We start from the raw sequence: 43,109 nt of genomic DNA on the forward strand, positions 1-43,109 counted from the left end.
GGAATACCTTCAAACACCATGATTTCACAGGGACCGCTGAGCGTCAGCGCAGGGAAACAGAAGTATTCACCGACCCCGGGGATCAGGTTGAAAGCGACCCGCGAGAACGGTTCTTTAGGCGTCATACCATGCACATAGGTGAGCGCTAAGGCGCGTTGGGGTTTATCAAACACTGAACGCCCGGCATCACGTTCAAACTGCCGGACAATCTCGCCCTTACCGGCGGCCAGCAACACCAGATCGTGAGAGGCTGCCAGCTCTTCAAGCTCTTCAATGCCGGCATCCCGGAACACCAGCTCGCCCCCCAGACGGACAAATTCATCCATCCATACCGGCATCTTCAGACGCTGATCCACGGACTGGGCTTTGTGGTCGATAGGTGCCGCCCAGTCGATCAGTTTTTCGCCCGGACGCTCAGGGTTCGGAACCGTAAGACCGATCCCCTCAACCGGCGGACAGTCGTTTTCCCAGAAATTAAGCCCCAGCTCTCTTTCGGTATTCAGCGCCATATCGAACATGCACTGACTTGAGGTGACCCGGCCGGAACGAATATCGTCCTGGGTCCGGTTAGATAACATCGTGACCTGATAGCCCTGTTTCAAAAGGCCGATTCCAGTCTGAAGGCCGGACTGTCCGGCACCGATAATTGCGATTTTACGTGACATAAAATTTACTCCAGATTTTATTTTTATTGCCGGCTTACTCTGCGAGTTTGGGGATTGCAGGGGTTCGTTGTTCCGGACCAATCGCGGAATAACCACCATCAACCGCGTAATCAGCGGCGGTCACAAAACTGGCCTGCTCAGAACAGAGAAACAGCACCACTTCGGCTACTTCCCGGGGATCACCCAGACGCCCCAGCATGTGGAAATCAGCAGCAACCTGATCCGCTTTAGCCCGGTTGCCACCACTGACTTCATTGATCACCCTGGACCAGGTCCAGCCCGGAGAAACTGAATTGACCCGGATGCCATCTTCAGCAAAGTCCATCGCCATACTGCGGGTCAGATGACGGATCGCCGCCTTGCTGACGGGGTAAAGCCAGCGACCGGTCTGAGCGATCTGTGATGAGATACTGCTGAAGTTGACGATCGCGCCGCCACCACGCCTGACCATCAGCGGCCGGGCGATATTGGCCGCCATCACGGCACTGACCACATTGATATCCAGTGCGGTGAGCCAGTCTGCCCGGGAAGAGGCCTGCCCTTCATCCAGATAGCTGCAGGCGAGGTTGATCAGATAATCAACGCCACCAAAGCGGCTTTCAGCACGGTTGATCGCGGCCGTCAGCTGCTCATCATCGGTGATATCCGCTGCGACAAACTGTGCTTTGGCGCCCAGCCGGTCTGCCAGAGCAGCACCCGCCGCCGCATCGATATCGATCACAGTGACACTCGCACCCGCTTCGATAAACACCTCGGCAACCGCCGCTCCGATCAGGGTTGCACCACCGGTAACAATGACACTGCGGTCGTTAAACAGGCTCATTGTGCACCTCCCTGATCCAGCCCCTCACTGTCGGGCCAATTCGGCATCAGCGTATTGGAAGGCAGAGTCTCATCCAGCAATTTTGCCGCCGACTCCTGTCCGGCAACCGGCAGGCCATGAGGGTCCAGCTTGCCAATCTGCACCAATACAGAGGCCTGATCCCAATAGATATGTTCGTGATACAGCTTGTCACCACGGAACTTAACCACCGCCACCAGCGGCACTTCAACGTATTTTCCGGTTGGCTCAATACCCGGCAGCATCCAGTCGATGACACGGTCATGGGTGAAGGTGAACAGCAGTTCATCAACAATCTGGGTTGCTCCAATGGTGCGGGAGATCGGGATAAGCGCCGTATCCGCAGGATTCACATCAACAAAGTGATTTTTGTAGAAGCGATAGAGGTTTTTATAGCCCACCCCACCGGTCATATTGGGGATATGGTTGACGTAGGGTTCAGCCACCATGGTCGCCATAGTGTCATCCACATTGCGGGTATCAAATTCATACTCGCAATGTTTATCCCACAGGTAGGACAGGTCATAATGCGGGCCGATCACTTGACGGAACGCGGTGACCGAACGCTGGTGAGCCATCAGGGCCGAAGGCTTGTGATAATGCTCTGCCCCCTCCCGGGCAAACGCATGATCAACGCCGGGATAGGTATACAGTTCCACATGTTCCTGATCACCCAGCGCCGCATAGATATCGTTGCGCGCCGCTGCGGGGCAGTACTCATCATTACCGGCAAAGTGCAGCACCAGCCGGCCACTGATATTCACCGCCTCATGCAGATGGTTTTCAATGCCCATACCGTAATAACCGACGGCAGCATCAACATCACAGCGGCAGGCTGTCAGGTAGGACAAGCGGGCACCCAGACAGAACCCCAGTGCACCAACCTTGCCGTTGCACTCAGGCAGCCCTTTCAGAACACTGATCGCCGCGTCGATATCCTCAACACCCAGATCCTGATCAAAGCCCTGATAAAAACCAAACGCTTTTTCCCATTCTGCCGGGCTGTATTCCAGCTGCACACCTGGTTCCTGACGCCAGAACAGATCAGGCGCCAGTACCACATAGCCCTCCTCTGCATAATAGTCAGCCACCTTACGCATGGTTTCGTTGATACCAAATATCTCTTGCAGCAAGACAATACCCGGCCCTTCACCCGCAGCCGGTACCGCCAGATAGCCTTTAAAACTGCCACTGCCATCTTTTGCCTGGATATCTATCATGGTGCCCATAGCACGCCTCCTGAATGTTGTTGTTTTTCTCGAATCGTTATTTATCCTCGAATATCAGGCAGGCAATTACGCTCCGAAAAATGCGGCGACTATCCACAAGGTGCTAAAAGATGATCTGGCTCAATGATTCATGAAATCGGCTTAACGCCTGTCAACGCGGGCCATCCGGTCAGTGCGGTGACTATCCAGTTAGCGCAGGTTATTGACTGATGCGTGAAATTTGTACAGAAGCTGGGGAGAACCCCACTATACTTAAATCCATCAATATGCAATATATAAGAGACCATCTATTGATTTAGATTAATAAAAACAGGGTAGTAAACGATGTCTTCCGACTTAACCTTGTCTCCCTGGTTGAGAGACGCACTTAAAGGTGACCCCGAGCGGTTAGTGTTCAGCTCGGGTACGCTGGAACAGGTCAGGGAAGAGGTTTCAGCGATGTATAAACCGCATCTGCTGGATATAAAAGGAAGAGGATCTGAACTGGATGCCCGTTTGCACTCGGTTGCTTTGGGGAATGTCCGCTTTAACCGGCTTAAATATGGTGCTGAAGTTGTTATTGATCCCGGTAATCTTGAGCAGTTTTATCTGATTCAGATGCCCGTCTGTGGTCAGGCGGACATCTACAGCGGTAGCCATGTTATTTCTACCGACACAGACACCGCGTCTATCCTAAACCCCTCCGACCCGCTGACCATGATCTGGAGTGAAGATTGCGATCAGCTGATGTTCCGGATTGACAGACATTCTGTGGAATTAGCCTGCAGCCAGATACTGGGACGATCCGTTCGCACCCCCCTGCGGTTCAAGCCAGATATGCTCTGGAACCGGAATCCGGTCTGGCGCAACATGATGATGTATCTGGCACATCTGCTACAGGATCAGCCCTCAATTACGACCCAACCCACCATCGCCCATCAACTCGAACAGCTGATCATCAATACCCTGATCTCAATCCAGCCTCACAACTACACCGACGCCATGAACACACCCGACCGGACCCTGGCACCACGACATGTAAAAAAGGTTGAGGAGTATATTGAGAATCACGCCGGTGAGGCGCTGACACCGGGAGAGCTGGCCGAGATGGCGGGCGTCAGTGTACGGACACTGTATGCGGGTTTTAAGGATTTTCGTCAGACCAGCCCGATGGAATACCTGCGCACGATTCGGTTGCAGCGTGCCCGTGAGGAACTACTGAAGCAGGACCCCGATTCATCGGTCACCGAAATCGCCATCCGCTGGGGCTTCACCCATATGGGACGCTTCAGCCAGGATTATGCGCGTATGTTTGGCGAACGTCCCAGTGAAACCAAACGCAGATAACCGTTATCACAACCAAAGAAATCGTGATTAGCGTCCGGCCCGCCCTGCAACTGAATGGAGTCTGCAAAACAGTAATCCGTATTCCATCCGTTGCGTATAAACCCACTCATCAGGAAGCGGGGTTTTATTATGAATCAATTAGAGATATCTGAGCTGGAAGCGCTTAACCATATTAATCAAGTGACGGTGCACTCACTCGAGCGGATGATCTATCAGGTCACTCTGCAGCTGGGAGAAACAACCGCGATGCTCACCAATGCACAGGGTAAACCGGCCCGATTTGAAAATACCGGACAGATCCGGGAGCTGCTTCAGCATGCCCGCATTGACAGCGCGGTGATGCTATTGCCGACCACCTTTGATGAGATGATCGGCCGTCCGCCACTGGCCAATGACTCCCGGTGTGAGATACTGCTGGGCTGGAAATAAACGGTCAGCTGATCAGCAGCAGTGTTTTTCCAGCGTCAGTGACACGGAATCCGCAAACCGCAGCGCATGGGGTTTATCAATAGTGACGCTGGCAAAGGTGACCCAGGGGTGGCCAGTGGCGATCTCCAACACATCTGCAACCAGTTTTTCCAGCAGCAGAAAATGCCCCTCCTCTACATGTTGAATAATCTCCTTACAGACCACTTTATAGTTCAGGGCTTTTTCCACATCATCGGTGATCGCCGCTTTTTCGGCCGGGTAATGGATCTCAATATTGATCACCACATCCTGCAGTTTCTCACGCTCTTCCGGGTTAAAACCGATGTAGGTTCGCAAACGCAGGTTTTTAATTCGGATTATGGCATTACTGACTGATGGCATTGCTGAGTCCTTGTCGATTTTTTCTTATCTCTATTGTCTGGCAGTCTAACAGAACGGAATGAAGTCTCCAGACGCGCTGCTTCACTTGCGCCGGTTGCGAAGATTGATTACGCACAATCCGCCTGGTTAGTTCATATCGATTATAATAAATACCATACATGCACAAGGATTGAAGCGGCACCTGGCTATATTGTCAAAGCTGTCACAGGTATGATGGCATACGCTTAAGCCTTAAACTTTCCGACCGACTACCGGACATTATTATGAACCACGAGATCAACTACAAAAACAATCCGCTACACGGTCTGGGTTTAAAAGAGCTGCTCACCCAGATAGTTGATCACTACGGTTTTGAGATTCTCTATGCCTACCTGAATATCAACTGTTTCAAGACCAACCCGAGCATCGAGTCGAGCGTTAAATTTCTCAAGAAAACCGACTGGGCACGGGAGAAGGTAGAGTTGTTCTACCTGTACAAGTTTAAAAACCTGCCCCGGGTCTCATCTGAACAGTTTGCCCTGTCACCCAGAGACCGGATTATTCCTGAAGGTCAGACACCCCGCGAACCTGCTGAACTGAGCCTGGAAGATGCTGCACGGATGCGGGAAAAACAGGCAAAGAAAGCCGCCGAGCATGGCAAAACCAAAAGCTATAAAGCAAACAGAAAGCCAGGTGGCTATTCCAGCAAACAGGAAAATGCCCGGGATAAACAGGAGCCCTGGGAACCTGAGAGAAAAGCATCTGATGCTCCGAACCGCTCATCTGACAACGATGATGACCCATGGGCAAAGTGGCGGAAATAATGACCTGCCTATAACAACAAAACCGCCTACAAAGGCGGTTTTATCAGCTAAACGGACTTAACCAGGCATTAATTGACTCATGCGCCAGGAACCGCCGCATATGCTACAACTTCACAAAGCATCTCTTCCCGGGCTAACCCTGCGACAACCATTGCGGCACGATTCGGATAGGGGGCGTTAAAGTACTCCGCATAAACCTGATTAAACACCGGTAGATACTCGCGATCGGTAACATAGATCAGTACCTGAGTGACATCATCCATAGTCAGCTCTGCCGCACCAAGGGTATGTTTAAAGTTTTCCATGGTCTGGCGCGCCTGAGCTGCAATTCCGCCCTCTACAACCTGACCTTCAGCATTAATCGGGATCTGTGCAGTCGACAGCTGGCCATTGGCAATAACCGCCCACTCAAGCGGGGCTTTGGAGGCAAACAGGTCAGTTTTTACAGCTTGTTTCATAACAATTCACTTATATTAAAGATAGAGATCTGAAGTCCGAGCGCTTTGCTTGTCCGAGCGTTACCCGTGGCAACTTGTCCGATAAGCGCAAGAATCAAATTCAGACACTGTGCCTGTCCGCTTTCTCGGAACTCGGACAAACACAGTGTTCGGACCAGTGAAACGATCAGACTTCGTTGATTAAAGCCCCTGCTCGTCCGCCATTTTGCGGGCTATCTGAGGGGCGGTCCAAAGCGAGGGCAGCAACACCAGAGATACCGGAACCGCCGTTACCACGATGAACGACTGCAACGCAGAGATACCGCCTGCACCTATCGAGATCAGCAGAGCTGCAACAATCCCCATCATGATGCCCCAGAAAACTCTGACCGAACTTTGTGGATGATCGGTACCGGTCATCACCATAGAAACGGCATAGGTCATTGAGTCACCGGTAGTCGCCACAAAGATCGTTGTCAGAATTAAAAACAGCACGGAGATCATAAAGCCCATCGGCAACTGCTCAGTAATCGCCAGTAGCGCAGCAGGAAGATTGAATCCGGTAAAGGGTTCAGAGATCACACCAGGGTTCGCCAACTCATAAGCCAGCCCACTGCCACCAACAATCGTAAACCAGAAGCAGGTGATTACCGGAGCCACGACAGAGATCAGCAGGATCATCTCGCGGATAGTACGACCTTTGGAGATACGTGCAACAAACATCGCCATCAAAGGCCCATAGCCCAGAAACCAGCCCCAGAAGAACACAGTCCACCAGTCCAGCCAGCCGGTATCAGCCCGGAACGTTGCCATCGGAATAAACTGATCCAGATAGACCCCAAAGGATTGCAGGAAACCATCAATAATGAATGCTGTCGGGCCAAAGACCAGGATAAACGCCATCAAAATAACCGCCAGAATAACGTTAGCCCTGCTAAGAATCTGAATACCTTTGGTGACGCCACTAACCGCAGAAAGGGTATAGATACCGATCAGACCTGCGAGGATCATCAACTGAGTTGAATAGGTATTGGGAATGCCAAACAGTTTCTCCAGACCAAAGCTGACCTGTAACCCAAGAAAGCCGATCGGCCCAACGGTGCCCGCAACCACTGCCAGCACGCAGCTGGAATCGACAATAGCGCCCAGAGGACCGCTCATCACTTTGTCACCAAAAACCGGGTACAGCAGCGTGCGGGGTTTAAGAGGCAACCCTTTTTCATAATGCAGGTACATAAACACAATACCGGTCAGGCTTCCCAGTATTGCCCAGGCCAGAAATCCCCAGTGCATAAAACTCTGCGCCAGGGCGTTATATGCAGCCTGAGCAGTACCCGCTTCAGTAGCCGCAAAAAGCGGCGGCGCCGAGGTAAAATGCGCCATCGGCTCAGCAGCAGCCCAGAATACTCCGCCACCCGCCAGCAAAGTACACATAATCACAGAAACCCACTGAAACAGCGGCATCTCGGGGACTTTTACGCCGCCCAGCACCACTGATCCGGTGCGTCCCAGCGTCAGAAACAGGCCGATCACAAAGGTCAGTAGCAGCAAAATCTGCCAGTAAGCACCGAAATATTTAGTGGAAGTAGCAAAGGCGGCGTTAACCCAGCCAGACATCATTTCTATATCATAAAGAGCCAGTACGGCAAACAGTACCAGCACACCACCACTGATCAGAAATACTGGAAGATCAACACCTGCCAGTAGTTTTTTTCCGGCCATCTCAGCCTCGTTATTGCATATCTGCTGCCCGGCAACAGTCGCTTGCGTTGTGTTACTCATTTTCGTCTCCTGATGGATCTTTATACTTATTCGTTATCAGGTAAACCTATGGCTCAGACAGGACTCTCAAAGGTCTGAGCCATAGACCTATTTACATGCTTGATTGCGGTTTAAGCCCGGCGTCAAGAACGTTCAGCCAGTTCAAACCCATGATTTTGGCCACATCCTCACGGCTAAACCCCCGCTCCAGTAGTCCATTCGTCAGATTTGGGAAGTCTCTGCTATCCCGAAACCAGGACAGCGGTCGCGGCCAGTCGGCATTACTTTTTGAACCTTCACCATAATCCATAGACTTTGACCAGCGTCCATTTCGCATCCATTCCAGGACAGAAAGAGGTTGCTCCTGACACAGATCAGTGCCGATACCGATCTGATCAATGCCCATCATATCGGCGGTGCTGGCGACCATGTCACAGAAGTCACCGAGGGTGCAGTCCGGGCCATTTTTCAGATGAAATGGATACAGACTGAAGCCTAATAACCCTCCGGATTCTCCCAGAGCCCGGAGCACCCGATCTGATTTATTCCGCTTTGCTTCATGGAAACTGAGCGGATTTGCATGGGAGATGACAATGGGACGATCAGAGATTTCGATCGCATCCAGTGTGCTGCGCTCACCGCTGTGGCTCATATCGACAATCATGCCCACCCGGTTCATCTCTTTAATCGCCTGACGCCCAAAGCGGGTAACACCACTGTCTTCTGCCTCATAACAACCACAGGCAAGCAGGCTCTGATTGTTATAGGTCAGCTGCATGATCATCAGATTCAGCTCACGCATCACCTCAATCATGCCGATATCATCCTCAATGGGAGAACAGTTTTGCGCGCCGAACATGATGCCGACTCTGCCGGTCTGTTTGGCTACGCGAATATCTGCAGCACTGCGTACCGGCATGATCAGATCACTGTTCAACTCGAGCAGACGGTTCCACTCGGCAATGCGGGTCAGCGTTTCCCTGATCTGTTCGTGATAAACGATGGTGGCATGCACCATCGTTACGCCACCTTCACGCAGCTGTTCGAAGATCTTCCGGTCCCAGTTGGAGTACTGCAGGCCGTCGATAACGATCAACTCTGAATGCAGTGCCTGAGCGTGTTGTTCTTGTATTGATTGCATTAGTCGCCTCCGTTAACCACGGATATAGGTAGTCTTAACGACGGTATAAAACTCTTTGGCATAGCTACCCTGTTCCCGCGGCCCGAAGCTTGAATCTTTACGGCCACCAAACGGCACATGGTAATCAGTTCCCGCCGTTGGGAGGTTTACCATCACACAACCAGTTTTGGCGTTACGCTTGAAATCTGTCGCATATTTCAAAGACTCTGTGCAGATACCGCCGGTCAGACCGAAGTTGGTATCATTCAGGGTTGCCAACGCTTCGTTATAATCTTTAACCCGGATAATACTGGCGATCGGGGCAAACGCTTCTTCACGGTTAATGGTCATCTGATTTGTGGTTTCAGTGAACAGTGCCGGCTGCATGTAGTAACCTTCCGTCTCCTCAGTCAGCACTTCGCCACCAAATATGAGGTTGCCACCCTCTTTCTTAGCGATCTCAAGATAGTGAAGGTTTTGCTCCATCTGTCGGGCATCAGCCACAGCCCCGATATGGACCCCGGGCTTAAGTGGATGACCGACAACCAGTGTCTTCATACGCTCTATCATCGCCTCAACGAAACGGTCATGAATCCCTTCAGTGACGATCAGGCGGGAAGACGCGGTACACTTCTGCCCCGTACCACCAAAAGCGCCACCCACCGCACATTCGACTGCGTTATCCAGATCCGCATCATCGAGCACAACCAGTGCATTTTTACTACCCATTTCCAACTGACACTTGACCAGATTGATCGCAGTAGCAGCAGCCACTTTACGACCCGTTTCAAGAGAACCGGTAAAGGTCAGCGCGTTAATGCCGCGGGAATTGATCAGCACATCACCCACTTCTGAACCCGGCCCCATCACCAGATTAAACGTTCCGGCAGGCAGTCCCTGTCGTGAGATGATTTCAGTCAGCGCCCAGGCTGATGCGGGAACCTGATTAGCTGGTTTCCAGACAACAGCGTTACCAAAAGCCAGCGCCGGAGCGATCTTCCAGGCACCGGTAGCGGTAGGAAAATTCCAAGGCGTGATAATGCCGACTACACCCACCGGTTCCCGGCGGGTTTCAATCTCAATACCGGGGCGCACAGAGTCAGCAGTCTCGCCCATCTGGCGCAGTACTTCTGCCGCGTAATAGTGGAAAAACTGACCTGAACGATAGGTTTCACCCACTCCTTCCGCCAGTGTCTTCCCCTCTTCCCGGGCCAGCAGCTCACCCAACTCATCTTTACGGGCGATCAGCTCATCGCCAATCCCCATTAATACTGAGTAACGTTGCTCCAGACCACTCTTTGCCCACTCAGCCTGACCGACAGCTGCCGCCGCAATCGCCACCTCAGTCTGCGCCTTATCGGCCTGAGCATAGTTGCCAATCACATCGCTGATATCGGCCGGGCTGATATTTATCACCTGCCCCTTATTACCCTCAACCCACTCACCTGCAATGTAATTGCGAAAAACTGAATCAGACATATCGACCTCCTGAATGTAGATGGATCAATCATAGGCCCTGTGCTTTAATAAGAATAATTAATAAATAATATCTACTGATAAGGCTTCCTTATCACCATTTATCAACGACTCCCGATGCATATGAGGGATATGCCATGCTGCCTGAATTTAAAATTACTCAATTACGCCACTTTGTCTGGGTCGCTGAACTGAAAGGCTTTCATGCTGCCGCGGAAAAAGCTCATCGCACTCAACCGGCGATTTCGCTGTCTATTCGTGATCTTGAAAATAAACTCAGCGAATCACTGTTTGAAAAGCGCAACGCCAAAACAGCCAAGACAGAGCTGACACCCTTTGGCGAGTATTTTCTGCCTAAAGCGAAAGAGCTGATCGAACATCACGACCGGATTTCGGAAGATATGACACTGCTGGCCGAACATAAGACAGGTCATCTGCGTCTGGCATCAGTGCCTTCCATTGCAAGCCAGGTATTACCCGAGCTGTTATTGGAGTTTGTTAACAATACGCCCGATCTGCATATCAGTTTCTTTGACGATAACTCTTCCGCGGTATACCGGATGGTAGAAAATCAACAGGTAGATTTCGGTATCGCTCACCTGTTTCATGAACAGGAACACAGCGATAAAACCTTTATTCCGATCTGGGAAGATCAGATTGGAGTGGTATGTCCAAAGGATCATCCACTGGCAGAATTCAAAGAGTTACACTGGAAAGAGTTACGCAACCATCGATTGATTGGTAACGGTACCTCCCGCTTGCTGGAAGACAGTGAAGCACGACCTCTGATCGGGCACTCGCAATTCTACATCTCCAACATGATATCGCTGATCGCCATGTTAGAGGCCGGTTTTGGCGTAACGACACTACCCCGGTATGCGGTCCCCAAAGAGAGTGAAACCCTGTGCTTTATTCCGTTGAGCACGCCGGTGGTTGTGCGGCGAATCGGTATCGTCACACTGACAAACAGATCGCTGACGCCACCCGCTCAGGCATTGGTGGACTTTATTCTGGCCAGAAGTCGCCCGGCGTAAGCAGGTTCAGAATAAATTTTCAGATCTTTGCTATGTGAAACATCGTTCAGATGTATAGGAAAAATAATGGCTTGAGCCATTTTGATAAGTTTTGCTTATTAGCCGATATAACCTTCTGATTTGTATGTGATCCCTTTTATAGCCCATGATAAATCGCATACAGGCAGGGCATGACAGACAATGGCCGTTATCTCCTCCCTGTAGTGCGCCCTGCATACAATAATTACAAACGAAACCTGTAGCGCGCAGACAGGAGCCTGGACTCCTGAAGGTTTCGGACACATCTATGCTGTTAACTATAAAAAGATGTGCTGCTATTTATGAGGATAACAATAATGACCACGTCTGCTGCAATACAGGCTTCCCTGAGAGGCGATAATGCACTGCCACTGCGCCCGGTTGATCAGGTTATGGATCTGGAACGTCTGGGCGCTATTCATCAGAGCCGACTCAGTTTTATGCGCACCCTGGTACGCCGGATCATGCGTGAGCGCTGGCAAATCGAACCAGTTCGCTTTGAACTCGACCCGCAGGGCTACGGCACTGTCGTCTACGAAATCACAACACCCAATAAGTGCTATAGCTTTGTTCTGTTTTCCGATTACCTTTCCCCGGACGAGCGCAACGACCGGGTGATCGCCACAAAGTGGGATCTGACCATGGCGCTGGTAGATGGCCAGGTTGATGATATCTACCTGGAAAAACTGCGCCAGAATGTCCCTAAGCAGGAAGCTGGCCGCGTCAATGCGCGGGTATTCGTACTCTCCCGTGCCAATCGTAGTGCCCGGAATTTCGACTATGTTGTTGATCAGTTAGCCTGTGGCAAACAACCCGATGTCGCCCAGATAGCCCGTGTAGGCTATCTGTATCGAACCACTGCGGTTTACGGTAGCGGTAAGCTGGGTATGGCCGACTGGGAAAAGGTGTCTTCCCGTCACCCCGATTTCAACCGTCCTTTCGCCGCAGAAATGTTTGTCTGTCTGATGCTGCGGAACTTCAGTCTGCTTCAGGCGGAGCATATTGCACAGCACCGTACCCCAGAAACCTACCATCCGATGCTGCCAGAGATTAAACGTTTTTTCGGTATTGGCAATTCAACCGGTCTGGGTATGGCTCCCTACCTGATCAATCACCCGTTACTGATTAACCAATGGGTAGAGATGCGGGAACTGGCGCTGGCAAGGGTGCGGGTGCTGGGTAACATCAACAAGCGTATCACTCAGCAATTCCCTGAATTACTGGAACGCTGTGCTATTCATACAGAACAAACCGTCACCGAAGATGCCTGGCAGACAGCCAATAACCTGCAGGTACTTAAAGATCTGGAAGCGATTCGTGAGCGTACGGCTAACGGCATCGGCAGTTGGGATACTCTGCTCAGATGGAGTGAAGAAAACTGTTCACTGCAGGGACAGGAGATGCTGGTGTCAGTAATGCTGGAGCTCTACCCAGAACTGGTAGATGAGCTGGAAGATTATCACACCGTCGAGGAGTTTCTGGATCTGGACCCGGTGATGCCGCTGCAGCAGCTGAAGCAGGTCATCGAGCAACGTTACCAGTGGGCGCTGGTGATGGACTTTTCTGCGGACGGCGCAAAAGACACTTTCTGGTACCGATCTGAAGAGAAAATGGAACCTCGCCTGGGTGATGCACGGGAGGAGAATGGTAAAGAGAAACAGATGGCACTGGGGGTAGGTTATGCCGTACGCAAATGCTATGACCAGCTGTGTCAGTACATCAGTGAACATCCGCAACACTCCACTGCCCGGTTTATGGTTGCACAGCCGAAACTGCGCGGTATTGTCCGGCGGATTCAGAGTATGAACCGCTGCATCTATGGCGATATACAGGCTAATCTGCTGGACCGGGATATACTCCCCATGCACCTGTTAAGAGCTAAACTGGCCTTTTTTGGTGTCGGTAAGTTTGATCCCCGGTCAAAACTATGGGTGCGCAATACCATGTTCCAGGGGGCTCCGCTACTGGAAGATATTGGTCACACATTCAATGATGACTGGTTCATGCCTCTGGCCCCAGCGCAGCAAGGAGAACTCTGATGCATGTATCTATGATTGAGCTGAAAGCCGCCCTGCGTCGTTGCTTTGAAGCCACCGGTTACTATGTTGGCAACTATGAGGATGCTGCCAATATGATTCTCTGGCTGGAAAAACATGGCCTTAAGGGACTGGATGAGTTGCAGCGCGCCCTCCCCTATATTGGCGATGACAGCAGCAAGCCCCTGAGTACCGTGATCTACGAAGACAGCACCTCAGCAATTATTGACAGTAACGGTCGCAGCGCACTGAACTGTATCGCCGCATCAGTCGATCTCGCCCATGCTAAAGCGTTAGAAAACGGCATCGCAACGGTGACTGTGCATAACTGCCACAACCGGATGTTTATCCTTAAAGCACTGACCGATTGCGGTCGCCGTGGCATCAGTGTGGCCGCCTACTGGAAAAATGGCAATCAGACGGTAACCGAACATACGGCAGCCATTAAAGCAGGCGAACGCTATCCAAGTTACAGTGAAGCGATCACCAGCCTGCCAGCCAACGCGGAAGATAAACAGACGATGACGATTGTTTGCAGTTCACGGGTTGATCTGACCTCATCACTGCAGCAATCGAAAGGTAACCGGAATGCCCGTTATATAAGCGCTGAGCAGATCCGACTCAATAAAGAGCACAGTGTCGATTTCGGTATCGATATCGATGAAACTCTGTGGGCCGAAATCAATAGAATCGGCGAAGGTGTTCTGGTGGAAAATAGCGAGCGTTCCCGGCAGGGAGCGGGTGGTCGCTAACTCATCGATGTCTGTGAGAGTATGGCCAGTCTGATGTTAATCGGGCTGGCCCTGCCGATGACCCGGTTACAGGTTGCACCGCCTGCAACCGGGTCATCTTTTCATTATTAACTTATACCGCTCCATCTCATCCGCTGGCATACTGGCTACTCACTTATATCGATACAGCACCAAAACTATGCTATATACCCTGCCGGAACTACTGGCCGTCCTGATCGTAACCTGCGGTATCGCCCTGCAAACCGTGGTGGGGATCGGCTATGGTCTGGTGGCAGCGCCTCTGCTCTATCTGATCGATCCGGTCTATGTGCCCGGCCCGATTCTGTTAGTGGGTTTCGGGCTGGCGCTGATGATGGTGATCCGCGAACGCCGGGAACTGCGCTGGAAGCGGGTAATGCCCGCTATTCTGGCCCGGGTGCCGGGGGCCTGGTGTGGCGCCGCTCTGTTAGTGGCAATACCGCAGTACGCCCTGAGTCTTTTTTTTGGTTTTTCGGTGCTCAGTGCGGTACTGCTCAGTCTGTGGCGCTTGAGCATCCCGACTACGCCCATCACTCTGACCCTCGCTGGCTTTCTGTCCGGCATCACCGGTACTGCCACTTCTGTGGGAGGCCCTCCGATTGCGCTGGTGTATCAACAGCAGGACCGGGTGACCGCCCGCAGTGAGATCGCCGCGTTTCTGCTGATCGGCACGCCGGTATCTATCATCATGCTGATCCATCAGGGCAGCCTTGACTGGCACACCGCCCACCTCAGTCTGAAACTATTGCCGGGGCTGTTTTCAGGCTTTTTTCTGGCCCGGCTGATCGATGGAAAACTCACCACAACCTCGGCCAAACCACTGTTGCTGGCGGTCTCCGGCGCATCGGCGTTAATGGTGACCATTAAGGGGCTGATGGGCTGGCTGGGACACTGATATCCAGACCCCATAATTTAAAAATTAGAGCTGATGGCGATCTTGAAATATAATGCCACCTTTTCCAACAGGACTCCCCCATGGCAACTATCGGTACACCGTTCTCTTCCTCTGCAACTAAAGTTCTGCTGTGTGGTTCTGGTGAACTGGGTAAAGAGGTGGTCATTGAACTGCAGCGTTATGGCTGTGAAGTGATTGCCTGTGACCGCTATGATAACGCGCCGGCGATGCAGGTGGCGGACCGCTCCTATACCTTTTCCATGCTGGATGGCGCCGAACTGCGCCGGGTGATTGAGCTTGAAAAACCCGATTATATCGTGCCGGAGATTGAAGCGATCTCGACCGATACCCTGGTTGAACTGGAGCAGGAAGGCTTTCATGTAGTGCCGACCGCCAATGCTGCGCGTCTGACCATGAACCGCGAAGGTATCCGTCGTCTGGCGGCAGAAGAACTGGGCATTCCCACCTCCCACTATCAGTTTGTCGATAACTTCACTGACTTTGAAAAGGCCGTGGCCGGGATCGGGATGCCCTGCGTGGTGAAACCGATTATGAGCTCATCCGGCAAAGGCCAGAGCACCATTAAAAGCGCTACGGATATTGAAACCAGCTGGACCTACGCTCAGGAAGGCGGTCGCGCCGGTGCTGGTCGGGTGATCGTTGAAGGATTTGTCGATTTCGATTATGAGATCACCCTGCTGACCATCCGCCATATTCTGGGCACCAGCTTCTGCCAGCCAATCGGACACCGGCAGGAAGATGGGGATTATCGTGAGTCCTGGCAGCCACAGGCGATGAGCGAGATAGCACTGAACCGGGCGAAAGAGATCGCCGAAAAAGTTACCGGCGCACTCGGCGGCCGGGGTATCTTCGGGGTTGAACTGTTTATCAAAGGTGATGAGGTGTATTTCAGCGAAGTATCCCCCCGCCCACACGATACCGGCATGGTCACCATGATCTCCCAGGACCTGTCCCAGTTTGCCCTGCACGCCCGCGCAATCTTAGGCCTGCCGATCCCCAACATTGTGCAGCATGGCCCATCCGCCTCCGCCGTGATACTGATCGAAGGCGAATCGAAAAACCTGAGTTTTTCTAACCTGGAAGCCGCCCTCGCTGTCCCCGATACTCAATTGCGCCTGTTCGGCAAACCTGAAGTCAGCGGCAAACGCCGCATGGGCGTTGCGCTGGCGCGGGGGGCGGATGTCGATGATGCTAAGGAAAAGGCTTTGGCCGCCGCAGGGGCTGTTAATACAAGTTGCTAGACGTCGCTTCGCCTAAAAGCAGCCGCCAGACGTCGCTTCGCGACTTGCTAGTGGTTAGATGGAAACTTCGTTTCCTTGCTAGAAAAAGCATTTTTAAAAACCGTCAGACTGGCGGTTTTTTTTTGTTGGCACAAGAGACAATAATGTTTGTCTGACGCTTTATGTTTTGGCACTATCGAATCACAAAGGAAACGTAGCCACAATTCCACAGATAAGAATCTCTCATTATCAGAGAGAAAATTCAGTCACTGTAATAGGCTCAACTAATTTTGAATTAGACAACGTTAGCTTAGAGGGAACTATGAAAAAAATTATCATTACTTTTATTATGCTCACGTTATCAACCATGTTTATAGGTTGCGCTCAAAATGTCTCCGAGTTAAAGCCAGCGATAACGGGGCCAGTTTTCAGTCAGATAGAGTCTCCCCCGAAAGGACATGGTGGAATCTATATTTTCAGACCTCTTTTTTCTGACTATTTATCCAAAGATATCGCCAACATCTCGCTAAATGATTCCAATGCTCTAGCACTCCCTTTTGGCGCTTATCTATATGAAAGCTTACCCGCAGGAAAATACTCACTATCTGTCTCTCCTGTCAGAGATGCCTCCGCCCTCTGGAACAAAACTCATGAAGTCGAAATAAAAACGGGAGAAAATGTTTACGTTGCAATCTGGGCTAACAAGGATGTTTCTGAAAATTTGAGTGTGATGCTTATATCTCCAACGTTAGTTGTTCCATCATTATCTTATACATCTAAAGATCAATCCGTGTTTATCGAAGTAGTGAATGAAGATATGGCTATACCAGCCCTGTCTCAATGCGTCTCCGTTATTCAATAAAAGTGCTGTTTCATTCTCGACAAAAAAACCGCCAGTCGGCGGTTTTAATAGCTTTTTCTAGCAAGAAAAACGAAGTTTTTCGTCTAGCCACCAGCAGGAGCCGGAGGCTCCGTTCTAGCGACTTCTTTGCTCTCATTCCCCAACACCTCAGCCAGGGTGCTTCTGGAAAGCTGTCCTGTCACCTCTCCCTGGTCATCAATCACCGGTAGGGAATACTGGGCGTTCAGTGTATCCGGGATAACTGTTTCCAGCACCGCATCCTGCGAGATCGCTTCTAATTCTTCGCAATGCGCTGATGTCAGTTTCGCCTTTTTATCAGTATCATAAACAGCCTGCAGCTTTTGCTCTGTCAGAACCCCCTGATAACCGTCTTCGTTAACGTAATAGCCGTAATCCCCTTTGAAACCTTTCATCTGTTTCAGGGCTTCTCCGATAGTATCTGCCGTTATCCGGTTGACCGGATCTTTCATCACGGTTTCCACCGTCAGAGCCCGGGCACGGTTTACATCCCGAACGAAGGCTTCCACATAATCATCGGCAGGATGCAAAAGAATATCTTCTGGCTCCCCCTGCTGCACCATCTCGCCGTCTTTCAGAATGGCAATCCGATCACCGATTCTCAACGCTTCATCGAGGTCATGGGTGATGAAGATAATGGTCTTGTGCAGTTTTTGCTGCAGTTCAATCAGCTGATCCTGCATCTCTGATCGGATCAGTGGATCCAGTGCCGAAAACGCTTCATCCATCAGCAGAATCTCTGCATCGGTACAGAGTGCCCGGGCCAGTCCAACCCGCTGCTGCTGTCCGCCGGAAAGCTGAGCGGGATACTGATCTTCATACCCGGCCAGACCAACGGTTTCTAACCACTCTTTCGCTTTGGCACCACGTTCAGTTTTGCTGACGCCCTGAATAGCAAGGCCATAGGCGACATTATCAACTACCGATTTGTGGGGCAACAGACCGAATCGCTGGAACACCATCGACATTTTATGACGACGAAACTGCTCCAGCTCTTTTTGCGGCAGCTTCATCACATCAGTACCTTCGACTTCGATCACGCCCTCGGTGGGGTCGATCAGTCGGTTGAAGTGACGAATCAGGGTTGATTTACCCGACCCCGAGAGCCCCATAATAACGAAGATCTCCCCTTTATTGATGGTCAGGTTAATATCCTTTAAACCCAGGGTATGGCCGGTTTCAGCCAGAATCTCATCTTTGCTTTTTCCGGCATGAACCAGTGGCATAAACTTCTTCGGATTATTGCCAAACAGTTTATACAGCCCCTCTATTTTGATCAGTGTGACAGGTTCCGTCGTGTCTATCTTAGCTTCAACCATTATCCATGCCCTCCAGATATCGCTGACTCCGTTTGGCATACGCCTGAGAGACACGGTCAAAAATGATCGCCAGTGCGACAATCGCCAGGCCGTTTAATAATCCCAGGGTAAAATACTGATTGGTAATGGATTTCAGCACCGGTTGTCCGAGCCCTTTCACCCCGATCATCGAAGCGATAACCACCATTGAGAGGGCCATCATAATGGTCTGGTTGATACCTGCCATGATGGTCGGCATCGCCAGAGGTAACTGAACCCCCATCAACCGCTGGACTGAGCTGGCCCCATAAGCGGTAGCCGCCTCCAACACATCCTTATCCACCAGCCGGATACCCAGGTTAGTCAGGCGGATAACCGGGGGAATCGCATAGATCACCACCGCGATCACACCGGGAATTTTACCGATACCGAGCAGCATAACCACCGGAATAAGATAAACGAAGGCCGGCATGGTTTGCATGATATCCAGCATCGGCGTGACGGCCATCTGGACCCGGTCTGAGCGGGCCATGGCTATACCGATTGGCACACCCAGTACTATCGCCATCAGGGTACAAACCAGAATAATACTCATGGTGCGCATGGTATCGTCCCACATGCCGAAATAACCGATCAGAAAGAACGAGATGACTACCCCCAGACTGAGCTTCCATGAACGGCTGGACAGATAGGCCAGACCCGCCACTATTGCGATGATCAGCCACCATGGCGTTGCTAACAACAACTTTTCAAACCACACCAGAAAGGATAGCAGCGGATCAAAAAAGCCCTCTATCATCTCACCGTATTCCCGCGAAAACTCCCGGTAACCGGTGTCCAGAAATTTACGGATATCCCGCAACTCACCCCTGCTAAGCTGGGGAATCTCACTTAACCAGCCTGAATCAGCCATATTTTACCTCTTTCAGAAACAACACTGCCCGATTACCAAGGCAACCGGGCAGTGACGTATTACAACAATCCACCAGGCGTTTATTGCAAGGCGTGCTTAACTTTGTCAGCAACCTCTGCAGAAACCCAGGGAGTCCAAAGATCTTCATATTCTGTCAGGAAATACTCTGCAGCCACCTCCCCATCGGCCTGATTCTCCTCCATCCAGGCCAGCAAACCATTCAGCTGGTTATTGGTCAGAGAACGGTGAGACACATAGCTATAGGCTGCGGGAGATGTTTCTGCAAAACTCTCGGTGGTGACGGTCTGCACCAGTGAAGGCGGATACATAGTAGGATGCGGATCAACACACTCGTTAGCAGAGATACAGTCGATATAATGCTGTTTATCAATGCCGGAACCAAAATCAACTTTTACCATTTTGTATTTACCCAGTACTGCGGTGGGTGCCCAGTAATAGCCAAACCACGGCTCTTCACGGGTAAACGCCTTTGCGATAGAACCGGCCAGACCCGCACCCGAACCCGGATCGATAAGATCAAAACCGGCATCCTCCAGCTTTAACGCCTTAAACAGATTACTGGCACTGATCTGACAGTTCCAACCCGCCGGACAACCATAGAAAGCCGATTTAGTGTCATCTTCCGGGTGGGTAAACAACTTAGCGTGCTTTTTTATACCCTCAATGGTCGCTAACTCCGGGTATTTTTTCACCAAATATTCCGGCACCCAGAACCCCTCTTCACCACCATCAGAGAGTGAGTTACCGGCGTAACGCAGACGCTTCTCAGCGACACCTTTGTCCAGCGCATCGCGCATGGAGTTACTCCACATCTCCGGGGCAATATCCGGTTCGCCTTTCTCAATCATCGAAGTACCCGTCGGCATGGTATCACCGGGTACAAGCTCAGCGGCACAGCCATACCCATGCTCCAGAATGAACTTATCAACATTGGCAATCAAAGTGGCTGAACTCCAGTTCATATCCGCGATAGTCACCTTGCCACATTCATCTGCAGCCTGTGCCTGGCCAAAGGCTAATAGCATTGCAGATGCAGCTATCAGTTTTCTCATGATGCCTCCATGATCTTTCGAACTAATTAATTTGATCTGTATATATTAGTCTTCTAATATTTAGAACTCAAACTATTATTGTCTTGCTTATTTGTACTGCACAGACTCTGGGCTATACTCGCACAACTTTTTAACGCTGCCGTTTTCTGAAACAGTCCCTTTAAGGGGTAACATGAGTGAACAGATGAAGATGACTAACCCCGATCCCTGCTGGCAGGATGTTCTGATTGAACTGAGAAAGATCATCCGGGCGACCGATCTTCAATCCAAGCGTGTGGTAAAGTCCTGTGGACTGACCATTCCACAGGTGATGGTTTTACGTGCGATAAAACAACTGGGTGATGTTACGGTAAAACGGATCTCTGATGATGTCTCTCTTAGCCAGGCGACCGTTACCACGATTATGAACCGCCTGGAAGAGCGCCAGTTGGTCGAGCGTATTCGCAGCGAAACAGACCGCAGAATCGTCAATGCACGACTAACAGCAAGTGGGAACCAGGTGCTAGAAACCGTTCCGCCTCTGCTACATGAAGCGTTTATTCACCGCTTTGAAAGCCTGGAAAGCCGACAGCAACAGCATATTTTTTCCTCACTGCAACAGGTTGCCGGAATGATGGATGCAGAGTCCCTGGATGCTGCCCCGCTGCTGGATATCGCAGCACCAACCCGCGAACGAACAGATAAATAATCAGTACCGGACAGCCATAGCAAGTAGCTGTCGTTCGAGTGCTGCCGCGTCGACGGGTTGCTGACCAATCACTTCAATCCTGCTATCCATCACCTCATCCAGCGCCTGAACCTTCAATACAGAATCCGCCATATTAAAAGCGAAGATGCCCTCACTGGTAATAAACACGGCTTTAAGGCGTTCCGCCTCTATACCCATCAGGAGCGGCTCAAGCTCTGAGTAATCAAACTCAAATTCCGGACTAAAGATCCAGCCACTGCTGTAATAGCCTTCGCTCTGATTATCTTTGCGAAGGTAGCCACATTCAGGTAGCTCATCGTCAGCCTGAAAATGATCATGTTGATGATCTGAATGCTGATGGGATTCTGCCCCAGTGATTGAGTTATGTTTTGAATCCTTATCCAGCCATGTGAGGCTTAGCTGACCATCAGAACAACTGACAACAGGAGGATTGCAGACCAGCGTTTGCAGATATTCCACTAACTGCTCAGTCTCATTGCCGCGGTACAGGTCTGCTTTATGGGCCACCACCCGATCGGCAACCTGCAGCTGCTGGTTGAAAGTATCATTATCGGTATAGCGGGGATCTGATAGTTTTCGGGCGTCCACCAGTGTAATGGTGCTGCGCAGATCGAGAACATCCTGATAGTGTGGCTGCTGCAGCACCCGAATCACTTCCAGTGGATGCCCCAGCCCTGTCGGCTCAATAAGGATACGATCAGGTTTGGCCTGACGAATCAACTGACTCAGGGCAACCTGCATCGGGATTCCCGCAGCACAACACATACAGCCGCCGGGCACCTCCCGCATAAACACCCCGGTTGCCTGCTGCTCATTGCCCAGCAGACTGGCATCGATACCCACCTCACCAAACTCATTCACCAGCACCGCCCAGCGTTCATCAGCCGGTTTATGGGTTAACAGGTATTGAATAGCGGTGGTTTTCCCCACACCGAGAAAACCGGTAATAATATTGGTAGGAATCTGACGGAACATTGATAAGATCTTAAATGGATTAATTTGTTATAATATAACAAATTAATCCCGGTGCGTCACAATTATCGGTGAACAAAGGAAGGATATGAGCCCGCAGATTGCGTGCTTAACCAGGACTCTCAGCTAATCCCGTAGCACCTGCTCAAGCTGGGTAAGCTTTGCAACCATTTCCTCATTCTGATCAGCCTGAGCCAGTGCATGAGAGATATGCACGCTATCTAAAAACTGATGATAACGATTATCGGATCTCAGCAAACTTCTTTCGGCTACAGAGCTTTGCAGCAAAAGTGAGTAATACTCCTCAACATCGGCAATCGACCACTTATCCTGATCCAGCAGAGCATGCATCCGCGACACGACTGGTGCTGAGGCAACACTGTTCGCCGTTGCGCCAATATCCACCTCTGTACCGGTTTGAAGTATCGGACTTGCCTGCCTGCTCAATACCCAATAGCAACCACCAGCAACCAGGAACAAACACACCGTCAAAGTCAGCCATCTCCCCGTCACCTTACTGGGCGGCATTGCTGCCGGATTAGACAGAACATCCTGATGTGTAGCCGGCATAACGCTATTAACATCCTTGTGGAGTTCACTTATCAGGCCATTATGAACCTCTTCCATAAGCAGATGCGGCTGAGTCCGGTCCCCATCGCAAGATTCGCCGACGGGCTGAGTCTGATCACCACGATTTACTAAATGATTAATAAAGTGGCGGCGCAGACGACGGTACTCAAGTGTGTCTAACTCTCCATTTGAGTAGCGACAGCACAGTTCATACAGACTCCGGCTCATAGCTTTGTCCTCTAGAGTTCTCTTACCAAACGGAATCCGGTGGTCGCATCAGTACTCCCGGATACTGGAACGGCCATGGAGACAGAACAATCAGACATTTTAATCTGATAACTGCCCCCCATCGCTTCCAGCCCTGCGCCACTGCGCACCAGTTCCTGTGCGTTACCCAGATAATTAACCAGCCCCCAGGCATTGGGTTTGCCCTGCTGCACACTCACCAGATCCCTGCCTTTGAGTATCTGATCACCCCGGGTCAGGCGACAGTTATAATTTTGCGGCTGGCTATTCCCGCTCGCCCTGGCTGCGCTCATCCACTCAGCTTTGGCCGGCAAACGGTAAACATATCCTGTGGCATTGCTCAGCCATGCGGCATAACCATTGATCTGATTCAGGCTAAGACCAGTCGCTGGCTGTTTTTCAGCTCCGCCCAGGCCTTTACACTCACCCGAGAGTTTGCAATACAGATTAAAATCGCGCCGGGATATCTCAAACTTGCTGATTGCCAGACTCCCCCCACCGGAGGGAACAACAATCATAAATGGCCCCTTATTTTCAGCACCCTCCGCCAGCATGTCCCAACACACGGCCGCAGAACGTATCCCTTTTCCCGATAGCGCCGCAGTACAGACCCGGTCGGAAACCGGTCTTGAGATGGCAGTGGTTGAGGGCTGTTCTGCCTGTGCGCTATTCCCCTGGGATGATGCCTGATTCGCTGCCTGTGTCTGTTGAGATGGGGGTGATGCGAGCGCTGAAGACTGCCGATCAGCCTGGGGGGGTTGACGTTCCAGGTTGATCCGTTGCAGCTGAATATTATCAGGAAAGAGTTGTTGCGCTTTGTTTAACAGCTGTTGCGCCCGCGCAGGGGCCCGACGATTAAGACTGACGATCTGATCAATGACAGCTCGCTGCAGGGCTTCATTCAGTTGTTGATATTTTGCTGCTGGCAGTCCCGGTTGTAACTCAACCAGATAGGCATGGGCCTGTACCAGGTTTTTCAGCCCCGGATTTTTAATCGCCTGGCCGATATGATACAGCCGCACACCATCCTGATAGGTTGCTACACGCTGATCAATGACTGTGGGATCCGCAAAAAGATCCCGCGCACTTAGCAGCAGTTTTTCCGCCTGAGTGAAACGCTGACGTGCCGCCAGTTGATCGGCTAAGCGCAGATAAACGGTCTGGAAAGTCTGTGGGGCCTGCTGTTTAATAAAGGGGTCATCAGCGCCCAATAGCGCTTGTAACTGAGCAAAGGTTTGCCGCGCAGCAGTCAGATCATTGGCCTGTATCTGAGTATCGAAGGTCTGTTTCAGACCACTGATCCGTGCCTCGTTCTTACGTTCAGCCTGCCGCTGTCGAAACAGCTCTTCCGCTTTCGTGATAGCCCCACGCTGTACCGTCAGGTCCAGAGATGGATCATATTGAGCGGCCCTTTCAAGAGTGTCTCTGGCGGCATTGAATTCATTTTCTGCAACCAGACGCTCTGATTGTTGTGCATAAATCACCGCAATACGAGTATCTACGCCCTGCAGATACTGCGGATCGCTCTGTTCAACCTTCAGCCGGGATAACAGTTCTGCCAGCTGTTGTTCCCATTCTGGCGACAACCTGGCCTCGGCTAACAGATGATTAAGCTGCTGTTTAAGGGCCAGTTGTTGCTCTACTTTCTCCTGCTGCGAAGCGTTTTCATAGCGTAACTTCAGCTGAGCCAGCAGATCAGTAATCTCCGCTTGCCCCGGCAGTAGCCGTTTGCCGTCCTCAAGGATCCGCATCGCCTGTTCAAGATCGGTATCAGCCACAGCAACCGCTTTTTCGGTATATCGCTTAATCAGACGTTGTCGGCCCTGGCGCACAATAGCCAGGTCGGCCTGCTGCGCCTCAATGCGATCGATAATGCTTTGTGCCTGACGGGTACTGCTGTCAGACAGTTGCGGGTCATCGAGAATCGTTTTCAGTTCAGACTGCAGTGATACAAGCTCCGCCTGGCGTTTTATTTCCTGTTCAGCTAATGCAGAAGCTTCCAGTTGTTGGGCATTCATTGTCTGCTGTTGCTTCAGTTGTTGCCGCTCATAGACAACGCTCTGCTGTAGCTCCGGGCTGACCGATAAGGTTGCAATTCTGTCCAGGGCTTCGGTTGCACTCTGCCAGCGCCGTTCATCCCGGGCAGCGCGGGACTGTTTTATCAGCGCAGATGCCAGGCGGTCATAGACGGCGGTGATGATTCTTGGGTCGGTCACCATCGGCTGTAACTGTCCGATGCGCGTCTCTGCTGCATCAATTCGCTGTGCGGAGATATCGGCATCAATATCAGCCACCTGCTGATCGATCTGTTGCTGATATTCGGCTTGCGACTGCTTCAGTGTCTGGTCGAAACGGGCTATCCCCTCCGGACTGAGAACAGACTCAAATGTCACTATCAATTTGCTGGCCTGATCCCACATATACTGATCCGTGAGTTGCTGCTGTTCAGCCAGCAACTGCTCCGTCAGTGACGCCTGCAGCGCACTCACCCGCTTACTCCCTGGATCCAGCTGCTTAAGTTCCTCAATATCCGGACTTGCTGCAGCAAAACTACTTAAACTCTCTGGAGACATCTGATCCAAACGCTGATTCAGCTCAGCGATACGCTGAGTCCGGGTATAACGAAGCTCTTCCTGCTCCAGATTACGACGTGCATTTTCCAGTTCGGCATGTGCCGGAAACAGTTTCATAGCATGGTCAGCCGCTCCCCGCGCGATGCTGAACTGCTGTTGCTGCAGTAACTCGTCGATGGTTTCAATAAATTTAACCGGTAGTCGGGCATCGCTCAGCATGGCATTTTGCGGATCAACCTGTTGAATGCTGTGCAACAACTCAGACAGCGGTTGTGACGCAGCGGCAAACTGTTCGGCGGGCAGTTCAAGCAGACGATTCAGCTCATTATTCAGATTATTCAGCCGGGCAGCCTTCTGCTTGATCAGTTGCTCCTGCTTATCTGACAGCCGTCTTGAGTCTTCATAAATTTGCAGAGCCCTTTCAGCCAGACTCTGCGCCCGGTCATAGGCGTCGGCATCTGCGCTACGACTCACCTGTTGTAAAAAATACCGGGTCAGCTCCCGCTTAACCTGAGCATCATTGAAAAACTCGCTTTGCTGTTCCGCATCCATGGCCTGAATCCGTTCCAGCCATTCATTGACAGCGGCTTCATCCTGATTATTCAGATCATCGATAAAGTCCCCGATCTGCTGTTGCTGCCAGAAATTGCGCAACGGAAAATAGGAGATACCGCAGACAAACGTCAACATCATCAGCCATACATACCAACGGCTTAGCAGACTATGCCGCTGATACTGCGGCATAAACTGTTGCATGAAGGTTTCCACGCTGTCACATCGCTGTCGCTCATCAAATGCTAACAGCTGCTTTAAGGCTTTATTCTGCTTGCGGCTGAGCTGCTTCAGCTCGGCCACCTTCATACCCAGTTTCCAGGCTTCATCGGCCGGAACTTTCTTATTGTCCCGGATAAACGGATGTTTGCCCGTCAGCAGCTCATGGATGATACAACCCAGCGCATAAAGGTCATCACGGGGATCAGCCTCCGCTGCCCCTGCCAGCATGGCTGGCGAAGCATAACTGGGGGTCAGTGCACCCAGCTCACCGGCATCGAAGCTATCTTCCTGAGCAGACCCGGTCTTAGCTGCCCGGGCGATACCAAAATCAAAAACCTTTATCTGCCCGCCATCAAGAAAAACATTACTCGGTTTAAGATCTGAGTGAACAACCCCCTGCTGATGAGCATATCCCAACGCACCGGCCATACCGGCAACGTACTCCAGTACCGTTGGCAGGGGAAAGCCCGAGGGGTTACGCTTAATTACTGTGCTCAGTGGCGCACCACGCATCAGCTCCATGGTCATGAACACATGTTCCCGATCTCTGTCGAAATCGAATACATTGACAATATTAGGGTGGGCAAGATTTTGTGTTTTACGCGCTTCACGCTGCAACGATCTCAGCGATTCCGGGTGCTCTCTGAAGGTTTTATTCAACACCTTAATGGCGACCAGACTATCAATATCCTGTGCATCAATGCGACGCTGATCTTCCGCTTTATAGACATCCCCCATTCCGCCACAGCCAATAAACTCAACCAGCCGGAAACGCTCTTTTATGACTGTTCCCACTCCCACCACTGATGTTTCCAACCCGGCATCTTCGGCAAAGGGCTTATCCCAGCGCGAGGTACCCGTACCGGTCGCGACACTCACAGATGCAGAGGTTGGGGTTGGGGTTGGGGTTGGGGTTGGTAAAGATACAGCATCACAACTGTCAGCAGACAGGGGCTTACCGGATGCTGTGATACGGGTATGATCCGCCCCGGAATGGAGAGGTGCCGATTTCACCAGTGTCTGATCATCAACTGATACTTCTGCCCTGCCACTGGCAATCACGGTGCTATCACTCTCTGCCGGGCAGGGTTTACCCTCAGAAGGGGGATCGATAATAACCGCCATCAATGCGCTCAGATCATTCTGGCTCAGCAGATCCCGGGCGGTCATCTGCTGCAGGCCTGCCACAACATTATCTTTAAGCTGCGGCTGTGACACCAGTAACTCTGAAACGGTTTCAAGCAACGAATCCAGAGAGACCTGACCGTGAAGGTATTGCTTTAGCTGATCTTTAAAACCCTTCATGAGCTGTCTGCTATCCCTTATCTTCAGGCAACTGACGGATTTTCAATCAGTATCAGGGTGATGTTGTCCCGCCCGCCCCGTGCCAGACAGCAGTCCAGCATCTCTTGCGCTAGCTGTTCCAGAGGGGTTTGACGCTGCGCCATAAACGTGGCGATATCAGCGTCAGACAGCTCCTTATCCAGGCCATCACTACAGATCAGAAAACGATCGCCCGGGTGCAGATTTCTGATATCCATATCAATATACAGTCTATCGGCAGCCCCTACGGCCCGGGTGATAACATTTCGCTCGGGATGAATCAGCGCGTCTTCAGGCGTCAACCGGCCCTGTGCCACCAACTCCTGAGTATAGGTATGATCAACACTTTCCTGGGCCAGCACACCGTTGCGATAAAGATAGATCCGGCTATCACCACACCAGTAAAGCAAATAGAAATCGGGCAACAACACCAGTCCGGCAACCGTTGATCCGATAATTTTCTGCCCGCCGCCGGCCAGATCGAGCAGATTCTGATTGGTTTGCTGAAGTATCTCTTCCAACAGATCAACGCTGTCCGACAGCTGTGGTTGTTGTTCAAAACGCTGTAACGCGGTAACAATTGACTGGCTGGCTACATCTCCGGAAGAATGCCCTCCCATACCATCGGCAACCGCCCAGTGGGCCTGTTCAGGCTGACTTAAAAAAGCATCCTCATTATGTTTACGGACATTACCGACTGAGGTCAGCGCACTGCTGATATAGCCACCGGAAGCACGCTGGGTTTCAACCGACATAAACCGCTCCATGGTTCTGAATCATCTATTTTCCCGTTAAAAAGAAGCGAAACTGAGACGCATCCGGCAAACCATCGCTCAACCAAAGCTGGGGCGGTATCGTTTCCGAGCCCTCACTCCACCAGACCGCCGGACGACTATATTCAGACTTCAGATCTAAGTGACGAAGATCGTCCCGGTGCTGCTGAAGGTTCTGCATAACCGCCACCGGTTTGACGGCCCGATACAGATCGACTGACGGGTATGAGGGTAGCAGCTTCAGATTGATAACCTGATGGCAAAACAGAGGAAAATCAAAGTGATCCCCGAGTGAATCAAACAGCAGCGCTTCAATCTGCAGTAGTAACTCTTCCTGATCTTCCAGCTGTTTCAGACATACCAATGGTGATAACACCGGCACCGCCACCAGCGAGGGGAATTTTCGCCCGACACTATCGATACTCGGAATAAAAACCCCCAGCCAGCCATGAGGATCCAGTACCCCCGGCGCGACATAAAACTGCCAGACCGGAGCGATCATATAATGTCCGGTCCAGCTATCTCCCAGACAGGCTTTGCTGCTGGTCATCCCCTGCTGCAGCCATCGGTCGAGATTGCCAATACATTCGCGACTCAGGCCACGGCTGACAAAATCCCCTTTGCAGGGGACCTTACCGTAAAAACCGCTCTGAACCGTGGCCATATCAGAGTGTTTCCTGACAACGGAAACCTGCTAACAGGTCTTCCGCAAAAGGATTAATGACACTTCTGGCCCGTAGTTCAAATGAGGCACTGAGCCCCTCTTCGGCGAAGTTCACCTCGTAGACTGCCCGGTTATCTGTTTGCTTCAGCTGGGATTTATTCAGCAGACGGAACCAGGCCCAGGGGCCCTCTTCAGTACTGGACTTAACCGTCCCATTCAGCCCTTCAAAGCGCAGCCGCACGGTATCACTATCAAGAGAGGGCCAGGTGACAGCACTCGAACGACGCGGACCATGACGATAGATCACTTCCTGCGAACCTATACTGAGGAAGAATTTTGACGCCTCGGTATCCAGTCTGACAGGCCGCATAACAAACGGCACTGACAATTCACCATTACGGAAGAATGTCTCTTTAATATCATTGGCTTTCTGCAACTGCAGCAGCGTCGCTTTGCTTAACCCTATCTTCTGTCCGTCAACCTCACGCTCTACCCAGATCCGGCCTTTGGTATCGATAAAGTCCCGCAGATAGGTGTTAACGAAGCTGTCCAGCGTACCATCCGGGCCAAAGAAACGGCTGAAATCTTCCAGTGTTATCTCAGAGCTGGCGCCGGGTTTAACCGGATAGCGTCCCTCAAGAAAGTTCTTACACTCATAGGTCACCTGCGACTGCCACAGCTGGTTCAGCTCAGTTTTAGTATTGTCCAATACGACCGACCAGTTCTGCGCTCCCAGCGCTCCCAGCCACCCCTGCATCATTTGCGGCATATCTGCCTGATAACTGTTCACTTTCGCCAGTGGATCGGTTTTGTTTCGCGAGATACGCCCCTGCACCGCATCAATCGCCCCGGTACTGGAGAAAGATGAGTTGGCGGCATCATCCATATAACTGCTCAGTTCAGCCAGGTCCTGACTCAGCCGGTCCAACAGTGAAGAGCTGCCTCGTTTCTCCAGCAATTTATAATACGGGGTATAGTAACGCTCAACCTGCTGTCCCAGATCGCCCCCCAGATTATCGAGTAGTCCCGCTTTTTTGGCGTCGCGCATCAGACGACTGACCTTCTGCTGTTTGACCGCAACCCCCTGATTGACGCTGGAGAGTGTCCGGGCCAGTTGATCAGTCCCCTCGCCCTGCTCTGCTGAGAAGGGCTTTGTCAGCGTTGTTTCTTCATTCAGCGTCTCCACCAGATGGCGTAAAGGGCTATCCAATCCCGCTGCAACGGAGATCTGACGGATACTCTCTTCCGCATTCGCTGGCGGCTGCATCGCCATGTCATCGATCATGCCATCCCAGTGCTGAATGAAATCGTCATAATACAATCCAAGCACTTTTCGCTGCAGCGTATCACTGTCCATATAGTGACGTGACTGGTAGCGGTCTCCCATCACCCAGTTGTTGTCGATATACTCCTTTGAAAGCGTCGTGCTGTTTGGCAAAAAGAGGGTATAAAACCCTTGTTTGGTGAACATACCCGGCATAACGAAAGTGGTCAGATCAGTGCCACGTTTGCTCTTAAACAGATCAAACGCGTAGGGGCCAAACACCTGATCCAGTGCCAGATCATATTTATGTTCCTGATTCAGCTCTCTGCGGATCGCCTGATAGACCTGTTTTTCTAAAGGATCGGTCGACAATATCCGCCGGGCATGGGAGACAATCTCCTCATTGAGAGTCACTGGCAAAAAGCCATTCTTCATCAGCACCTGCATATGCCCACTCAGATCACTGATCGCCTGCTCGTCCAGGGCATAGGTTTCCTGCCAGTCAACCACGGCCCATGAGGTTAACAGTTCAGGGTCATAGGGTTTGACGCCACCGTACATCAGGTAGGTTTTCAACAGCTCATAAAGACTTGAGGTTTGCTTTGGATCGCTGGCGATGATCAGCTCCTCTATGCGAGCGGCCAGCACGGGCAACAGAGCCCCCTGCAATTGATTCAGGTATGCCGAACGTGCCCCCTCTGTAAGGGTGTCTCCCTGATACAATCCGAAGGTATGATCAACACCGGCATCATCATACAGTCCGGTCGCCTCACGAAGGGTATTCAGCTCAGGCAATACGGCAAGGAAATCCGCCTCAAACAGAGGCACCTGTATAGCCTGTTCGGCAAAGTTGTTATTCAGTTGCGTCAGTTGTTGAATTTTTTGTTCATTATTAACAAATGACCAGCCCAGTAAGCCACTTCCGACCAGAAATACCCCCAGCGCGCCGGTAACCACCAGGCGCTGCATCCAGCGACGCCGCCTGATCAGTTGCTGGTCAACCCCTGCGATACCCGCTTCAACAAAGATCACCCGCTGCAGCAGATTCTTAAGAAAGAAGCTCTTACCCCGACCACTGGCGCCCACCAGCGTCGAATTACTGAAGCCAAAACTGTGCGCCAACGACCCCAGCAACCGGTCGATGGGCGTGCCCGCCTGCGTACCACTGGTGAAGTACACACCGCGCAGTAACGCGCCCTCACTGTAGCGATTTGTACTGAAGATATCTCCCAGAAAGATCGAAATAATATCCCTCAGCCCGGCAAACTGACGGGGGAAACCCATAATCAGTGTCCGCTTATCCGGGTCCTGCTCCTGATACATTCGTTCAATCAGTTGCTGTTCGAGTCGCAGAGTCAGTGTGTCAAATTTGTCAGCATAATCATCGAGATTAAACTGGGGACGTCCAGACTCCGGCAAAGCAAAGGTTTCCCCCCAGACCTGTGCCCGGGCATCACGATCATAGTGCCCAAAAAACTCACTGAAACCGGAGATCAGATCACACTTGGTAAAGGTAAAATAGACCGGCGCCGAGATCCCAAGGTGCTCATTCAACTCTTCGATACGACGCCGTATTGTTTGTGCATATAACGCCCTTTCGTCCTCAGACTGCTGCATCAGATCTGCAACACTCATCGTCACCAGCACACCATTCACCGGCTGTTGCGGACGATTCTTTTTCAGCAGCTCCATAAACTGCTGCCAGGCAGCCTTGTCGACAGATTCATGGCTGTCCTGGGTGGTAAAACGACCAGCCGTATCGATCATCACAGCCTCGTCGGTGAACCACCAGTCACAGTGACGGGTACCGCCAATCCCCTGAATCGCTTCGCTACCCATGCGATCCGCCAGGGGGAAATTGAGCCCTGAATTGATCAGAGCTGTGGTTTTACCTGATCCCGGCGGGCCAATAATAATATACCAGGGCAGCTCATAGAGATTGGCGGCTTTACCCGCTCCCTTACTGTTGCGCAGGATCTGCAGGGCTTCATCAAACCGGTCACTGATAATCGCCTGTTCATCCTCCCGGGCACTTTCTGCCATTGAAGCCTGATCCAGCTGCTCACTGCCAAGATCATCCAGCAGCTGTTCATTTTTTTTCATTTGTCGCCAGAAAAGCAGTACCGATATGGCAACCCAGCACAAAACAACAATCACTATCGCCAGCAGCCGGGAAAACTCACTGGCGAGGAAGTAATGCTCTGCAATGGCAAATAATGGCCCGATAAACCAGATCAGCAGTGCGAGACAGATAATCCCGAGACTCTGAATAAACCATCGATTGGTGATAATCCTGATTAACTTTTTCACGTGTCTTCCCGTCAATCCCTGTACAAAACATGCCCGTAATTAAGACAACACTATTTACGCAGCAGAATCTCTACCCTGCGGTTCAGTGCCCGATTCAGATTTGAGTTATTTTCAACCAGCGGAGCACTGGATGCTTTACCCTCAACCCGCATCACAATCCCCTCTTCCAGCTGACTCAGCAACACTTCAGCAACGGATTTGGCCCGGGCCTGTGACAGTGCCCAGTTAGAGGGATAGCGGGTCGAGAAAATCGGTACATTATCTGAGTGCCCTTCGACGATGATGGGCTTACCCACACCTTTAAGCTGAGTGCCAATTCTCTCAACCAGAGGAACAAACTCGTGAGACAGATCAGCCTGCCCCGAGGGAAACAGCCTTGCATGACGCAACCGGAGTCTGACCTGATTGTCTTCATCGATCAGCTCCACCGTTCCGGCAGCGATCTCTTCCACCAGTTCAGGTTCAAGCAGCGCAAAATAATCCAGCTGTTCGGGCACCAGGTCCGGCTCTGCAACTGAATACAAAGGCGCGACCAGACGATCAATATTCACCGGGGTCACTTCAATCGCTGCCGTATTGCTGATGCCTGCAAACTGTTGCATTACCTGATCAGACTCCTGGGTTATCTTCCAGATAAAGCCCAGAAAAGCGGCCATTAGCAGAAACAGGCTGAACGCCCAGATCACCCAGAATGGTAAATACCGGGCGATACCGATACGTCGATCCGAGACCCCTTCCCAGTGGGGTGAGAGGCCTTCGGGTTCATAATTCCGGTGCCGGCTGATCAGAATATAAAGTTCGCTGCGCAGGCGGTCCAGTTCCCGCCGTCCATTGGCCATGCGCCGGTATTTACCTTCAAACCCCAGCGACAGACAGGCAAAATAGAACTCCAGCAGCTCAAGATTAGTCGCCGGGCGTTTCATCAGCTCATTGAGGTAATTAAAGAAGCGCTCGCCTCCCCAGGCTTCCTGATGGCGGGTAATCAGCAAGCTCTCACTTCCCCAGCGACTGTTACTGCCCCAGGGGGTATTCAGTACAATCTCATCGATCAGGGCGCACAGGGGGTAACTGATATATTCGCTATTCTCACGACCACCTGGAACACCCCAGCCCTGGGACTCATACAATTGAATCTGATCCAGTGCATAGCGGTGAAACTCCTCCAGATCCGGACATTCAGCGGTATTCTGAATCTTCCCCAGAAATGAGAGCAAGGGCGTGACCAGTTGCAACAGCGGATTCTCTCTCTGAGAGATCGTTCCCTGAGCAACTGTCCCAGCCCCCGAATGCGCATAATCCGGTTCTGGCGCGGGAGACTGACGCCAGGGCTGGCCGTGCTGCACATTATCAGTCCGGGGAACCTGCTCTGCAGGTCGCCGCTCCGGGGTTGCTGTGTTACGGGGTTTCCGGCCTCCCGGCATCGGGCGTATGACTGTCTGATCGTCCATGATAACAACTATTTATCTACGTTTAATGGCCCAGAACTGACATTCAAGTCCTGGGAACTCGCCTCCGATATGGAAAGCTATACCGCCGGATTTATCCAGCTCTTTCCAGATCTCATGGCTGGTATCAAGTTGAAAATAGGTAAACCCTGCATGGTAGGGTATTTCCCGGGGCGCGACGGGCAGCGGCGCGATCGGAATCCCCGGCAGGGCGCTGGTAATCAGCTCTCTGATGCGCTCCACCGGGCCTATCTTGATCTGTTGGGGAAACTGGGTACGGAGTTTTTCCTGGGCAACCTGAGCGCTGACAGCAAAGATAAAATCAGCGCTTTTCAGCAGTACACGATCCCGTATTCTGGCGGCCCGTATACCGTACTGTTCAGGTGAGAGCGGTATACCTTCAGCAATCTGTTCCAGCACCGTACCAAAGCAACCTTTCAGCTCTTCCAGCAACGGCAGGAAGGTTGCTATCAGATTATCCTGCTGATATTCCGCAAATTCGGGTGGCCGTTTTTCCGGCTTCATAAAAGTTGCCAGTTCGCCGGCCAGCAGCAGCAACCGTTCGTACAGTTCCAGTGGTGACATCTCCGGAACCTGACGATACAACGACAATACCGGGTCAAAACGATTCAGCAACTGAAGCAGCATAAAGTCAGTGACTTCAGCGACACCACCTTTGCCACCCGAACTGCTCACCCGCGCTGCCAGCTCCCGGGCCCGGGTAGTTAACATCGATTGCAACTCGGTAAGAAAGTTCTGCAACAGCTCCGAAGCACCGATATCCAGCAGCGGCGGAATAAATTGCTGCCGTAAACGTATCTGCCCCCCTTTCACCTCTTCAATATGCGCGACCGCTAATCGGGTATAACCATCAGGAACCCGGTTCTCTGAATTCTGCCGGGCATCTTCAACAAATAATCGTAAACGCAGCTCACCAACCTGAATACTGGTTTGCTCATTTTCAGCTGAAGTAAGATCAGAGACTTCGACGGATTTAGGCAGATAACGCACCAGGCTATTGCGGTTATCGTTGCTACCCACCTCTGTCACACCTGGCTGTTGCAGTGGAATAGCCAGATAGATAATCGCATCAGAGACCGACTCGTTAACCAGTATCGGCAAGGGCGGCGCATCAGAAGTGTGCAGATCAAAACTGGTGCCATCGGCAAAACAACCGGCGCAGTCATCCAGAGAGACCTCTCCAATTTTCAGATTGGCAGAGTTTACTTTGAGGCGGGAAAACCCCCAGTTAAAACAGGAAACCGTGCGGATACGGTTATTGATCTCCTTCAACAAATACTGGTCATGTTGTTGAAAGTGTTGCGGCCGAAGAAACATGCCTTCATGCCAGATTACTTTATTGGTCACTCCGTGACTCCACTTCAAAAATCCAAAATCAGCTATTATATTGTCACGACAAAACGGACAGTTCAGTCCAGCAGGTCAAGTGTCAGTTGATTATCCTTGAGCCTGACCTGGACCGACTGGTCCTTTTCAGCATTCACGGCAACCACCTTTTTCATTACACCATTGTCAGTATTCTGAAAAGCGGCCAGAACCCCCACAAACTCAGTATCTTTATCCAACAGGGTTTTCTTGATTGCTGAACCTCCAGGGTTAACGATCAGCTCATCACGTAACAGCAGATCGCCGGATAACATGGCGCTATCGCTATCATAGAGGGCAAAGAAATCACTCTCTTTAAACAGCGCATCATCTTCTAACTGATAGATACGAACCACTGTGGGAGAGGGACGTCCATCGAGATCCTGATTAACACCGGAATCCGCAATGACAGAAACAACAAGCTCTGGGGGCGGGGGTGGCGGCTCATCGTCAGAAAGCATATCTGAAACGGTTGAACAGCCACTTATAATTGAGCTTGCGATAAACAGCATAATAAATTGCCGCCAATATCGCTCCACGAATCCCTGGAACATAATAAACTCCCTTTCAAAGAGGCTAAATTAAACCTCAAAGGCACTGTTTATTGCAATGGTTGCAGATCAATTGATATAAAAAAACCGGCCTGATGGCCGGTTATCGATTAAAACTGATTGTTCAGAATCAGGCTTTAGGTACACGCCAGTCATCAGAACCAGAGGTTCCGGCAACTTCATGTGTCCAGCTAATTTTACGATATGTGAAGGAAACATCTTCCATGTGTGTGAAGTGTTCCATCGCAGGATCCTGACAGTTTGGCATATGCGCCTTAATATCAACGATCATGGCATCTTCCAGAACATGAGTGAAGTAATGTTCCTGCTGACCGGTCATAGAGGTACGGAACCATTTCAGCTCAATACGTGGCAAACGCTCGCCACTGGTCAGTGCTTCAAACAGTTTTGGAGAAGACTTGTCATAAATTTTGGAAATAACCAGCGCATCATGTACGCGCTGACCACTTGGCTGACCACTCTGTGGATCACGGGGAATCATGATCTGATGGGAAAAGCCCTGAACAGTAATTTCGTTTTCATGACCTTCCTGGTAACGATTCCCCATAGACTCCATGCTGTTAGCGCCTTCGGTGATATTACCCTGAGTTTCGCCCTGAATGGACATATAACCTGGTGTTGGCATTTTTCTCTCCTTAGATAGTGATGTTAGCCTCCCTGTTTCATAGCACGCATCAGGCCAATATTAAAAAAATCTTTAAAATCAATATATTAATAAAAAAATCTACTCAAAATCTAACGATATTCGATGCTCAGTGTGGGCAGTAAATTGCGCAATCAACAGCGACTGCGCAAAGCAACTCAACCCTGAGCATTCAACAGAGACTGTAATTTAGCCTGCAGCGGATTTTCAATGGCATCGATCTGATCAACATCAATAATCTCTTCAAAGCCTGTACTTCCAGAGAATTGTGACACCATTCGCACCAGCTCATTCTGAGGCCGGAATGCAGCCACCCGGGATGTCAGCACAACAAATGGAAGCGTACCCGCAATTTTCGGCTGCCTCTCAATTGACACGGTATAACCTAAGCCTTCCAGTAAACGGACCAGCCCGGGACTATTTTCCAGCAGCAGCCAGACCACCAGCGCATTCAGCACAAACGGGGTAATAGAATCGTAATGGGGCTGCTCACCTTTAAGCTTCTCTGCGATCAGCCTGGGCAGGTCATAACTGCAGTCATAACTAAGCACCCAGCGAACCGGTGAACTAAAACTCAGAACAGTACCATCCAGGTCATCACTATAAACCCAGGGCTCAGCAACCAGCTCATTCTGAATCGCGGACACCGGGGAGGAAAGCTTAGCGTTATAGCCAAAGGCATCACGCAAAACCGCTTTGTAATTTTCTAAAATAATGGAATAGTTCTTCTCTGCACCGACAACCTTGTCACGGGAAGCACTCTGCATATACTCCCCTAACACCTTACGGGGGGAGAACAACGGAGTGATGGTTTTCAGATAGGACTGAAGTTCTTTATTAAGAATAACGGAAACCGTCTTAGACCGCTCCCGCAGCTGTGTCATCTGCTCAAGCTGAATCTCTTTGATAGGCGTCATAGCTCCCTGCATCTCTCTTACTCCCTAAACGTGACCATCCTTTTGATTGACGGAGTTTACTGCAGCCAGCGCATAAAACAAAGGGCTGCGCTACAACCTTAAAAAGTGAGCATAAATACGCGCAATAAATCACCTGCAACCAGAATTTGCCCGCCATTGAGCCTGAGAACGAGCAACTGAAGCATGGCCTGATTTTTGCTTTATCAACAATGGCCACAGCGAAAAATAAGGATTCCTGCCATGGACAAGGTTTACCCGATAGCGACACTCATCGCCGCCATGACAATTACGGTTACAGGCAGCGCCTCGGAGCGCGTGCCACGGTTACCGTCATCCACCTACAATGTGGAGATACGGCCCGATAACTATTACTACCATGAGCAACAACTCGGCGCCTGGTTTATTCAGTGTTATCAGCGCAAACAACCTGCTGAACAGTACTGGCACTGCAATGCATCTGACAGTGAAACCATTCGCCGCTTCAGAACCACGCTGAAAGATCCGGCGCTGGCATTTACTGCACCAGAACCCGCTGTTCACGCAGACACGACAGCATCGAAACAGCCGGCAGCGTCACTTCAGCGACCGGTTCCCACCCGGGTGGCTACTTTACCGCCAGCTCCACCGGAGCAGTTTCCACAGCAAAAAGCGACCCCGGCTCAACAGAACTACCTCGCAGTGGAACACTTAAAAGAGAAGCGGTCGGCTAACCCGCAAAAACAGACAAAACCGGTAGAATCGATACGTCATCACTCGCCAACAAAACAGACCACTTTTAACAATCCGGCGCTGGAGCCCGAAACTTATTATCTGCTACAACTGGCAGCCTTTCAGAATAAAAAAGACGCCAACCGGTGGCAGCAACGCTATCCGGATATCGCAACCCGGATTATCAGAACCCAGGGGAAATTCACTCAGTGGTTTAATGTCGTCACAGCGCAACCGGTTGAGTACTTCGATGCCATCGCACTGTCAGAAGCAATTAAAGATCAGACCGGCGAGACTCCCTGGATACGAGAGAAAAAAGAGCTTTTGTAAACAACCGTGTAAGTGACTTGTTTAACCGTTCAGGATATCAAGCCACCCGATACTCAATCAGCCGATTGAGACACTGCCGGAACCCGATGCCACAGAACCGCCACAACTGATCGAATCACCCACCCGGGCAGCAGGCTTGCCATTGATCATCACAGAAGGGGAACCCGCGGCGACCGCCCGCCCATGGGGCGGACACTTTCGACACCCGTGAGGTGCCAGAGCGTCACCTACCCTAGCAGCTGGAACACCTTCAATCAAAACATCACCACTACCTGAAACAATGGGCGTTGCCGGAAAGCACCCATGACCCGAGCCAATATCACCCAAACGTGCCGCTTTTGGCATTTTAAGCTCTCCTTGTTAATCGATAACCGATGTGACCCAATACTGAGTCATACTAAATGATTTTGAAGCTAACGTCCCAGCCAGATTCATTAAACAGTTGAATCAGGGCTTTTCGAAGCTCCCCGTTACCCAGCTTAGCCACATGACCATCACCATCCATTATTAAAGTACTGCAGGTAACAAAACCGGACTGCCCCTCAATCTGGAAGTAATACTCGCCAGCCCCTCGCCTCTCTGTACGCGTTGTCACAACATCTTTCAAGCTGACATGGTGTTGTTTCTCATCCAGCCAGATCTTAACGAAAAATGTCTGTTCAACTGTCGCATGCTGCATCCCCAACGTTAACTCTGTTGTTAACAGAGGCGGCGCGATAATAATCAGATCATCCTTTTCGACCAGTTCAAACGGACTGCCCTGAACCTTCAATACCCGCAACCGCTCAATCAGCTCAGAAGCAGCAACCGGCACCACGGAGGGATCCGCTTTAAACGCCATCACTTTGCGTCCAATCAGCATCATTACCGGCACCATACCTACGACTCCGGCTAACAGAAACCCAACTAATACACTGTTACTCCCTCCCCCTTCAACAATAGCGACACCCCCAGCCCCCAGAAGCACCATATACAAAAGAAACAGCCCAAACGCTAAAAAAAACTTCCCTATCATGCTCATCTCCCTGAATAATTAAGCCGTAAAAATGCGCACTGCCCTTAATTTGCGCAGCCCGCTTCTCTGTTCATCTTTGTTAAGATCAATCTATTGAAAACACAGCAAATACCACACCAGTTATGCCCCTCTGATAGCAACAGAGATGAGCGCACCGCGTCAGAAAATATCACAAAAAATCAGCATCCACTTTGACTGAATACTCTATTCAACCTTATACAACCGCCCCTGTTCATATAAACTAGATTTCTTGAACTATCATATTAGTTATCTATTTAAGAGATTCATGGATGAATAACCTACTTGTTAAATCCCTCTTTTTTGCCTCAATGGCGACCACACTATTGCTAACAACGGCCTGCTCGCAGAGTGAAGCACTGGAGATTCAGTCTGAGGTTGTCAGCCCCGATAAAATCAAACAGATTATTGCCAATGTTGAGCGCCTGCACCCTGATATCAGTGATGAACTGAAACAGCAGGTCGCCGAGATCGCAGTCAAATCGATCGAGAACCAGATCTTTGTTGAAGGCGGCAGCTTCGATATGGGGGACTTCGGCATGCCCTGTAACTCATACCTCGACAGACCGGTGTATAACCCGAATGATATCTGTAACTCAACGATCAACCCCTACGACCGGCCAGTACATAAAGTCACACTGGACAGTTTCTCGATGTCTAAATATGAAACGTCGGTTTATGAGTTTGAGCATTTTAAGTTAGCTCATCATCAACCACTCCCCGAGCCCGACTTCAGAAAAGATGAACCCGACCACTGGATGTTTAAGCCTGACAGCCCAACCGGCACCCAGAAATGGCAGGAAGCTAAAGATTACTGCCTCTGGATTGGTCAGCTAACCGAAAACAAGTTTGATCTGCCAACGGAAGCTCAATGGGAATACGCGGCCAGAGATCGTGGGAAATATATCTATTACGCCACTAATGATGGCACCCTGAAAGATAATCAAAACTTCCCAAGAACCGCCTTTCAAAAAGTAGAGTTATTACCTGTTGATAGTTTCCCTCCCAGTCCGCTAGGCTTTTATCATCTGCAGAGTAATGCCATCGAATGGATGGATGACTGGTTTGATCCCGAGTTTTATCAACACAGTCCTGAACTAAACCCTAAGGGGCCAAAGCTTCCTCAAAAAGTGAGTATACATAATATGTCACCCCGTAAGTTAAAAGTATTACGGGGCGCCTCTACGAGCTCTAGTCCTGTTGTAGTCATGCAAAGGCTAACAGCAAAACCGGACCTACAAGTGCACGCGCCCAAATACGGTTTCCGCTGCGCGGTACAAGATTCAAACCCAGTTAACTAAAAAGGACCATATAGCCCTTTTTAGTTAATAGCTATGCGTACATACCTCCCCCAGGAGGACTCAGGTCATCACCATTCCAGCACATCAACTGGCCAGAACTAGCAATATTGTTACGCTTTTCAATTGCAACTTTAAGCCCACCAGCCACCGGATCAAAGGGCTTAGTTTGCCCTTTAAACTGTTTACCATCGCCAGGTTGCCGGTGCTGCAGCTTATTGATCCACTCATTAAACTGATCCTGCTGTCCCCAGTCGAGAATACTATTCAGTTTTTCTAGACTGGCAAAACTATCGACTTTTTTACCATCTTCACTCATATGCTCCAGTATCTCGATAAACTGTCGCCATAAACTGATCGGTTTAAATCTGTAATTTCTGTTTATACAGCCCCTCTTTGAGGTTATAAAACCAAGTAAAATCAGATAGTATGCAACTATCATATTAGTTATCTATTTAAGAGATTCATGGATGAATAACCGGCTTACCAAATCCCTCTTTTTTGCCTCAGTGGCGACCTCTCTATTGCTAACAACGGCCTGCTCGCAGAGTGAAGCACTGGAGATTCAGTCTGAGGTTGTCAGCCCCGATAAAATCAAACAGATTATTGCCAATGTTGAGCGCCTGCACCCTGATATCAGTGATGAACTGAAACAGCAGGTCGCCGAGATCGCAGTCAAATCGATCGAGAACCAGATCTATGTCGAAGGCGGCAGCTTCGATATGGGGGACTTTGGCATGCCCTGTAATATTGATCATGACAAGCCTGTCTATGACCCTAATGATGTCTGTAACTCAACGATCAACCCTTATGACCGGCCAGTACATAAAGTCACGCTTGATAGTTTCTCGATGTCTAAATATGAAACGTCGGTTTATGAGTTTGAGCATTTTAAGTTAGCTCATCATCAACCACTCCCCGAGCCCGACTTCAGAAAAGATGAACCCGACCACTGGATGTTTAAGCCTGATAGCCCAACCGGCACCCAGAAATGGCAGGAAGCTAAAGATTACTGTCTATGGATTGGCCAGCTAACCGAAAATAAGTTTGATCTGCCAACAGAAGCACAATGGGAATACGCAGCAAGAGATCGTGGGAAATATATCTACTACGCTACTAATGACGGCACACTTAAAGATAATCAAAACTTCCCAAGAACTGCCTTTCAAAAAGTAGAGTTATTACCTGTTGATAGTTTTCCACCCAGCCCGCTAGGCTTTTATCATCTTCAGAGTAATGCTGTTGAGTGGGTCAATGACTGGTTTGATCCCGACTATTATAAACACAGCCCGGAACACAATCCACAAGGGCCTGAAAAACCTATAACAGTTTCAATCAAACATAGATCACCGAATCAATATAAAGTACTACGAGGCGGATCGACTAGTTGGAGTCCAAATGTGGTCATGCGTCGAGCAACTGAAAAGCCTGATCTGCAAGTACATGCTCCTAAATACGGTTTTCGCTGTGCTGTACAAGAGACTAATACGATGAACTGAAAGGGGCCAACGGCCCTTTTTAGTTAATAACTATGCGTACATACCTCCCTCAGGAGGACTCAGGTCATCACCATTCCAGCACATCAACTGGCCAGAACTAGCAATATTGTTACGCTTTTCAATTGCAACTTTAAGCCCACCAGCCACCGGATCAAAGGGCTTAGTTTGCCCTTTAAACTGTTTACCATCGCCAGGTTGCCGGTGCTGCAGTTTATTGATCCACTCATTAAGCTGATCCTGCTGTCCCCAGTCGAGAATACTGTTGAGTTTTTCCAGACTGGCAAAACTGTCGACTTTTCCACCATCTTCACTCATATGCTCCAGTATCTCGATAAACTGTCGCCATAGAGATATGGTGATTTCTGGTGTATGGAGAAAGATAGAGAGGGTGGCGTATCCTGTTGATTGATCTCGCCAGATCGCAATCAACAGAAGAGAGATACGCCATGAGTAAGTTTACCCTGACAGCCCGGA

General features: G+C 50.7%; 40 protein-coding genes (1 of these 40 running past the window's edge). 14 read left to right on the forward strand and 26 right to left on the reverse strand.

Annotated features, from left to right (window positions below):
- The 3 genes in view from JW499_RS06645 to JW499_RS06655 are tightly spaced (at most 34 nt apart) and all read right to left on the reverse strand, a layout consistent with a single transcriptional unit that may run on beyond the window.
- A protein-coding gene (locus tag JW499_RS06645) for a styrene monooxygenase/indole monooxygenase family protein (protein WP_205209860.1) crosses the window boundary here: on the reverse strand, positions 1-665 show its 5' portion. 577 nt of this gene lie to the left of the window's left edge; the window shows 665 of its 1,242 coding nt (coding positions 1-665); it begins with the start codon at positions 663-665; its stop codon lies off the left edge, out of view.
- Positions 666-699: 34 nt separating this feature from the next.
- Complete coding sequence (locus JW499_RS06650; RefSeq protein ID WP_205209861.1) at positions 700-1,488, reverse strand: SDR family oxidoreductase; 789 nt, start codon at positions 1,486-1,488, stop codon at positions 700-702.
- Complete coding sequence (locus tag JW499_RS06655) at positions 1,485-2,735, reverse strand: dienelactone hydrolase family protein (protein ID WP_205209862.1); 1,251 nt, start codon at positions 2,733-2,735, stop codon at positions 1,485-1,487. Before JW499_RS06655 ends, JW499_RS06650 begins: the two co-directional genes overlap by 4 nt.
- Here JW499_RS06655 and JW499_RS06660 point away from each other — a divergent pair.
- The 3 genes from JW499_RS06660 to JW499_RS06670 all read left to right on the forward strand — a co-directional run bounded on the left by JW499_RS06660 (position 2,725) and on the right by JW499_RS06670 (position 4,490).
- Entirely contained in the window at positions 2,725-2,862 is a 138-nt protein-coding gene (locus JW499_RS06660; protein WP_205209863.1) for a hypothetical protein, read from the forward strand. The two genes, JW499_RS06655 and JW499_RS06660, sit on opposite strands and share 11 nt — an antisense overlap.
- A 197-nt stretch (positions 2,863-3,059) precedes the next feature.
- Positions 3,060-4,061, forward strand: a complete 1,002-nt coding sequence (locus JW499_RS06665) for an AraC family transcriptional regulator (protein WP_205209864.1) — start codon at positions 3,060-3,062, stop codon at positions 4,059-4,061.
- A 129-nt stretch (positions 4,062-4,190) separates the two neighbouring features.
- On the forward strand, positions 4,191-4,490 hold the full coding sequence (locus tag JW499_RS06670; RefSeq protein WP_205209865.1) for a DUF6482 family protein: 300 nt from the start codon (positions 4,191-4,193) through the stop codon (positions 4,488-4,490).
- 12 nt (positions 4,491-4,502) lie between these two features.
- On the opposite strand, the gene folX is transcribed toward JW499_RS06670, so the two are convergent.
- Complete coding sequence (gene folX, locus JW499_RS06675; RefSeq protein ID WP_205209866.1) at positions 4,503-4,871, reverse strand: dihydroneopterin triphosphate 2'-epimerase; 369 nt, start codon at positions 4,869-4,871, stop codon at positions 4,503-4,505.
- A 263-nt stretch (positions 4,872-5,134) separates the two neighbouring features.
- On the opposite strand from folX, the gene JW499_RS06680 reads away from it, so the two are divergent.
- Positions 5,135-5,674 carry a VF530 family protein gene (locus tag JW499_RS06680; protein WP_205209867.1) on the forward strand — a complete coding sequence of 180 codons (540 nt, stop codon included), beginning with the start codon at positions 5,135-5,137 and terminating at the stop codon, positions 5,672-5,674.
- A 77-nt stretch (positions 5,675-5,751) separates the two neighbouring features.
- Here JW499_RS06680 and JW499_RS06685 read toward each other — a convergent pair whose 3' ends face one another.
- From JW499_RS06685 to JW499_RS06700, 4 genes are all read right to left on the reverse strand, one after another.
- Positions 5,752-6,132: a RidA family protein gene (locus tag JW499_RS06685; protein ID WP_205209868.1), complete on the reverse strand. Its 381-nt coding sequence runs from the start codon at positions 6,130-6,132 to the stop codon at positions 5,752-5,754.
- Between the two features lie 180 nt (positions 6,133-6,312).
- On the reverse strand, positions 6,313-7,893 hold the full coding sequence (locus JW499_RS06690; RefSeq protein WP_416135400.1) for a BCCT family transporter: 1,581 nt from the start codon (positions 7,891-7,893) through the stop codon (positions 6,313-6,315).
- Positions 7,894-7,984: 91 nt separating this feature from the next.
- Positions 7,985-8,980 (reverse strand): dipeptidase, encoded by a 996-nt coding sequence (locus tag JW499_RS06695; protein WP_205209900.1) that lies wholly within the window; start codon positions 8,978-8,980, stop codon positions 7,985-7,987.
- A 45-nt stretch (positions 8,981-9,025) separates the two neighbouring features.
- Positions 9,026-10,471 carry an aldehyde dehydrogenase family protein gene (locus JW499_RS06700; protein WP_205209869.1) on the reverse strand — a complete coding sequence of 482 codons (1,446 nt, stop codon included), beginning with the start codon at positions 10,469-10,471 and terminating at the stop codon, positions 9,026-9,028.
- Positions 10,472-10,605: 134 nt separating this feature from the next.
- Here JW499_RS06700 and JW499_RS06705 point away from each other — a divergent pair, with 134 nt between their 5' ends.
- From JW499_RS06705 to JW499_RS06730, 6 genes are all read left to right on the forward strand, one after another.
- A complete protein-coding gene (locus JW499_RS06705) occupies positions 10,606-11,502 on the forward strand; it encodes a LysR family transcriptional regulator (protein ID WP_091360066.1) in 897 nt (298 codons plus the stop codon).
- A 335-nt stretch (positions 11,503-11,837) separates the two neighbouring features.
- Positions 11,838-13,559, forward strand: coding sequence for a hypothetical protein (locus JW499_RS06710; protein WP_205209870.1), 1,722 nt, complete (start codon positions 11,838-11,840; stop codon positions 13,557-13,559).
- On the forward strand, positions 13,559-14,308 hold the full coding sequence (locus tag JW499_RS06715) for a DUF3726 domain-containing protein (RefSeq protein WP_205209871.1): 750 nt from the start codon (positions 13,559-13,561) through the stop codon (positions 14,306-14,308). Before JW499_RS06710 ends, JW499_RS06715 begins: the two co-directional genes overlap by 1 nt.
- Before the next feature lie 178 nt (positions 14,309-14,486).
- The gene (locus tag JW499_RS06720; protein ID WP_205209872.1) at positions 14,487-15,221 is read left to right on the forward strand and encodes a sulfite exporter TauE/SafE family protein; all 735 of its coding nucleotides are present in this window, start codon (positions 14,487-14,489) and stop codon (positions 15,219-15,221) included.
- 80 nt (positions 15,222-15,301) lie between these two features.
- The gene (gene purT, locus JW499_RS06725; protein ID WP_205209873.1) at positions 15,302-16,483 is read left to right on the forward strand and encodes a formate-dependent phosphoribosylglycinamide formyltransferase; all 1,182 of its coding nucleotides are present in this window, start codon (positions 15,302-15,304) and stop codon (positions 16,481-16,483) included.
- Positions 16,484-16,784: 301 nt separating this feature from the next.
- A complete protein-coding gene (locus tag JW499_RS06730; protein ID WP_205209874.1) occupies positions 16,785-17,324 on the forward strand; it encodes a hypothetical protein in 540 nt (179 codons plus the stop codon).
- 83 nt (positions 17,325-17,407) lie between these two features.
- On the opposite strand, the gene JW499_RS06735 is transcribed toward JW499_RS06730, so the two are convergent.
- The 3 genes from JW499_RS06735 to JW499_RS06745 all read right to left on the reverse strand — a co-directional run bounded on the left by JW499_RS06735 (position 17,408) and on the right by JW499_RS06745 (position 20,626).
- A complete protein-coding gene (locus JW499_RS06735; RefSeq protein WP_205209875.1) occupies positions 17,408-18,661 on the reverse strand; it encodes a quaternary amine ABC transporter ATP-binding protein in 1,254 nt (417 codons plus the stop codon).
- A complete protein-coding gene (locus JW499_RS06740; RefSeq protein ID WP_205209876.1) occupies positions 18,654-19,553 on the reverse strand; it encodes an ABC transporter permease in 900 nt (299 codons plus the stop codon). Before JW499_RS06740 ends, JW499_RS06735 begins: the two co-directional genes overlap by 8 nt.
- Positions 19,554-19,633: 80 nt before the next feature.
- The gene (locus tag JW499_RS06745; RefSeq protein WP_205209877.1) at positions 19,634-20,626 is read right to left on the reverse strand and encodes an ABC transporter substrate-binding protein; all 993 of its coding nucleotides are present in this window, start codon (positions 20,624-20,626) and stop codon (positions 19,634-19,636) included.
- A 172-nt stretch (positions 20,627-20,798) separates the two neighbouring features.
- Here JW499_RS06745 and JW499_RS06750 point away from each other — a divergent pair, with 172 nt between their 5' ends.
- On the forward strand, positions 20,799-21,314 hold the full coding sequence (locus JW499_RS06750) for a MarR family winged helix-turn-helix transcriptional regulator (protein ID WP_232846268.1): 516 nt from the start codon (positions 20,799-20,801) through the stop codon (positions 21,312-21,314).
- On the opposite strand, the gene JW499_RS06755 is transcribed toward JW499_RS06750, so the two are convergent.
- The 11 genes from JW499_RS06755 to JW499_RS06805 form a co-directional block, all read right to left on the reverse strand.
- Positions 21,315-22,310 carry a CobW family GTP-binding protein gene (locus JW499_RS06755; RefSeq protein ID WP_205209878.1) on the reverse strand — a complete coding sequence of 332 codons (996 nt, stop codon included), beginning with the start codon at positions 22,308-22,310 and terminating at the stop codon, positions 21,315-21,317.
- A gap of 123 nt (positions 22,311-22,433) precedes the next feature.
- Positions 22,434-23,105, reverse strand: a complete 672-nt coding sequence (locus JW499_RS06760) for a hypothetical protein (protein WP_205209879.1) — start codon at positions 23,103-23,105, stop codon at positions 22,434-22,436.
- Positions 23,106-23,116: 11 nt separating this feature from the next.
- Positions 23,117-27,775, reverse strand: a complete 4,659-nt coding sequence (locus JW499_RS06765) for a protein kinase domain-containing protein (protein WP_205209880.1) — start codon at positions 27,773-27,775, stop codon at positions 23,117-23,119.
- A 23-nt stretch (positions 27,776-27,798) separates the two neighbouring features.
- Positions 27,799-28,548 (reverse strand): PP2C family protein-serine/threonine phosphatase, encoded by a 750-nt coding sequence (locus JW499_RS06770; RefSeq protein ID WP_205209881.1) that lies wholly within the window; start codon positions 28,546-28,548, stop codon positions 27,799-27,801.
- Between the two features lie 25 nt (positions 28,549-28,573).
- A complete protein-coding gene (gene tagF, locus JW499_RS06775) occupies positions 28,574-29,230 on the reverse strand; it encodes a type VI secretion system-associated protein TagF (protein WP_205209882.1) in 657 nt (218 codons plus the stop codon).
- A 1-nt stretch (position 29,231) separates the two neighbouring features.
- Positions 29,232-32,804 carry a type VI secretion system membrane subunit TssM gene (tssM, locus tag JW499_RS06780; RefSeq protein WP_205209883.1) on the reverse strand — a complete coding sequence of 1,191 codons (3,573 nt, stop codon included), beginning with the start codon at positions 32,802-32,804 and terminating at the stop codon, positions 29,232-29,234.
- Between the two features lie 50 nt (positions 32,805-32,854).
- Entirely contained in the window at positions 32,855-34,252 is a 1,398-nt protein-coding gene (gene icmH / locus JW499_RS06785; RefSeq protein WP_205209884.1) for a type IVB secretion system protein IcmH/DotU, read from the reverse strand.
- A gap of 12 nt (positions 34,253-34,264) precedes the next feature.
- The gene (gene tssK, locus JW499_RS06790) at positions 34,265-35,617 is read right to left on the reverse strand and encodes a type VI secretion system baseplate subunit TssK (RefSeq protein WP_205209885.1); all 1,353 of its coding nucleotides are present in this window, start codon (positions 35,615-35,617) and stop codon (positions 34,265-34,267) included.
- Between the two features lie 62 nt (positions 35,618-35,679).
- Positions 35,680-36,189: a type VI secretion system lipoprotein TssJ gene (gene tssJ / locus JW499_RS06795; RefSeq protein ID WP_205209886.1), complete on the reverse strand. Its 510-nt coding sequence runs from the start codon at positions 36,187-36,189 to the stop codon at positions 35,680-35,682.
- A 127-nt stretch (positions 36,190-36,316) separates the two neighbouring features.
- Complete coding sequence (locus tag JW499_RS06800; protein WP_091362233.1) at positions 36,317-36,832, reverse strand: Hcp family type VI secretion system effector; 516 nt, start codon at positions 36,830-36,832, stop codon at positions 36,317-36,319.
- 176 nt (positions 36,833-37,008) lie between these two features.
- Positions 37,009-37,779, reverse strand: a complete 771-nt coding sequence (locus JW499_RS06805; protein ID WP_205209887.1) for a hypothetical protein — start codon at positions 37,777-37,779, stop codon at positions 37,009-37,011.
- A 228-nt stretch (positions 37,780-38,007) separates the two neighbouring features.
- On the opposite strand from JW499_RS06805, the gene JW499_RS06810 reads away from it, so the two are divergent.
- Entirely contained in the window at positions 38,008-38,805 is a 798-nt protein-coding gene (locus JW499_RS06810; protein ID WP_205209888.1) for an SPOR domain-containing protein, read from the forward strand.
- A gap of 57 nt (positions 38,806-38,862) precedes the next feature.
- On the opposite strand, the gene JW499_RS06815 is transcribed toward JW499_RS06810, so the two are convergent.
- Entirely contained in the window at positions 38,863-39,150 is a 288-nt protein-coding gene (locus JW499_RS06815; RefSeq protein WP_205209889.1) for a type VI secretion system PAAR protein, read from the reverse strand.
- Between the two features lie 52 nt (positions 39,151-39,202).
- Positions 39,203-39,820: a hypothetical protein gene (locus JW499_RS06820; RefSeq protein WP_205209890.1), complete on the reverse strand. Its 618-nt coding sequence runs from the start codon at positions 39,818-39,820 to the stop codon at positions 39,203-39,205.
- A 290-nt stretch (positions 39,821-40,110) separates the two neighbouring features.
- Here JW499_RS06820 and JW499_RS06825 point away from each other — a divergent pair, with 290 nt between their 5' ends.
- Positions 40,111-41,139 carry a formylglycine-generating enzyme family protein gene (locus JW499_RS06825; protein WP_205209891.1) on the forward strand — a complete coding sequence of 343 codons (1,029 nt, stop codon included), beginning with the start codon at positions 40,111-40,113 and terminating at the stop codon, positions 41,137-41,139.
- Positions 41,140-41,170: 31 nt separating this feature from the next.
- Here JW499_RS06825 and JW499_RS06830 read toward each other — a convergent pair whose 3' ends face one another.
- Positions 41,171-41,455, reverse strand: coding sequence for a hypothetical protein (locus JW499_RS06830; RefSeq protein WP_205209892.1), 285 nt, complete (start codon positions 41,453-41,455; stop codon positions 41,171-41,173).
- 151 nt (positions 41,456-41,606) lie between these two features.
- Between JW499_RS06830 and JW499_RS06835 the strand changes: the two genes are divergently transcribed.
- Positions 41,607-42,635, forward strand: coding sequence for a formylglycine-generating enzyme family protein (locus tag JW499_RS06835; RefSeq protein ID WP_205209893.1), 1,029 nt, complete (start codon positions 41,607-41,609; stop codon positions 42,633-42,635).
- A gap of 30 nt (positions 42,636-42,665) precedes the next feature.
- On the opposite strand, the gene JW499_RS06840 is transcribed toward JW499_RS06835, so the two are convergent.
- Complete coding sequence (locus tag JW499_RS06840; protein ID WP_205209894.1) at positions 42,666-42,950, reverse strand: hypothetical protein; 285 nt, start codon at positions 42,948-42,950, stop codon at positions 42,666-42,668.
- Positions 42,951-43,109: the final 159 nt, after the last annotated feature.

It is taken from the genome of Amphritea pacifica (assembly GCF_016924145.1).
GTDB lineage: Bacteria > Pseudomonadota > Gammaproteobacteria > Pseudomonadales > Balneatricaceae > Amphritea > Amphritea pacifica.

Bases quoted from the DNA above. Each gene is read 5' to 3' on its own strand.
- JW499_RS06740 (WP_205209876.1), bottom strand. From the start codon at position 19,553: ATGGCTGATTCAGGCTGGTTAAGTGAGATTCCCCAGCTTAGCAGGGGT.
- JW499_RS06745 (WP_205209877.1), bottom strand. From the start codon at position 20,626: ATGAGAAAACTGATAGCTGCATCTGCAATGCTATTAGCCTTTGGCCAG.
- JW499_RS06710 (WP_205209870.1), top strand. From the start codon at position 11,838: ATGACCACGTCTGCTGCAATACAGGCTTCCCTGAGAGGCGATAATGCA.
- JW499_RS06720 (WP_205209872.1), top strand. From the start codon at position 14,487: ATGCTATATACCCTGCCGGAACTACTGGCCGTCCTGATCGTAACCTGC.
- JW499_RS06730 (WP_205209874.1), top strand. From the start codon at position 16,785: ATGAAAAAAATTATCATTACTTTTATTATGCTCACGTTATCAACCATG.
- JW499_RS06835 (WP_205209893.1), top strand. From the start codon at position 41,607: ATGAATAACCGGCTTACCAAATCCCTCTTTTTTGCCTCAGTGGCGACC.
- JW499_RS06705 (WP_091360066.1), top strand. From the start codon at position 10,606: ATGCTGCCTGAATTTAAAATTACTCAATTACGCCACTTTGTCTGGGTC.
- JW499_RS06760 (WP_205209879.1), bottom strand. From the start codon at position 23,105: ATGAGCCGGAGTCTGTATGAACTGTGCTGTCGCTACTCAAATGGAGAG.
- JW499_RS06660 (WP_205209863.1), top strand. From the start codon at position 2,725: ATGGTGCCCATAGCACGCCTCCTGAATGTTGTTGTTTTTCTCGAATCG.
- JW499_RS06690 (WP_416135400.1), bottom strand. From the start codon at position 7,893: ATGAGTAACACAACGCAAGCGACTGTTGCCGGGCAGCAGATATGCAAT.
- JW499_RS06770 (WP_205209881.1), bottom strand. From the start codon at position 28,548: ATGTCGGTTGAAACCCAGCGTGCTTCCGGTGGCTATATCAGCAGTGCG.
- JW499_RS06815 (WP_205209889.1), bottom strand. From the start codon at position 39,150: ATGCCAAAAGCGGCACGTTTGGGTGATATTGGCTCGGGTCATGGGTGC.
- JW499_RS06670 (WP_205209865.1), top strand. From the start codon at position 4,191: ATGAATCAATTAGAGATATCTGAGCTGGAAGCGCTTAACCATATTAAT.
- JW499_RS06655 (WP_205209862.1), bottom strand. From the start codon at position 2,735: ATGGGCACCATGATAGATATCCAGGCAAAAGATGGCAGTGGCAGTTTT.
- JW499_RS06665 (WP_205209864.1), top strand. From the start codon at position 3,060: ATGTCTTCCGACTTAACCTTGTCTCCCTGGTTGAGAGACGCACTTAAA.
- JW499_RS06840 (WP_205209894.1), bottom strand. From the start codon at position 42,950: ATGAGTGAAGATGGTGGAAAAGTCGACAGTTTTGCCAGTCTGGAAAAA.
- JW499_RS06650 (WP_205209861.1), bottom strand. From the start codon at position 1,488: ATGAGCCTGTTTAACGACCGCAGTGTCATTGTTACCGGTGGTGCAACC.
- JW499_RS06735 (WP_205209875.1), bottom strand. From the start codon at position 18,661: ATGGTTGAAGCTAAGATAGACACGACGGAACCTGTCACACTGATCAAA.
- JW499_RS06750 (WP_232846268.1), top strand. From the start codon at position 20,799: ATGAGTGAACAGATGAAGATGACTAACCCCGATCCCTGCTGGCAGGAT.
- JW499_RS06805 (WP_205209887.1), bottom strand. From the start codon at position 37,779: ATGCAGGGAGCTATGACGCCTATCAAAGAGATTCAGCTTGAGCAGATG.
- JW499_RS06700 (WP_205209869.1), bottom strand. From the start codon at position 10,471: ATGTCTGATTCAGTTTTTCGCAATTACATTGCAGGTGAGTGGGTTGAG.
- tagF (WP_205209882.1), bottom strand. From the start codon at position 29,230: ATGGCCACGGTTCAGAGCGGTTTTTACGGTAAGGTCCCCTGCAAAGGG.
- JW499_RS06765 (WP_205209880.1), bottom strand. From the start codon at position 27,775: ATGAAGGGTTTTAAAGATCAGCTAAAGCAATACCTTCACGGTCAGGTC.
- icmH (WP_205209884.1), bottom strand. From the start codon at position 34,252: ATGGACGATCAGACAGTCATACGCCCGATGCCGGGAGGCCGGAAACCC.
- JW499_RS06680 (WP_205209867.1), top strand. From the start codon at position 5,135: ATGAACCACGAGATCAACTACAAAAACAATCCGCTACACGGTCTGGGT.
- JW499_RS06830 (WP_205209892.1), bottom strand. From the start codon at position 41,455: ATGAGTGAAGATGGTAAAAAAGTCGATAGTTTTGCCAGTCTAGAAAAA.
- JW499_RS06820 (WP_205209890.1), bottom strand. From the start codon at position 39,820: ATGATAGGGAAGTTTTTTTTAGCGTTTGGGCTGTTTCTTTTGTATATG.
- JW499_RS06685 (WP_205209868.1), bottom strand. From the start codon at position 6,132: ATGAAACAAGCTGTAAAAACTGACCTGTTTGCCTCCAAAGCCCCGCTT.
- JW499_RS06755 (WP_205209878.1), bottom strand. From the start codon at position 22,310: ATGTTCCGTCAGATTCCTACCAATATTATTACCGGTTTTCTCGGTGTG.
- JW499_RS06810 (WP_205209888.1), top strand. From the start codon at position 38,008: ATGGACAAGGTTTACCCGATAGCGACACTCATCGCCGCCATGACAATT.
- purT (WP_205209873.1), top strand. From the start codon at position 15,302: ATGGCAACTATCGGTACACCGTTCTCTTCCTCTGCAACTAAAGTTCTG.
- folX (WP_205209866.1), bottom strand. From the start codon at position 4,871: ATGCCATCAGTCAGTAATGCCATAATCCGAATTAAAAACCTGCGTTTG.
- JW499_RS06825 (WP_205209891.1), top strand. From the start codon at position 40,111: ATGAATAACCTACTTGTTAAATCCCTCTTTTTTGCCTCAATGGCGACC.
- tssJ (WP_205209886.1), bottom strand. From the start codon at position 36,189: ATGTTCCAGGGATTCGTGGAGCGATATTGGCGGCAATTTATTATGCTG.
- JW499_RS06715 (WP_205209871.1), top strand. From the start codon at position 13,559: ATGCATGTATCTATGATTGAGCTGAAAGCCGCCCTGCGTCGTTGCTTT.
- JW499_RS06800 (WP_091362233.1), bottom strand. From the start codon at position 36,832: ATGCCAACACCAGGTTATATGTCCATTCAGGGCGAAACTCAGGGTAAT.